Source organism: Bradyrhizobium sp. NAS96.2, from assembly GCF_001908235.1.
Lineage (GTDB): Bacteria > Pseudomonadota > Alphaproteobacteria > Rhizobiales > Xanthobacteraceae > Bradyrhizobium.
In genome coordinates, this window is sequence record NZ_LGHK01000032.1 from 1 (window position 1) to 51,521 (window position 51,521).

The following is a 51,521-nucleotide window of genomic DNA, read 5'->3' on the forward strand; positions in this document are numbered from 1 at the left end:
GATCTCGAAATTGTCGCCGCTGCTCGAGCCCGCACCGGGCATCAGCCAAAGCGACGGCCAAGCACCGTCGCCGCTCGGCGCCTTCATGCTGATCTGAAGGTAGCCGCCGTCGAATTCGAAATTGCCATAGCTGCTGACGGCACCGGACGTGATCGGAAATGTCTGCGCGGTGCCCTGATTGATGCCGCTGACCTGCTGCTGGATCGCCGTGAGATCGAGGATGCCGTTGTTCACGGTCACCTGGCTCGGCATCTCGTAATCGGCGTCGTATGCGCCGCCCGGCCCGCTGCCGCCTGATCCATTGCTATTCCACGCCCAACCATTGGCGGCGCGGCTGGTGATGTAGTTGTGCCAATAATTGTCCAGTGTCGTCCCGGAGAAGCTCTCCTCGAAGACGAGATTGCTTGACGTGAAACCTGCTGGCGCGGCCAAGGCCATTCCATGTTCCTTCCAAAGATTGAACGAAGAATTCCACTGCCGCGAACCGCGCGACATACCACATGCTCGCCGCGCGCAACGGCCGCGAGCACATTCCAATGCAGTAGCGATTTTGAGGTACGCCCCTTCGACTGCTGGGCGATTGGTTAATAATCAAGTATGGCGAAAAATGGCTTCGAATGAGCTTTCACACAGGCGTTTCCAGCCATTGCGCGCCTTATTCACACAATATTTTGGCGCTGAGGCCTTAGTTCGATTGGGATTTTTTTCTCGACGGCGCGCGCGACGAGATCATCGACATCGTGACCGCGGCCCCGAGTCGCGCCGTGCGGCCGCGGGTCCGGCCGCTCGCGAAGCTAGACGTGACGATATCCGTCAGGATTCATCAGCTGCCAGTGCCAATGATCGGCGCACATCTGCGCCAGCGACCGGGCTGACTTCCAATCCAGCGTCCGCTGCGCAAATGTCGGATCGGCGCAGCAGATCGCGACGTCGCCGGTCCGGCGTTCTGCAATCTCATACGGAATTGACCTGCCGCTCGCCGCCTCAAATGCGCGAACGACCTCGAGAACACTGCTGCCGCTTCCCGTCCCCAGGTTGACCGTGAACACGCCGGGCTGCTCGAGGTGACGCAACACGCTGAGATGGCCGGCTGCAAGGTCGACGACATGAATGAAATCCCGGATGCCGGTGCCGTCAGGCGTGTCGTAGTCGTCGCCCCAGATCCTGAGCTTCGCGCGCTTGCCGATCGCGACTTGCGCAACCAGCGGCACCAGATTGTTCGGAACGCCGATCGGGTCTTCGCCGATCAGGCCGCTTTCGTGCGCACCGGCCGGATTGAAATAGCGCAGGATGCCAATGCGCCAATCGTCCTCGGAGCGATGCAGGTCCTTGAGCATCTCTTCGATGAAGAGCTTGGTGCGGCCGTAGGGGTTGGTCGGCGCCAGCGGATGCCGTTCGTCGAGCGGCAAATAGGCCGGCGCGCCGTAAACGGTAGCGGACGAGCTGAAGACCAGCGTCTTGACGTTGGCCCGTTTCATTGCCGACACCAGCCGCATCGTTCCCACGACGTTGTTGTCGTAGTAGGTCATCGGGTGAACGTTGGAATCGCCGACGGCCTTCAGGCCCGCAAGGTGGATGACCGCGGTCACGCCATAGGTGCGAAGGACATGGTAGATCGCGTCTTCATTCCGGATGTCGTCGCAGCAAAACACAAGCGGTCGTCCGCATATCGCTTCGACGCGCTCGAGTGAGGCGCGGTTGCTGTTACAGAGATTATCGATCACCACGACATCGAACCCCGCATCCAGCAGCGCGATGCAGACGTGGGTCCCGATGTAGCCGGCGCCTCCAGTCAGCAAGATCATGTCAGTCACCGTGTCGGTCCAACAGGCTCTTCGTGCAATGCAGTCCCCGCGCTAGGATCTCCGGATCAGGGCGCGCGACGACAGTTGCTGTGTCAAGGCGTCAGCCATCCCGCCGAGCCGTGTCGTGGTGTAGGCAAACGCGGTAAGACCCAGGCCGGCCATTATCGCCCCGGCCCGCCGCGCCGAGTCGAATTTGCCGCGCATCGCCGCCATGAGTTCGCTCGCCACGGCGCGCGGCAACACTTCGCGAACGTAGCGCTGCTCGGTCTTGAGCCCGTCGCCGGACCCCGCGATATTCCTCAACACCGCCTTGGCGGTGCCCTCGATCAGGCAGCGGTGCACGAAGTACGTCCACGTGGTGCGCTGCGCCGGCACCGCATGGTGCACCCGCGCACGCTCCCGATATGCAAAGTAACCGCCGGGGTGCAGGCGCGAGGCCCGGATGCACAATTCGGTCTCTTCGCAGCTCTCGGCCTTGCCGCCGAACCTCGCGCGGCCGCTGACCGAAAATCCGGACTTGCGGCGTCCGAGGTCCGATGTGAAGCCGCCGGCGTTACGCAACACGTCGGCACGCACCGACATGTTGGCGCCGATCGGATTGCGGATGCGCCCGTCCTGCACGTCCATGCCGGCATAGGTACAGCCGATGACCCAGCCGAACTCCGCAGGAAACCAGGAAGGCGGCGGTGCTTGCCACAATGGCAGCACCGGTCCCCCCGCCCCCAGCACCGCTGGATCCCGATAGGCCTCCAGCAGGTCCTCGAGCCAGCACGGGTCGGCAGCGGCATCGTCATCCAGGAAGGCGATGACCGGCGCCGTGGCGTGCCCGGCCCCCGTCATGCGGCCACCGGACAGGCCGGGTTGTCCGGCATTGGCGAGAACGGTGACGCCGCCGATCTCCCGTGCGGCACGCGCGCGCAGGGCTTCGTTGTTGTCGATCACCAGGATGATTTCCCGAGGTGCGCGCGTTTGGGCGCGGACCGACGCCACTGCCCGCTGCAATTCGCCCCAGCGGTCGAGCGTGTGCGCGCAGATCACCACGGATGCATCGGTCATTGCACCGCCCGCCCGCTGTCCGAACCCCGGCTGGTTTGCCGGGACTGCATCGCCCGCGCTGTCGCCGCCTTGAAAACGTTCCAGATCGCGCCTCCGTCATTGCGGATGTCGAACTGGTCATGCTCGTCGACAGGAAACCGCCCGCTGTCCTGACGCGACACCAGCCGCCAGACCAGCCAGCCGGCACAATTGGGATCGCGCCCGAGCTTGTCGAGCCACATCGTGTAGGCCGCGGCGGAATCCGCGTTGGAGCGGGCGTAGCCGAACTCCTCGAGCAGGACGGGCTTGTTGGCGCGCGCCGCGATCTGGCAGAACTCGGTGATGGTGTCGCCGAATTGCTGGACCGTCAGATTGTAGTAGAGCGGATAACCATGCCAGGTCCCGTAATCGAGGGTGGCGATCGTCAGATCAGACAGCTTGTCGGCAACGGCGGCATTGCCGGCGTTTCCTGAACTGACGAGATGATTGGGATCGAGGAACTTGACGTAGGCTGACATCTCGGCGGTCCAGGCGAGCCGAAGGCTCTCCGGACTCGCATTGCCTTCGTTCATCAACTCCCAGGCCATGATCACCGGATCGTCGCGGTAGGCGATCCCGGTAATGGGGTTGACGCGCTGCACGACATGGCGAACCCAGTTCATGTAGTCGCGCCGCGTGCGCCGGTCGCGAAAGAAGAAGCCGGACTTGTCCTGGCTACCATACCAGGCCCGCATCTGCTGAGCGCCGCCGGTATAGTCCCAGAAGTCCAGGAACGCGATGATCAGCTTCAGGTGTCGCTTGCTGGCTTCGGCGATCAGGAAATCGACCTTCTGCATCCCGTTGACACCATCGTTGAAGGCCATCCCGCCTTCGCGATCGTCCCAATAGATCAGAAAGGTACCCTTGACGCCGAGATCGCTGGCGTCGGCCTTCATCCGCCACTGCCAGATCGTCGCCATGCTGCCGTCAAGCGAACCGATGACGGGCTGAAGAAAGGTGCGGACCACGTTGGCGCCCATCGCCACCGCGTCGTCGAGCACGCGGGTGACTTCGCCCTCCGAGCCGAAGGTGAGGTAGTGGTTGTTCACGCCGGTCACGTAGAACGGCTTGCCGCTCGCCGTGAAGCGCGTTCCCTCAGTCTTGATGAACGGCGTTGACGGCGGATTGTCTGCTGCTTGACCGTCGGCCGCGCTGACGATCGTGGGGGCGGACAGCAAGGCAAACACCAGTAGGCGCAGTCCAAAGTCGCGCAGCCCGTCTTTCGCCCGTTTCCATCCAACAATCATGCTCTCCACGTGACTATCGCGCGCGGCCGAGCGCAACTTCCCCGAAGGGTTACTCCCTTCGGCGTCATGCTCCGAAGGGTTCGGAGGCCGTGACGCGTTTCGCGCGCGTTACCCGGATTGCTGGATTGCATGCCACATTCGGCTACCCACGCTGCCGAATTGCAGGCAGTCGATGTGCCGCACCACCTCCATCGCGAACGCCCGTGAGCTGCACATGTGAACATCGATCAGTGCATCGACCATGGTGCGTCGGCCAGTCCACAGCTGCGCCATGATCCCATCCGCCGACGCACATGAGTCGATCGCGGCGACCTGACCTGATTCAAGCAGGGCCTCCGTGATCTTGCTGATCAGCAGCGCCCCCGGGGAAAAGCGCGCATAGGACGCATCGAATGCGGTCTTCCACGTATAGGCTTTGCGACCGCTGTAGATCAGGACTTGCCCTGTGATCGCAACGCCATCGACGCACAGCAAGGCGACCGAGGCGAGATTGTGTGCGGCGAGGTTTCGGATCAGCCGGCGGGCAAACTGTGCATCGCCGGCGTCGCACAGCAGCGCCGTACCCTGCTTGCCCTTCCAGCTCGCCGCCTCGAGCGCGAGAAAGACCTCGAACGCCGCTTCCGCTTCGGGGGCGGTCCGGCCGTTCACGATCTCCACCTGTCCTGTCGCAGACAGCCGATTCCAGTCCTGGCGCAGCTTCTTGCGGGTCGCACCCGATTTCTTGATCCCTGAGCACCGATCGGCGAACGGGCGTTCGACCCGAACAAGCTCCCGGTGCTGACCCACGCCCTCGAGCTGGCGGAGCATCGCCGGATAGACAACCGGGTCGGCCTCGAAAGACCGCAACCGGATGATTTTGGGCAAGCGGATATCGTGCCTGATCACGTCAAAAAACGCGGCCATCACTTCGCCGGCACGCGCGCGGTCGATCACAGCATTCGAGGTGGACGCGTAAATGGGGATGGCTTCCAGGAATGCGGGCGCCGCAGGCAAATTGCGCCTTTCGCACAGGGCCCAAAAGCCAACCGGACAGCGAGGATTCGCCCCCTCGTCCCATGCGATCAGGACGTGGATGTCGGCAAAACCGGTATCGGCGGCGGCAAGCAACGCCGCAGGATGCATGAATGCATTGCCATCGACGCGCGCAATCAACTCGTCCCACGGCCCACAGAGTTCGGCACTCGGTGAGCACCGATACGCGGAAATCGATCCATGCCTTGACGGCTGCCAGCCCACATTCATGCGCCCAAATGACCTTCCTGACCGGCCAGGCGCAACGTCCCCGAGGGGTTACCCCGCCTGACATCACACATCCAGGCGCTGTTTGGGCATAGTTTTGCGGCCGATCGCCCTGGCGTGGCCGCGTGCCGACGGATCGATCGGCGCTGCCTTCCCGCAAAGTCCCGCGGTCCGGCGGGCAACGAACTGAACGGGCTCGGGGCGTGAATGCGCGTTTGCCTGCATCTTGATCCGTCGCGGCTGCTGCGCTGGCATCTATGGCTGGCGGAGGCGCTTGCCGAAGTGCCCGGCAACGAGGTCTCATGCACCTTCGGGTCCGATCGCCACCCGATGCCGCGGATTTGCCGCTTGCTGCTCGAACTCGAACGGCTCGTCTACGGCGTTCGCGAAGATGGCGCCACCGATTCCATCCCGGCCGCGCTCCGGGCACTGGCGCCCTCGTCCACCACGCCGGATGTCGTAATCAATCTCAGCGGCGAGAAACCAGTCACCAATGCACGGCGCGTGCTCACACCACATTTCAACGGAATCCCCGGCGAAATCGGGGCGATGGCCGCGCTGGCGAACGGCGAGGATCTGCTTGTCGAACTGCACGATACAACGTGCCCCTGGAGCCCGTGGGTCGCGCGCCCCGCCAGCGCAGACCGCGACGTGCTCGCGGTGACCCTTGATGGCACCCTCTCATGCGCCGTCCTCTTGATCCTCAAGGCCGTGCGCGGGGACAAGCGGTCAGTTGCATCCGAGGCCGCCCGTCCACGGACAAGCAGGCTTCCCGGCGGCTCTGCGGCCCTCAGATGGGCCAGTGGCACGATGGCATCGAAGGCCGCTCGTCTCCTGAATATCATTGCGAAAGGCGGCCGGATGTGGGGCGTCGGCTGGCGTCTCGACGAGGGGAAAAGCCTGCTCGACAGGGGCAAAGCCGCCTTCAAAATGCTCGCTGCGGATGCCGACAACTATCTGGCCGACCCGTTTCCGTTCAACCATCGAGGGCAGACCTTCATCTTTGTCGAGCAGTACTCCTACAGGAAAAAGCGCGGATGCATTGCCGTCGTCACGGCAAACCGCGACGGCACTGCGGGCGAGCCGCGGATCGTCCTGGAGGAAGCGCACCATCTCTCCTATCCCTTTGTGTTCGAACATGACGGACAGATCTGGATGATCCCGGAATCCGGGGCGGCCAGAAATGTCAGCCTCTATCGTGCAATCGAATTCCCCTACCGGTGGGCCCGGGAAGCGTGCCTGATCGACCGCGTCGAGGCCTACGACTGCACGCCAGTGTTTCGCGACGGCCAGCCGTGGTTCTTCGTCAGCCCCAGACGGTGGCGATCCTCGTCATGGGACATCCTCGACATCTACCGCGCGGAAGGCCTGACCGGGGCCTGGGTCCCCCATGCTGCGAACCCCATCTTGATCGACGCCTCGCTCAGCCGTCCCGCAGGCGCCTTCATCGAGCACCGCGGCCAGATCCTGCGCCCGGTCCAAAATTGCTCGCGCGGTTACGGCGATGCGGTAACGCTCTGCCGGGTCGACGCGCTCGGGTCATCGGAATTCGCCCAAGCCCCGGTCGGTGTCATTCGAGCCACAGGCTTCGGCTGCCACACCTACAACCGCGGGTCCGGCCTTGAGGTGATCGACGTGTTCGGTCGCGTCGGGCAATTGCGAGAGGTCACCGCCACCTATGAGCCGTTCTCGGCCGCGGTTTCAGCCTCTGCCGAACGGCAACCTGCCTGGTCTTCGGTATCGGCTGGTTTCGGCTAGACGGAAATCATTGCAGGGCGGCGTCGGTGATGCAGAGCCATTCCGCGGAGGCACAAAACGGATAACTACAAAGAGCTAATCATCTATCGCGCTTCCACTGCGAAGCGGCATCAGCAATCCTCCTCATCTCAGGCTAGCTGGAAGAGGGCCGCCCGGAGAGAGTTTGGCGTATTTATCTCCCGATCTCTTTTTAGTTTCGTCTTGATTTTGTCACGTGCGGGAGGTGCGCATATGGGCCGATCGAGCACATCCGTTGATGTGGCCGTCATAGGAGCCGGCCCCTACGGCTTGTCGCTTGCCGCACATTTGCGCGCGCGCGGTGTGGAGCACCGGATCTTCGGTGAGCCGATGGGCCCCTGGAAGCACAACATGCCCAGCGGCATGCTGCTGAAATCCTATCCCTGGGCAACGTGTCTCTCCGATCCCGCATCGGAATTCACCGTGAAGTCGTTCTGCACCGAACGCGCCCTGCCCTATCATGACGCGCTGACACCGCTGACGCTCGAGCGGTTCATCGAGTACGCCGAGGCCTTCCGGATGCGGTACGTGCCGGCGGTGGAGAGCAAGGTTCTCACCGCGCTGGAGGCCGCAGGCGACGGCCTTCGTGCCAGCTTTGACGATGGCGAGACGGTCAACGCGCGGCGCGTCGTGATTGCAGTCGGCCTGCATCCGTTCAAGCACCTGCCGCAGGACGTCGCGCATTTCCCTGCCGAGCTGTGCTCGCACAGCGGCGACTATGGCCCGCTCGACCCATTGGACGGCAAGGACGTTATCGTGGTCGGATCCGGATCGTCGGCGACGGACCTGGCCGCGCTGCTCCATGAACGGGGAATCTCGGTTTCACTCGTTGCACGCGCACAGCAGCTGCGTTTCGCCAACCGGCCCCGCAACCGCACTTCCATCGAGCGGGTGGTCGCGCCATTAAGCGGTATCGGCCCGGGTTGGGCCCTCTCGGCCTGTGCGAAGTATCCTCAGCTCATCCAGCTGCTGCCGGAGGAGCGTCGCATCCAGCTCGCCAATCCCAAGGCGCTGGGGCCCCTGGGCGGCGCCTTCGTGAAGGATCGCGTCGTCGGAAAGGTGCCCATGTGGCTCGGCACCACGATCCAAGGCATCGAGATCCGCAACGGCAAGGTGCAGCTCAACGTGGTCAATGCCGGCCGGCCGGCGCTGCAGACCGACCATGTGATCTTCGCGACCGGATACAAGACCGACCTAAGCCGGCTGGGCTTTCTGAACCAAACGCTGTTGCGCCGCATCCGCCAGGTCGAGGGGGCGCCGCAGCTTTCATCGCATTACGAGACCTCGGTCCCGGGCTTGCATTTTATCGGTCCCGCCGCGGCAAACAGCTTCGGCCCGGTGTGCCGGTTCGTCTACGGGACCTATCACCCCGCTCGGGCTCTCGCACAATACTTGTCAAGCATACTTGTACGCGCGCGACCTGCGCTCCAGGTCCGGCCTTTTGATCGCACGGTGTTGCCATGAACGCTCCTGTCGCCAATAGCCTGTCCTACATCACCAAAGTACCGGCACCAGACGCGATCAATCTCGCGCTGGGACGGCCGCTGATGATGCCCCGCGTGAGCTTCGTCGTCCCGACGCTCAATGAAGCGAAGAACCTCCCCTGGCTGCTGCCGCGCATCCCGACATGGGCGCATGAAGTCATCATCGTGGACGGGCGTTCGACGGACGACACGGTTGCCGTGGCGCGCGGCCTGCGCGAGGACGTGAAGGTCGTGATGGAGCCGCGCCGCGGCAAGGGCGCCGCGCTGCAGGCCGGATTCCGGGCCGCCACCGGCGATATCATCGTCATGATCGACGCCGATGGCTCGATGGTGCCGGAGGAAGCGATCGTCTTTGTCGGCGCGCTGATCGCCGGCGCCGATCTGGTCAAGGGCTCGCGCTTCCTCCAGGGCGCGGGGACCGACGACATGTCGACGTTCCGGATGCTGGGCAATTGGGGCCTCACCATGATGGTGCGCATGCTCTATGGCGGCTCGTTCTCCGACCTGTGCTACGGATATATGGCGTTCTGGACCAAGCACGTCCCCACCCTCAACTGCGACTGCGACGGCTTCGAGATCGAGACCCTCATCAACGTGCGGGCGCTGAAGAACGAGCTGAACATCGTCGAAGTCGCAAGCTTCGAGGCTCCGCGCATCAGCGGCTTGAGCAATCTGCGCGCCATTCCCGACGGCTGGCGCGTCCTCAAGACGATCCTGCGCGAAAAGGTGCGTTCTCCGGTCTCGCTCGTCGCCTATGGTTATCCATAGCCGGTACGAGCGGGACGCAAGTCCACGATGACGGTGGGTGAGCCGCATGCGTATCCTGATGGTTGCCGCCCGCTGCTACCCCTTCGTCGGCGGTATCGAAACCCACATCCAGGAGGTGGGTCCCCGCCTTGTCGCGCGCGGCCACTCGGTCGACGTGCTCACGACCGATCCGTCGGGAAAATTGCCGGCCGAGGAGAACGTCCGCGGCATGTGCGTACGGCGCGTGCCGGCCTGGCCGAGAGAACTGGATCTCTATGTCGCACCACAGGTCTACACGGCGATCCGGCGCGGCACATGGGATCTGATCCATTTCCAAGGTTACAGCACTTTCGTGGTGCCCATCGGACTGCTTGCGGCCGTCCGCACCAAAGCCCCGTTCGTCCTGACCTTCCATAGCGGCGGGCATTCCTCGCGGCTGCGGAATGCCGTGCGCGGCACCCAGCGCGCACTGCTCCGGCCGCTGCTGGCGAAGGCGGCGCGGCTGATCGGCGTCTCCGAATTCGAGGCCAGCTTCTTCAGCACGAAGATGGACATCCCTCGGGAGCGGTTTGTGGTCATCCCGAATGGCGCCGCGATGCCGAGCGCCAGCCCCGGCGTCAAGGTCGACCCTTGCCTGATCGTCTCGAGCGGCAGGCTGGAGCGTTACAAGGGCCATCACCGCCTGATAGCGGCGATGCCGGGCTTGAGCCGCAGGATGCCGAATGCGCGCCTGCACATCGTCGGAACGGGGCCTTACGAGGGCGAACTGCGCCGTCTCGTCAGCGCGCTTGGTCTTGACCATCGGGTCACCATTGCGGGCATCCCGGGATCCGAGCGGCAGAGAATGGCCGACCTGCTGGCGAGCGCCGGCCTGTTCGTGCTGCTGAGCGACTACGAGGCCCACCCCGTCGCCGTGATGGAAGCGCTGTCGCTGCGCCGGCCGGTCCTCGTCAGCGACACGTCGGGACTGCGGGAGCTCGCAACCAACGGCCTGTGCCGCGCGCTTCCGCGTGACGCGGGTCCGGACGAGATCGCCGCCGCCATCGCCGCAGAGCTCGAGGCGCAGCGAGAAATCCCCGATCTGGCATTGCCGGATTGGGACGCCTGCGCAGAGGCGCTGAGTGACGTTTATCGTGATGTGGCGGGCAACCCGTCGACGGTCAGTATCCCGCGCGACGACGCAGCGGGCTTGCGATCCGCCATGAGGGCACGCGGCGGATGATACGGGCCTATTTCAACGCTGAAACCGCGATCGCGCCGGCGCGAGCCTGGATGCATTCCATCCTTGGCATTATCGGCCCTGACCTGCGCGGTGGCGACACCGAGACCGCGCCGGATTCCGCGAACTCGAATTGGATTGCGGCGCTGTGCCTGGTCGTCGCCGCGGCCCTGCTGCTGGTTGCGGCCGGACAGGGAGCCGGTCGTCGCGGCGATGACGTGGCGCAGCTGCTGTTCTGGTCCGGTACCCTGCTGGTGGTCGTTCCGGCCAGCCTTCGCATCGCTTGGCCGAATGTGGCCCGGGGCGAGCGTCTCTTCCTCCTGGTTCTCCTTGCCGACGCCCTGTTCCTCCACAAGACCATGTATTCGCCCACGGGCTTCGCGCACCATGACGAATACCTGCATTGGATCGCGGCTGAAGATCTTACGACCGCCCGCCGGCTCTTTCTGTCCAATCCGCTCTTGCCGATCGCTTCGGTGTATCCCGCGCTCGAGATCGTGACGACGGCAATCACGAATCTCACCGGCTTGCCCATTTTTGCGACTGCGACCCTCCTGTTGGCAGTCCTGAAAGGCACCCTCATCACCGCCCTGTTTCTGTTCTACGAGAGGATCACGGGGTCTCCACGCATCGCGGCCATCGCCTGCCTGACCTACATGGGTTGCTCGACCTTCGTGGTGTTCGAGTCGATCTTCTCCTACGAGAGCATCGCCTTCGTGCTGTGCATCTTGATTGTCGCGGTCGAGGCTGCATCGAGGGATCTCGTCGGGCGATCAAGATCGAGCGCGCTCATTCTGATCGCACTGCTCGTGGCGAGCCTTGCGGTCGCACATCACCTTACGGCAGCCTTTGTCGCCTTCTACCTTGGCATGCTGGCGGCCTTGGAGGCCTCGCGGCAGGATGTCTCACTCCGGGTCCAGGCGAGGATCGCCATGGGCGCCACCGCGGTACTTGCCATCGTCATCCCGCTGGTATGGGTGCTGGCGCACGGCAATCCTTTCACAGGTTACGTCGGCCCCGTGGTCGAAACCGGGTTCAAGGCACTGCTGGCGAAGCTCACGGGCACAAGCACCCCGCAATCAGAACACGTCAGCCCGCCGTCCCAGCCCATCTTGCTGCGCCTGACCACCTTGCTCGCTATCCTGCTCACTTCTGTCGGGCTGGCGACGGGCTTCTTTCGATCGCTGGCCATGACAGCACCGGCCAACCTGCGGTCAGGCTGGCGTCCGATTCAGGCCATCCTCAAACGACGCTGGCGCGACAGCCGCGTCGTGCTGCTCACCTTGCTGGCTTGCGGCTTTCCTATCTCGGTTGCATTCCGCCTGACCGTGAACGGGTGGCAAATCGGCAACCGGATGGGAACGTTCGTGTTCATCGGCGTCGGATTGGTCTTTGCAGTCGGTATCGTCCATTTCTGGCAGGGCCGCGCGGCACGCGGATGGCGCCGGATCGTACCGCCCGCAGCGATCTCGGTCATCGTCATGGGCGGGGTCACGGCGGGTTCAATCGAACCGATCCGTGGACCTTACAAGGTGTCGTCGGATGCGCAGTCCATCGAGCGCATGGGAATCGAGACGTCGCTCTGGACCAAGGAATGGCTTGGGCCAGGCAATCGCTTCACCAGCGATCGGGTCAATCGTCTGCTGCTTGCCGGCTACGGCCGGCAGGACGTGAGAAACAAGATCAACCCAGCCATCTACGCTGCTCGCGTGTTCAGGCGCGACAAACTCGGATCAGACGATTTCTACGCTCTCGCCAGGAGCGACCTTGATTTCCTGATGGTGGATCTCCGTCTGACCACCGCGCCGCCAGTCCTTGGTTTCTACTTCGAGCCATGGGAACCGCAACAAGGAACGCAGCTCACGGCCGACGAACTGCTGAAGTTCAATGACGTCAAAGGTGTCTCCCGCACTTTCGACAACGGCTATCTCATCATCTATGACTTGAGAGGACTGCATGGCGAGCCCTAGCAAGCGGGACTTGCTCGGCGCCTGCCTGTGGGCAGGAGCGACCGTGGCTGCGGTTGCAGCCAGCGACAGCATGCTCCTGCGGGTCATCCTGGGCGTGCCCATGGCCCTCCTTATCTCCGGCCATGTGGTGTTGCGCGCGATCGGCGTAAGGACCGCGTCGCTGACGGAACACCTCGTCTGTTCGATTGGCGCGAGCTTCGCTGTCACCATCGCCGGAGGCTTTGTGCTGGATGCCATGGGATTGCTCGTGCCGCTTGGCTGGGCATTCTGGTACCTGGCGGCGACAACAGCCGCGATGCTGCTCGCTCCCGGCGACGGCAACGCCTCAATCCCCAGAGCCTGGCCGGGTCCGCTGCGAATGCAGCGCTGGCAGGGCGCGGCGGTCGCGTTGGCGATGCTCGTGACGACGGGAGCTTACGCGCTCGCGATCCACGATCAGGCGGTCGAGCGGCAGTTCAACTACACCGAATTCTGGATGCTGCCGCCGGCCAAGGGCGATCCGGGCCAACTCGTCATTGGCGTACGCAGCGCAGAAGCCCAAGCTCGGGAATACGACCTGGAAGTCACCCTCGAGGGGAAACCGATCGCGATCATCCGCTCGCTGACGATTGCGCCAGGCGACACCTGGGTGCGGAAGGTCCCTGTGCCCATCCTGGCGGTCCAGCAGAAGGCCGAGGCGCGGCTCTATCGGCCGGCCGACGACAAGCTCTATCGCAGGGTCTCGGCGCTGGTGCCGGGTAGCTGAGGGGAGGCTCGGCGATGCGCATCTTGCTGCTGTCCCAGTTCTATCCCCCGGTGATCGGAGGTGAGGAACGCCATGTCCGCAATCTCGGCGCCGCGCTGGCGCAGCGCGGCCATGACGTAAGCGTTGGGACATTGATGCGGCAGGGATCACCGGAGACCGAACTGGACGGCGCGGTCCGGGTCCATCGATTGCGCGGCACGCTGCAGCGCCTGACGGGACTCCACGCCGATCCCGAGCGTCGGCACGCACCGCCCTTCCCGGATCCCGAACTGGCGCTCGGCCTGAAGCGGCTGATCGATCGCGAGAAACCGGATGTCGTCCACGCCCATAACTGGATCTATGCCTCCTTGCTGCCGCTCAGGGCGCTGACCGGAGCCCGCTTCGTGGTCACGCTGCACGATTATGGCCTGGTGTGCGCCAAGAAGAATCTCATGCATCTCGGAGCCCAGCTGTGCAGCGGACCGGCGCCGGCGAAGTGCCTGCCATGCGCGGCCCGGCACTATGGCGCAGCAAAGGCGACCGTGACCACCGTCGGCAACTGGGCGTCGAGCTTCGCTGCCCGACGCATCGTGGACCGCTTCATCGCCGTGAGCCACGCCGTGGCAGATCACACCGGGCTCACCCACGGCACCGCGCCATATGAGGTGATCCCCAACTTCGTGCCCGACGATGTCGAGCTGCCCGGTCCGGAGGACTCCTGCCTGCGCGAGTTGCCTGAGGAGGGCTTCATCCTGTTCGTCGGCGACATGATGCGTCTCAAGGGCATCGACGTCCTTCTGAAGGCCTATGCCGGACTGAACCGGCCGCCGCCGCTTGTCCTGATCGGACGCCGCCTCGCCGATACGCCAGCCGAATTCCCGCAGAACGTCCGCACCTTCAGCGCATGGCCGCACTCCGCCATCATGCATGCCTGGCGGCGATCCCTGTTCGGCGTGCTGCCATCGACCGGCCCGGAGGCGTGCGCCACCGTCATCATGGAGGCGATGGCGTGCGGCAAGGCCGTCGTCGCAACCGATATCGGCGGCATGCCCGATCTGGTCGATCACGGCGAGACAGGATTTCTCGTACCGCCCGGCGACGCGCCGGCGCTGGCCGACGCGATGCAGGCGCTGCTGGATGATCGCGCCTTGCTGGCGCGCCTCGGGGCGGCAAGCCAGGCCCGGGTGGGACGCCTGAAGGCCGGAACCGTCGTGTCGCGGATCGAACAGGTCTACCGGGATGTCCTGCACGCGGCGCCCGCTGATGTCGCAATGACCGCATATCGGGACTCGGGAGAGCCATCATGCCGATAGACTTCGCCCGGATGGCCATCACGCGGCTGCGTCAGGCGCTGCAAAAGAGCGCCGCCCTGATCATGAATTCCGGCGCGCTGGCGACCGGAACGGTGGCGACGGCCGGCCTTGGCTTTGCCTATTGGTGGCTCGCAGCCCGGCTGCTTGCGCCTGATGTGATGGGGGTTGCTTCCGGTCTGTTGTCCATGATGAGCCTCGTGACCCTGTTCGGCGAGTGCGGGCTCGCGACCCTGCTCACGGGCGAACTGGTTCGGCATCCCGGCAAGGAGCCCGGGCTCGTCGGGGCAGCAGCTTCGCTTGGCGTTGCGCTGTCGGTCAGTCTGGCCTTGTTGTTTGTCGTCGGGCAGACGTTCCTGATGGGGTCGACCGGGTCGATCGATGATTGGTTCGGGGGATTGGCCTTCATCGTCGGCTGCGGCCTGAACAATCTCACCGTCCTGGGCGATCAGGCATTCGTCGGCATTCTCCGCAGCAGCAGCAAGATGATCCGCCTGGTGCTGTTCTCAATCTTCAAACTGATGCTGCTTGCTGGTGTGACCGCCCTCGGCTTCACCTCCGCTACTGCGCTTCTCTGGACCTGGGTGGCCGGATTGCTGGCGTCCTGGATCGGGGTCGATCTCCTGACCAAAGGAGGCGCGCGCCGCCTCATCGGTACCCCCGATTTCAAACTGCTCCACGCGCATCGTCGCCGCGTCTTCGGGCATTACGCACTCGACGTCGCATTGCTGGCGCCGGCCCTTGCCATGCCCTATCTCGTGCTGGTGCTGCTGTCGCCGACCACCAATGCCGCGTTTGTGGCAGTATGGATGCTGGTCTCCGTCGCAGCCCTGATTCCATCGGCCATGGCGATGGTGCTTTTTCCCGTCGTCAGGGCAAGCCCGAAGCAATCGAGGCACAACATCCTCGTGTCGCTCACGGTATCCCTGCTGTTCTCGCTGGTGTGCGGCGTCTTCATCTTCACCTATTCGCAGCAGATCCTGGCAGTCTTCAATCCGGCCTATCCCGGGATCGCCGGTTCAAGCCTGCGCCTGCTCGGATTCAGCCTGCTTGGATCAACCCTGAAATTCCATGCCTGCGCGCTCGCGCGGCTGACGGACAGGATGCGCAACGCAGCGCCCTGGTTTGCGCTCGGCGGGCTATTGGAGCTCTGCTTTGCCGCCCTCGGAGCGCATCTCGGTGGACTTCAGGGCCTGGTCCTGGGCTGGACGCTCGCCGTCAGCATCGAGGGCGCCTGCGCGGCGCTCTGGTTGATGTCGGCTACGAAGCTGGTTGCCGGCGCCGATCCCGTGCTCCAGGGCTCGACCTCATCGCCGTTCCAAACCTGAGAAAATCCCGCTCTTGAGACACGCTGCTTCCGGCGAGGCCGTTCATGGCCGTTGAACGGCCTCGGTCGAGCAGCCATCGTCATTTGCGGTCGAGACCGGCGCTGTCGGCCCGCTCGTTTGCCTTCGCAGAAACCGTCCCAGAACCTGCCTGGCGCGCCGAAGCCGCTCCTCGATGCGGCGCTCCAGGGTATCGGCGCCCAGCACGATCCACGTCATCGCGTGCTCGGCATTGGCAAGCTGGGACTTGTGCCGGGCAAAGCCCGCCAGGAAATCGTAGCCGCGCTCCCCGCGCGACATGCTGTCCTCGATCGACAGCACATGGCTGACCAGGCCGGGCTTCAGCCGGCCGTCCGGCTCATAGAGAAAGCCGCTCTGATAATTCAGGACATGACCCTCGTGCACGAAATTGTACAACACGCCAATCGTCTGCCCGGCGACCAGCGTCCGTGACATGCGGATGGCGCCGCTGGGAATTCCGCGTGCAATCAGATCTTCATGAAACGGACGGAAGCCCGGGTTGACGAAGGAGCCCTTGGATCCCCAGCGCGATTGATGAAAGCCGGCCAGCACGTCGAACGCGGCAAGCGCCTCCGATGTCGTCTCCATGACTTGAAACTCGACAGCGCCCCGTTCGGCGTACAGCCTCATGGCACGATTGATCGCTTGCCGGGTGCTGCGGCCTAACGAGGCCCGGTAACTCCCGCTCTTGGCCCCGCTTTTGGCACCGATCTTGGTGAAGTCGACCCACCGCGCAACGTCGGCCTCCCGCACATCGGTCAGGAGCCCGCTCCTATCCGCCACGCCTGTAGCTGTGGCCTCGAGATCCGGATCAATTCCAGACAGGACAAGCTCGTCGGACGCGCTCAAGCTGTGCGCCAGGGCGTCGAGAGATGCGGCCATGACGGGCGCCGCCAGACCCCGCTCGGCAAGGATGCCGTTATACTCGATGAACAGTCGGTCGAAGCGCGCGTCTCCGGTTTCGCCGAGCAGCCAGCGCGCCCGGCCATGCGCTCCGAGGCTCCATACAGTCCGCCGGCAGACGATCGCCAGTCCGACGGTCCGACCGGACGTCTGCGCGATCAGGACATGCGGATGGGCACCGCGCGGGAGATGGTCGAGCCACGTGCCGACCCAGAGCCAGGACAGATAGAATGAATGCGTCGCGCGCGCTTCGAGCTCCCTCCAGCAGGTTTCGAGTTTCGCAATGTCCTGCAATGGCTCGATGCGGACGTCGATGGGCGCATCGTGGCGCCTGGCTTGCTCGATCGAAGCCGCGCGATCGGGTTCCGGTTCGATGACCGAGACGACGTGACCAGCTGCCATATGTCGATCCTGAAACTCCAGCGGCTATGGCGGCGATCCCGAAGCGCGGCCGGGATGGTTCCCACGGCGAAATTTTCATCTTCCGGGTGCGGGATGTGAAGGCGTTATCCATGGCTACCCATGGCGGCGGGTTGCACCTCAATGGGGGTAGCTCTCCGGGATATCCGGCGGGCATTCCAGACGGCACGCCGTGCCGCCGGGCATCACTTTGGACCGGACGCCTGATCCGCAACCGCCCGGCCAATCTCCTGGCGGTTGGTGGTGGTGGCCCGCCCAACCGACGATCGATCGGCCGATGATGCCGTCGGGGCTGGCGAATTGGCGTGGTTCGAATTGACCTGGTTCGAGTTCACCTCGGTCGCATTTGCCTGGCTCTTCGCATCGCCGTCGCCCAGGATGACGTTCACGAGATCGCCTGGCTGCAGCACGGTCATCCCGCTGGATTCGATGGCGACCGGCCCGGCCGGCGTTTGCCGCACCACCTGGTAAGTGATCCGGTCTGCTTCTTTCGTGAATTGCGCACGGGTCGCGGGTAGCGCGCTGAGGATCCCCTCGCTGGTATTGTACTCACGCTCATTGTCGTTGATCTGGCGCTCGATGGTCTCGATCTCCAGCTCCAGGTCGTTCCTGACGTCGGACTGGATGCGGAATCCTTCGGCCTCAAGCGTGGCGAGGCGCTGCTTCGCCGTCGCGTACTGATTGAGGGCTTCTCGCTTACGCTGCTCGGCGTCGGTCAGCTCGCTCTGAACCTGATTCAGCACCGTTGCGCTGATCACATTGCGGTCCGCGAGCGCGCGCATGCTGTTGACGCGGTCCTGGCGCAGCTTGACGAGGTCGTCGAGCGACTCCATGCGGCCATACACAACAACATCCTGCTTGGCCGCTTCCAGCGCAGTCTGAAGCGCGCGCTCACGGTTCGCGCGGGCGGTAGCGACCGACTTGCGCCGCTCGCCCTGTTCGTGGACAAGGTTGGAGGCCTCATTCGCTCCCACCAGTTCGATCAGTCGAAGCGGAATCTTGGGCTCGGCGCCGTCGCGTTCGGCCTTCAGCACGGCTGCGCGCGCCAGCAGCTTCAGCATTGCATCCGCCGCCCCGCTCCGCTTCAGGACTTCCCGCACCGCCTCGATCTTCTGCCATGGCTCCGAGGTGCCGCGATCGAGCCCACCGCCCAGCGCCAATGCGTGCAGCACGGTCATGCCGGACACGAACTTGTACGAGCCGGGATTCTTGACGGGCCCCAGCACGTAGATGGGTGAGCGCTCGATCGATAGAATGTTGACCACTCCCTTGCGGCCGAGCAGGCGATCGAAGCTCTCCGCCAAATCGGTACGAACCTGTTGGGTTGACCGGCCGGCAACCCGAATGGTGCCAAGCAACGGCACCGAAATCGTGCCGTCCTCCTGCACGGTGTACGGGACGCTCAGCTCCGGACGCTGCACGAGACCGCGCAAGGCCGAGTTCGACGAGCGTCCCCACTTGTCCTCCTCGACGTCGACGCGTTCGTAGAAGGCGATCGTCAATTTGTCGCCGACCCCGCACAAATCTGCGGCCGGCGTGTCGCGCACCGGGGTGACGATCTTGGAGCGTTCAGCGATCGTGAGAACAGGAGAGTCGCTTGGCGCGGCCGCCGTCATCGCCGGCGCGCTTGGCGAATCCTGCGCCGTCACCGCGGGCACTTGTGCCGCGGCCGGAGACGGCTTGTCGTACCGCGTACCGAGCGCGGCAAACGCCTTCTGCGCCGTCGCGCGCGAGAATATCTCGACGGCTCCCCAGTTTTTACCCGCGGCCACGGCCACCACGGCCAGACTGACGACAACAAGGAGGGCTCTTCTTCCCCATCGAGAGCGGGGTGGCGTGGGCCGAGCGGGCTCGGACTTTTGTTCGACAACCATGCACGCGGCTTTCGCGTTCAATGCCGGCTGCCACATCGCCGAACGCGACCGTGGCGCCAAATGCTGCATTTCGACAAGCAAAGACCTGGCCATGGTGACCCCTGGCAGGAGGACGCACAACTATCCCATTGTGGGCACCCCTTTTGAGGGAAAGGCGGAAAACCCTGTTCAGACGGCTATTCGGACCGGATTTGGGTTCAGGTTCCGCTCGCGATTGCAGGCAGGCGCCAGCTCGACTGAAAGCCAGGTCGGCGGCATCGAGTACGGCTACAAGTTGTCGCAAGGCTAAGCGAGCACCCATCGCCTATCAAGGCGACATCATGAATGTTCGGCGGCGCGGGCGTCCGAACGCACGAAGGCCATTCGTCCCGCTAGGTAACGTTCGCATATGACAGCGAGACGACAGCGCAGGATCCGGTCCATAGGACGGGCTACGCGAGACGCTACGCTTGCGGCCGCCCCCGTCGCGTCACGCCCTCCTCAATCCGGCATCCATCTGATGGAAGCCGGATCGGCGGGCCGCGTGGTGGTGTAGGTCATGAGGTCGTATCCTCGCTCGACGACGAGATCGGCAACTTCGACGAAGCCTTCGCCATTCTCTTCCTTCGAGCTATGAAGCGTGACATCGCTCAGGGGAACATCCTGGTTCGTCAGGGACAGCCTGACCATTCCCTGATGATCGCGAATTGGCCTGCAAATCGGAATGAGCCTCGCCTCGAAATTGGTCGGGTGATAGGGCTTGAGACGCAAGTTCTTGTAGAAGGTTCTGTCTCCCTCGATCGACAGCACGCTCTTGCAGGCTGCTGAATTCACCATGAGGCCGCGGACCGATGAATCCGACCCGATGTGGATCGGATACGTCTCTCCACGTTCCAGCCTGACACCCGAGAACGTTATCAGCCTCGACGAATATTCAAGCGGAGTGCTCGGTATTTGATCCCTGAGCGGGACGCGTTCGTAAGCCGTGAATGCAAACGTGCGTTTGCACTTTGCGGTCGCCGCGTTTCGTATCTTAGTCAAGAAATTGCCAAGGTGCGTGGCTATCACCCCTGACAGGAACTCGGCCGGATGACTGCCGTCTGCATATAGTTCCTTCGCGTCCACGTTGTTGGACTTGACGACGGCGGCAATGACGTCCCGGACGTCAAGGTAGTACCAGTCCTGCTTCTGGCAGACTGAAATGCAGGCGGAGATGATCGTCCTCGATGCGTTGATGTCGCTTACCGGTATGCAAACGAAAACCGGCTCGCAATTGGCGCGTTTGGCAGAATGCCCAATCCACTCAACCCACTTCACAACATCGTAGTAATCGATCGCATTGGCCGAAAGGAGCGAAAAATCGATGACGCACGTGTCGACAATGCAAAACTCCGAGCCTTTGAAGAAGTCGCCCTGGGCGAAGTAAGGGCCGAGCAAGGACGGAGATGCACCGATCCTTCCTGCTGATTTCACTTCAATTGTGTCATCAGCGTCCAGGAACTTCTGGAAAAAGCCCGCCTTCAAGATGCTGTTTGACTGTCCCAGGATCGAAATGCTCAGCGACATCGGATTGACTGCCTTCAGATGGAACCGCGCAATGACATCGACAACGCTTGATGGAACGCTCCGCCACACCGCGTCAACGACATCAATCGTCTATGCCGCGGCGACGTTAGCAATGGTCGCGACACTCTGTCTACCGTCGGTGGGACGAGCGCAGAGTGCGCGAGCTGCATGCGACAAGACCGATGCGCAATTCGCCGTGACACCGGCCATGCCGGACAATGCCGATGCTCTACGCAAATATGAGCGAAATGTGTCAGGCTTAACCAGCGATGTTTCGACGGTCATGCTCGGCGACTCGCTGGTCGAGGCGTGGCCGAAGGAGTTGTCAGCCTCGCTCGGCGCCGGGCCGGTGGCCAACCTCGGCGTCGGACGCGACAGGATTCAGAACACGCTCTGGTTCATCGAACACGAGCGCGAGCGATTGCGTAAGATCAAGCCGAGGTCCGTCATCGTGCTGGTCGGGACCAACAACATCTACCTCGACAAGCCGTGCGGCGTGATGGAATCCTATCAAAAGCTGTTTGAAGAGATCAGGGCGCTTTGGCCGAACGGCAAGATCTACTCGATCCAGATTCTTCCGCGAGGCGAGCAAATGAAGGGGGCGGCCGAGAACATTGGATCGGTCAATTCCGAACTCAGCCGAAGAAGCCGGGAACTCGGAATCAGGACGATCGACGCCTCCAACATCGCTTGCGGACGGACCACGCCGTGCGCCAATTACAAGAGCGATCTCCTGCACCTGACGCCATCCGGATACGAAGCCCTGACCAGGATCGCGAGGGACGGCATCGGTTCATCATAGGCGTTCAGCGCGGCTGCACGGTAACGAGCGCCAGCAAGCGCTGCGTCAGCGCTCCGCTGACAACGATCGCCTGCTGCCATTCGTGCGGCAGGTAGACAGGACCGCGAGCGATCGTCGCGCCCGATCCGATCTCCTAGCTCAGCATCGAGATGATCGACTGCAGCTGATCGGATGCTGACGTCACGAGCCCGTCGAACGACGTCTGGCCGTGGGCGGCCGCCCGCAAGATGCATTCGGCAACCGCCGCCTTGAGACCGAACACGGATTGATCGGCCGGGACGCTTGCCATCACCGTCTCTAGCGCATCGCGCATCGTCTGGATCAGTTCGGCGCTGAACTTCATGGCTATCCTCCGCAGGCGCAGGATAGACCGAGCGCGCCAGGTCACCACTCACAAGCCCGCGATTCCAAATTGCCTTTTCTTAATGCAATGACAGACCGGTGAACCGGCGCAGAGCTAGAGATCCTTCTCGGCCAGCTTGCGGAAATCGTCGGGCACCGAGCGAACGACCTCCAGCGCCGCCGAACCGTATCCGATCGCATCCCAGCCAAAGCGATCGCGGACCTTGTCGATGGCGCGGTCCGCCGCCCAGCGCGCCAGCCCTGCCGGGCTTCCGGCGCGAAGCGCTTCATCGGCCAGTCCAAGCGGAAGCTCGAGCGCAAGATCCCAATGCTCCTCGAGGTGCGACACCGAAATCGCCAGCAGCGAAATGAACTTCTCGCCCGGATGGTCGGCAAGGGCGGCGCGCACCAGATTCTCGGCGAGCCGGGCGAGGATCATCGTCGTGCACACCGGCGCATCGAGCGTCATCGAGCGCGTCACCGATTTCAGGTCGGCGAACCGAACGCGCACCGTCACGGTTCGTCCGGGCCGGGATTTCGCTCGCAGCCGCGTGGCGACGCGATCGGCGAGATGAAGCAGCGTCGGCCGAATGACCTGCTCGATCGCGGGCTTTCGGCCAAGCGCCGATTGTGCGCCTGCCGAGCGCGCGCGCCGATGCGGCTTGAGTTGTCGCGGATCGCGATTCCAGGACAGCGCAGCAAGCTTCTCGCCCGCCGCGGGACCGAGCAACCGCGTCAACGAGCGCTCCGACAATTTGGCGAGTTGGCCGATCGTCGAGACGCCGATTGCGTCCAGCCGTGTCCGGGTGACCGGTCCCACGCCCCACATCAATTCAACCGGCAATTCATGAAGGAAGCCGAGCTCGGCGTCGGGATCAACGACGACAAGTCCATCGGGCTTGGCAACCTGCGAGGCGATCTTCGCGAGGTGCTTGGTGCGGGCGACGCCGACCGAGATCGCAAGGCCGAGCTCGGTGCGCACGCGCCGCCGGATCGCCGCGGCAATTTCGGCGGGCGCTCCGAACAGATGAGTACAACCGGCAACGTCGGCAAACGCCTCGTCGATCGAGATGCGCTCGACCAGCGGCGTGAAGTCGCCGATCACCTTGATGGCCGCGTCACCCAGCCGTTGGTAATCGCTGAAATGGCCGCCGACGAAGATGAGCTGCGGGCAGAGCCGGCGAGCTTCCCGTCCCGACATGCCACCGTGCACCCCGAAGGCCTTGGCCTCATAGGACGCTGCAAGCACAACGCCGCCGCCGACGGCGATCGGCTTGCCTTGCAGCGACGGCTCGAGCAGCTGCTCGACCGACGCGTAGAACGCATCCAGATCCGCGTGAAGGATGGTGGCTGCGGCTGCCATCTCGGCCCGTTCATCCCTGACCTGAGCAAGACCGCCCGTCTTTGGACGCTACGACGGCCAAAAGAACAAATCAAGAACATACTCAAACCCGGTCGACCCGGAATTGTTGCAGGCGCACGCGCCGCGAGCGATGCCGTCTACGTCAGCGGGCGTTGGCGTGCACTCCGCGTCGACGCACATCTTGGCTCGCGCGATATCGAAGCGAGGCTGGTGGTTGAGCGAGGTCGAGGCGGTTGGCAGATCGCTCGGCACCCACGATTACACGCTTGGTCAGAGACGCGCGCGACGACGCACGGCTCTCGCATCCCCATCGCCCTGGTGTGCGCAGGCCGGCATGCTTTGACGGACGGGCTTTTTCGGGTAGACATCCCAAATGACCGACCACTCTCATCAGGTGGACTTCCAGGCTGCGGCCTACCTCTACAAATGGCCTTCTCTCGGCAATTCCAGGCGAGAGGATCGCGCGCCGTATATGATCGTCAACGGAACGCTCGACCAGTGCATTCGGGACTTCATGGGCAAGCCCGAGAAGACCCGACATCTCTACGAGATCCGAACCAAGTCGCAGCCTCCCCTCGTCCCCGATGTGCTGTCGCCCGAGCACGTGATCGAGCTCTCCAGGCTTCGGGAATTTCTCTGAGCTGCGCCGGTGGACTTTGATCCCGGCAGTCGCGTTCGCAGGCGGACTTATCCATCCGTCGTGCGCCTGAAGGCGGATTGTTTGCCCGTGGGGGAGCCGCTACAGTTGCCTGGCTCTCCGACTGACGGGCGTCCACGACGGCATGTTTGATCTGCTTCGACCTCCGCTGAGGTTCGCTCGTCGCCCGCACGGGAGAGCAACGGCTGCACGACCGCTTGATGCGACATCGAGGGGCGCCACATGAGATTCAACCTGGCGATCCTGAGCGTGCTGGCCGCAAGACCCGAGCAACGGATTCCGCTCGAAGAGGTCAGCCGCGAAGTCAAGCGCATGATCGCCGCGGGCGATGCGGCCACGAAGTTGAAGCGATCGTCCGAGCTTGGCGACGCCGACGTGTTCCAATCCGGATGGGCCTCGATCAATGAGACCGGGCTGCAGATCACGGACTCCGGCCTCGCGCTGTGGCGCTCGCTGGAAGCGTCCCGCGCCGAACAGGAACTCGCCGAGCAGGAGATCGCCGAACAGGAGCTCGGCGAACCGCAGGCGGATAGGTTGGAGATTGCTGCGGCCGACACGCGCGATGCGATCGGCGATGCTGTGGTCGAGCAGCCCGACGATATTGCTCGCCAATTGCCGCGCCTGATGGAAGAGCTTGCCGATCGCGCGACCTCGAACGCAAGCCGCCTAACTGCAGCACCCGACCTGCCCGCACGCGCTCCGATCGTCCCCGAGCCGGCATTTGGTTCCGTTCATCCGACGGATCGAAACGATTCTCGGCTGTCGCAACTTGCCGGGTGGCTCGGCGCCAGAATGCCCAAGCTCCGCCGCGCGCGGAAACGGCGATCCACGGACGACGGACCGGATCGACGCAGCGAAAGCCGCGGCGGAATGACGGGGCTGGCCGTTGCGTGCCTCAGCCTGATTTCGGTCGTCGCTTGCGTTGCCGCAGCGATCGCACTCGGCCAGATCTCCACGTTGAAGTCGGACAATGCCGCGCTGCGTCGGGAGCTGGTCCCGCTGAGGGAACGTCTTGCAAGGCTCGAACAGGAAGCTGCGAAACGCGAAGCCGCGGAGCAGGACGAAGCGCGGGACAAGGCCGAAGCGGAGAAGAAGACTGCTGACGCCGCCAGCGAACAGGCTGCGCTCAACTTGTCGCGCGAAGAGATTCAGCTGATCAGGGAATACATCAAGGCTGCCCCTTCGGCCGGCGCGGGGGCGCCGGCGGTCAATGTCGGCGATCCCATCACCGGCGGAATGATTCCGCTGCCATCCGCGCTGATGCAGAAAGTTCCGCGGCTCGTCGGTGCGCGATTTGCGACCCGCAATGGCACCATCATCATCAGCACGCGAAACAGCCGCCGGGTCGATGCCGTGCTGCTGCCGAACTGAGGCGTGATGAGATCAGGTTGAACTGGATCGACAGCGGAGGTTCACCTCTCCCTTGGGAGAGGTCGGCGCGTAGCGCCGGGTGAGGGGTCACGGTCCCTCATGAGAGCTGCGGCCCCTCACCCGATTTGCTTTGCAAATCGACCTCTCCCCGATGGGGAGAGGTGAAGCAAGCGACTCGGGATCGATCAGACTACGGCTGATTGTTCGGCGGCCGCTCGATGAACTTCCGGCTGCCGTTGAGAAGCTCGAGGTTGTTGGCGATCACCGGGTTGCCCGGATCGAGCGAATACGCCTTCTCGAACTTGCGCCGCGCGCCGCCCAGATTGCCGCGCAGCATGAGGGAATATCCCTGGTCGTTCAGGATCTGCACGGTCTCGCCGCCAAGCCGGATCGCCTGCGCATAGGCCTGATCGGCAAGATCGAAGCGGCGGATCTTGTCATAGCTCGCCGCGAGCCCGACCCAGGCGGTCACGTCCTTTGGCGATTTCTCGACCGCATCCTTGAAATAGCGCTGCGCGATGCCGTAATTGCCGCGGTTGTAATGCTCGAGGCCCAACCGCACCGGCTCGTCGGAGGGATAGTATTTGACGTCGGTCGGCTCCTGCACGGGATCGCCGCCCGGCGGATCCACCGGCGCGACGATCGCAGCTTCCCGCGTCGTGTAGTCACAGCCGGCAAGGCCGGTCGCCAAGCAGCAGCAGATCAACGCCGGCGCAAGACGATGCAACCCTCGTCCCGCTCCCCAGGTCCAGCGCATCTCTTGCCCCATTCGAAACATCATCGCGAAACTACCTACGAGAAACAGACCGCGCGACCGAATCACTGAGGCCAGCGCCAGAAACCAACGTCGCACTTCCCTGTCGAGCCTGCCCCGGTATCTGGCCCACGCCGCCAAGGTCGATCGAGAAATCGACGTCCCAGCGCCAAATGCCACCAAGCTGTGACCCGTCAGCTCACTCCTATTTGCCGACCCCGACGGCCACCGAACCTCCGGTCCCCGCTCCCAATCCGGTCGTGTTGACATTCTGAATCGTGGTGACGGGCGGCGGCTGGCCCATCGCCTTGGTTGGATCGCCAAAGTCGGGCAGTTGATCGACCGGCCGCGACGTGGTGCCGTAGCGCTTCACGCTCTCGGTCACACGCCGTGCGTCATACGCGATCCTGCGATCGCCGACATAGGCCGGCCACGGATGGATCGTGTGGGTGGCGGCGTTGACCTCTTTGGCATTGCCGGCACTCATCGTGATGGTGTCGGAGCGCTGCACGTAGCGGTCCATCTCGTCATGCCCGTACACGCCGTAGCAGCCGCCGAGCAGCAAGGGGGCGAGCAAAGCCAGATATCGGATGGTCATCTCCCGCCTCCTCTAGTTCAGGGTTTTCACGACCGGCTGGTCTACAGCGGCAGCCGGTGGCGGAGCGCGGACGACCGCATCGGGCGCGATGATGTGGCCATAGGGTCCCTTCACGTCTCCGCCGGAGTTGACGTAATCATTGTAACGCTTGCGGACTTCCATCTGGCCATTGAGGAAGAAATCGACGTCGTTGGCCGGCAGGCGGGAGTCGAGCGGCGATGCCAGTTGCTGGCCGGGCGCCGCCGGCGCGACCAGGCGCGGCGTCACGATGATGACCAGGTCGGTTTCCTGCTGCTGGTAGGACTTGCTGCTGAACAAGGCTCCGAGCACCGGCACCGAGCCGATCCAGGGCAATTGCGACACGTCCTGCTGGTTGCGGGTCTGCAGCAGGCCGGCGATCGCGAAGCTCTGGCCGTCGCGCAATTCGACGGTGGTGCGCGCGTCGCGGCGGGTCAGTGACGGCACGCTGGTGCCCTGGATCGTGATCGAATTGGCGAAGTCGAGCTCGCTGACCGAGGGCTCGACGCGGAGGTTGATCAAGCCGCGCGAGAGCACGGTTGGCACGAAGGCCAGCTCGACGCCGAACTTCTTGTACTCGATCGACACGGTCGGAAAGCCGGATGTCGACTGGCTCGGGATCGGCACCGGAAATTCGCCGCCCGCCAGGAAGCGCGCGGCATCACCGGAAAGCGTGGTCAGGTTCGGCTCCGCCAGCCGCCGCGCCAGTCCCTTGGTTTCCAGCGCGGTGATCAGCAGATCGACCGAACTGCCATTGCTGGTCCGAAGAATGCTGGTCAGCAAGCTTCCGAACGGCGCCGGAGACACTCCGCCGGCGGACCCGACCAGCGTTCCGATCGTTCCCAGCACAGGAAGGCTGCCCGTGGGAGCGGCGCCGACTTGACCGCCGCCGGCACCGAAGGCGCCATTGTTGGTGTTGATACCCCCAATGGGATTTCGGCCAGCGGCGACAACGCCACCCTGCCCCGAGAGACCGATGTTGGTTCCATTGGCGTTTGCCGCCATCAGGTTCACACCGAGGTCGCGCCCGGCCTGGCGGTTGACCTCGAGGAAGCGCACCTCGAGCATCACCTGCTGCGGCGCCGCAACGCTCATGGCATTGACGACGATGGCGCCCTCGGGAACGCTGCCCTTGGCGATCGTCAGCGCCTTCTCCGCGGCGACCGCATCGGCGGCTATTCCGCTCAGCACCACCTGGCCTTCGGACGCAGACACGCGAATGCCGCGCGTGCCGGTGCCGGCCTGGATGTTCTGCTGCATATTGCCGATATCGAACGTCACTTCGACATCGAGGATGCCGATCTGCTTCATCGAGCTGTCGAACAGGATGACGTTGGTGGTGCCGGTCTTCTTGCCCTGGACATAGACCAGATGGTCGCTCAGCGACTTGACGTCGGCGATGTCAGGCGAACCGGCCACGATCGTCGAAAACGCCGTGTCGACCCTGAAGGTACGTGACTTGTTGACGGTCACCTTGACGCGCTGGACGTCGCTCATCTCGCTGACGAAGACGCCGCTGGACGACGGAGCGCGCCGCTCCGCGGCGGCGGCAGGATCGGCGAAATGAAACAGGGCGACCGCGGCGCCAAACGCCATCGCGCTCAAGGCGACCAGCCCAAGTCCCGCATCGACCGAAACGCGACTTCCCATCATGCCAATCCCCTTCGCCGCGTCTCCGCGACGATTCCCCGTAAACCTACGACCTCGACGTCCCGATCACTCCAGTTCGTGCACCACGCCGTAGAGCTTACAGTCTGTCCGACTACAAATCGTTACTCGCGAAATTCCCATTCCCTGGCGTGTCGAGCTGAACCAAAACGCAGTTTGCTCCGCGATCCCCACCCACCAGGCCGCTAATGGCGGCTCCGGATCATCCCCCGCGGCGCGCCCTGATTGCAAGGAAAGAGCCCGGCCGGGCAGCGGCAACCCCTGAGAAAACTGCCCGATGTTGCCAGGGTGCACCACTTCCGTAGCCCGGTTGGGTTATTTGCCGGCGCGCGCAGCGCCGCGGGCGTCCGGGCGGACGCCTGCCGGAACGATCCGACCCCGGCCAACCCCGAATCGGGGCTTCTCAGAACGGAATCGTGGTGGACGCGCTCGGCGCGTTGAGGGACGTACCCCAGATTGGCATCAGCATGGCGAAGCCCGACTGGGATGCCGTCACCGTCAGCGCAGAGGCACCGGCGGTCGTGGTCACCGTCGGCGTGAGACCGGCACCATACAGGAAGGGAGCAGCGACCTGCTTATCTGCGGCAGTCATGTAGTCACCGGTGCAAGCAGATGGTGACGTACCTCCGACTACAGCAGGCGTGTAGCACCCGACCATGTTCGACCGAGCGGCAGCATCCGCGAGCATGCGCAACGACTGCATCGTGATCGCGTACCGTCCGAAATCAAAGATGGCGAAGATCAGAGTGAACAGGGGCACGGCGACCAGGCAAAATTCCAGTGCCGCGACGCCTCGTTGATCGAGTTTTCTCATCACGGCACCAAAAGAACAACTTGGGTTTGAGCAACTGTCCCCGGAGCACAGCCGGTCGTGTTCAGGTAAGCACTGCCGGTCATCGTCAGAGTGTTGGCTATGACTTCTGAACACGTCGTATTTGCATTCGCACTCGTACCGCTCCAAGTCACATCAACATTTGGAAAGTACATCGCGCCGCCCAGGTTAACGGTGGTGCCATTGCCGTTGACGGTGACAGCATTGTTGCTCTTGTTCGGCGCCTGATCGTCAATCAGAACGCCGGCCAATGCAGGATAGGTGGAATTGCTCGAAGGGGCCGAAAGGTTAACCGAAGCGCTGCCGCTGATAGAGATTGACGAGTCTCCAAGCAGTACAAGGGTTACACCCGTGCCCGAGATGGTACCGCCGTTCAGTTTGATAGCTGCGTTGTAAAAGAAGTAGGTTCCCGCCTGAAGCGTTACCGTGTTCCCGGTCGTGCAGGTCAGATCGCCGTAAAGACTGGTAGGAGTGTTCGGCGACAAAGTGCCACTACATGGCGGTTTGCTTGTCTTGCCCGTTGCAGAGTTGAATGAGGCCGAATCCAGTCCCGAAAGCGGATTCTTAGCAGTTGGCATGAAGTAGTTGTACGGCACGCCGGGACTGCCACACTGGGTGGCGTTTGGAAGGCAGCCTTTTGCGGCGTCGACGGCCCAACCCGTCCCAGTGAAGGCTGGAGTACTCGAATACTTGACGGTATCGTTCGACATCAACCCGCAACCATTTCCCGAGTTGGTGACGTTACCGCCGATTGTAAGCGCGCTGTTGTTCGGCCACCTGCCGAGCCCCAATGCGCATAGGTTTTTCGGGTTCTGCACTTGGGCAACGGCCGTCGCACCTATGTTGACAGAAGTTAAGCCGAGCACCGCCGCCAAATATGCGCCCTGCTGCTGGCTCACGTTGGCCTGTACGAAGTTTCCGGCAGAGCCCTTCCATGATGTAAGCAAAGCAATCGTGACGGTCTGCGAGACGCCACTCGGAAGGCTGGCAGCACAGGTGGAGCCTGGATAGGATGTGTCGCCCGAGTTACAGAACGTGTTCTGCGCGGCGAATTCTTTGCCGCGATAATCCATCGACTGCGTATCCGCACAAGTTAGTGATCCAAGAGAACACGCCAGTCGCAAGGCGCCTGAATAAGCTGCCGCATCAGCAGCATTCTGCGCGCGCTGCTTGATAACATACCAAGACCCCGCCTCGGCGCCGAGCGCCATCATTCCGATCAGAGGTACCAGGGCGACGACCGTCGCGAAGGCAACTGACCCTTGGCGGCAATGGAGCATGTTGCGCATCGAATACTCCTATTGAAACCGTTCAGAATACGACAGCGTGTACGTGCAGGAATTGCTGCAAAGCGCGTACCCTAACACCATAGGCGCAAGGGTAACCGTCGTCGTAAATGAATAATATTTGGGCGAGAGCGAAGCGTCAGAACAGCCCGTCTGATTGTCGCCGCAAATGATTGTCGGATCGCTGATCGGGTAACGCGGATCAGCATTAGCCCTCGAACGCACAGTTGTAAGCCAAGTCGACGTGCTCGTGACATCAGTCGGCTGATTGTATTGCAAATATTGCCCAAACCCACGTAGTGCCGCGTACGCTGATATGTAGTTGAAGCCAGCCAGCGCCAGATCAACGAGCGGCAGCAGAATAACCAAGAACAAGAAAGCGAAAATGAACGGCATCTCGAACGCGACGGCGCCGCGCCGATCCGCGATCAGCAAACGCTTGAGGCTCCTGTCACTTTCCCTGCAAGGCATGGCCGCTCACCAGACGTAGGGAATCAATCTCCAGCGCGATGCTTCGTAGCTGGAATATTCGGGAAGCGTGCGCCGAAGCACGTCCTCCTCGTAGAGGATCCGGCTGACCTGGATGCCGACGTGCAGGATCAGCAAGGCGACCGTCATCCAGCTCAGATGCTGCAGCACGACCCCGAGGAACACGATCTCTTCCGACAGATAGAGAGGATGCTTGATCCATTTGTACGGGCCGGTCTGCACCACCGAACGCGCCTGTGGCACCAGGCTGAACGACCGTCCCAGGTGCCGGATCGTGACGAGGATCATGATCACGCCGGCCAGCACGCAAACCGTGGATACCAGGTTCGCCAGCGTCCCTTCGGTCTTCTCGAAGAAGGTGATCGTCCATGGCCAATAGGTGCCGACGAATGCCGCGATCCGCGGCAGCAGGCCTTCCGCCTGCGCCTTGGCAGGTCCCCGGGTGAGGATCAGCAGCGCCAGCAGCAGGTAGAACACCGCGACGCAAAGGCTCGACACGATCGATGGCCAGGGCTCGCCGCCCATCGCTCCGAGCTTGAGCGTGACCACCAGCCCCAGAAGGAGAAACCACGCGCTGCCCAGGACCCGCGTGATCCGATCGTAGGCCAGGCTTGCCGGCAATGTCATTGTACTTGCGCTCATTGTACTTGCACTCTTGGCCTAGTGACCGAGGTTGGTGAACGTGCGGATGAGGTGGAGGAACGGGCTTCCGCCGAGGATGACGAACATCGCCGGCAGCAGGAACAGCACCATCGGAACTGTGAGCTTGGCGCCCAGCTTGTGCGCCCTCTCCTCCAGCTTGGTGATGCGCTCCCGGCGCAAATCGGTCGCGATGCTGCGCAGCGCCTGGCTCAGCGGTGTGCCGTATTGCAGGCTTTGGCTGACCATGGTGCCGAAACGACGGAGCCCCTCCGACGTGGCAGCAAGCTTCTCGAACGCCTCTGCGCGGGTCGGCAGGACCCGGAGATCGTCAAGAAGATCGTGCAACACATGGGCGATCGCAGGATTGGTCTCGCGCATTTCGTCCGCCACGCGTTCCAGCGCGCTCTCCAGGCCCATACCCGCTTCGCTGCAGACAACGAGCAAGTCGATCATATCGGGCGTGCCCGCTCGAATCGCCGAATCGAAGCGCCGCTTCGTGACCATCAGAATCAGGCGTGGGGCCATGATTCCGATCGCTAGGCCCATGAACGTGAAGATCAACACGTCGCTGAACGGCCTTCGCAGAATTTGCGAGATGGCGAAGGCCGCGATCGGAAGCAGGAACGAACTCACCATCTTGAAGCCGATCCAGATCGGCAACATCCGATAGTGATTGAAGCCCGCCGATTGCAGGACCAAGCGCAACTCGGCGAGATTTTCCTGCGCGTAGAAGCGCCTGTAGCGCTCGCCGACCGATGAAAGCCAGCCGATCAGGTCCTTCGAGCCCGATCGGTCGGGGATGCCCAGCACCGCGTTCGACACACGCGTGTCCAGCGCACGGAGATGCACCTCGCGGATGATCAACAGGAAGGTCGCAGCCGCCACTGCGACGGCGAGAGCTGCGAAACTGACACCGGCCGTCATAGCGACGTTTCCCTTCTCACCATCCAGCGGATGACGAAATGCCCCATCACGACCGAACACACCGCGTACGCAAGCAGCATGTTGCCTTGCGGATCGGAAAACAGCAGGTCGACCGACCGCGGATTGATCCACCAGAGCAGCCCGCCAATCAGCGCCGGCGCGGCCGTGAGGGCGCGCGAGGAGAAGATCACCTCTCCCGCCAGCGCCTTGGCACGGGCCGCCAGCGCAACCCGCTGACTCACCGTCTCGCCCAGCGTCTGCAGCGTTTCCGCGAGACTGCCGCCGGTCTTCAATTGCACCGCAAGCGTCACTGCGAACATCGCATATTCCGGCACCTGCGTTCGCCGATAGACATCTTCCACGGCCTCCTCAGGCGACCTGCCCATATTCAATTCGCTGCAGACGATGGCAAATTGCCCGGATGTCGGTTGCGGCATCTCGCGCGCGATGGTGCGGAACGCCTCGTTGACAGGCAAACCCGATCGGACGGTGCTCGTCACCAGCTGGATCGCGTCGGGAAGCTGCTGGAACAGTTGATTTGCGACCCGCCGCTGCTGCCATCCGAACAGACCGCGCACGACCAGCAAGGCGACGATCGCAGCCGCGATACCCGCCTTCAGGCCGGAGAATTTCAAGAACTCGTTGGCATAGAGAACCGCGGCGGCCGCGAATGCTCCGGCAAGCAGCACATAGACCGGGCGCACGGCGTACACCATCTCGGGACGGTAGTTGGCCAGGCGATCGAGCAAATTCCAGCGCGAAGCCTTGGCCGCGCGACGAATCGACACCAGGGTTGCCGCCTGAGCCGTCGGCAGGGCAATCTCGAGCTGACGGTCCATGCGCCGCTGTCGCGAGTCGAGCCACAGCGTGTTGAGCGTCGCACACAGCAGAAGCACCAGAACGATGACCAGGGGGGTCGACATCAGATCTGCCTCATCGCCTCGGCCCACGCCCTATCAAGCCCGTAATAGACGAGGCGGCTCTTGAATTTCGGGACCGCGTTGGTCGACCGGTAGGTGCCCGATATCCGCCCGTGAATGTCCTCGTCCTTGTACTCGAACAGCGCAATGTCGTTGGTGGTGATCACTTCGCCCTCGAGGCCGATCACCTCGCTGACCTGCACGATGCGGCGCTGGCCGTCGCGCATGCGCTCGACCTGCACGATGATGTCCAGCGCGGCGACGATCTGGGAGCGAATGGCGCGCGACGGCAGATTGACCTGCCCCATCTGCACCATGTTTTCCACGCGGGTCAGGGCATCGCGCGTGCTGTTGGCATGCACGGTGGAGATCGATCCGTCATGGCCGGTGTTCATGGCCTGCAGCATGTCGAATGCCTCGGCGCCGCGGACTTCGCCCACGACGATGCGGTCCGGCCGCATACGCAACGCGTTCCACAACAGATCGCGCTGATTGACCTGTCCCGTGCCTTCGAGACTCGGAGGCCGCGTCTCGAGGCTGATCACATGCGGCTGCTGCAGCTGGAGCTCGGCCGCGTCCTCGATCGTGACGATGCGCTCGCTGTGGTCGATGAACTGGCTCAAGGCGTTCAGCAGGGTCGTCTTGCCCGAGCCGGTGCCGCCGGAGACCAGAACGTTGAGCCGGCAGCGCGAGGCGATCTCCAGCAGCTGCCCAAGCGCCGCGTTCATCGTTCCGTTCTCGATCATCGCGGCGATGTTGTAACGCCGGCTCGGAAACTTTCGGATCGAGATGCACGGGCTATGGATGGCCAGCGGCGGCAGGATGATGTTGACGCGGCTGCCGTCAGGCAGACGACAGTCCACCATCGGGCTGGACTCGTCGACGCGGCGGCCGACCTGCGAGGCGATCTTCTGCGCGACGGAGGCGATGTGGTCATTGTCGCGAAACCGGACCGCGACGCGCTCGAGTTTGCCGGCCCGCTCGACATAGACGTTGCTCGGCCCGTTGATCATGATGTCGTTGATCGTCTCGTCGAGCAGCAGCGGACGAAGCGGCCCGTAGCCGGTCATGTCGTCGGCGATTTCCTCCGCCAGGAAGAGCTGCTCACGGCCCGACAGCTCCAGCCGCTCCTGGTTGGCGATGCCGTGGATGATTTCCTCGATCTGCCGGCGCAGCACGTCGCGGGACACCGTCGTGGCCACCGACGGCTCGATCTGCTCGATGACCCGCTCGCGCAGCGATGCCGGCATCACCGGGTGCTGCGAAGGCCCGTCGTGCTTCGGCGCAGCCGCAAACAGGCTGGACGCCGCAGGCGCCACACTGGGTTCCGCCGCCGGCAAGGGTGGCGGGACCGGCTGCACGCTTGCCACCGGGGGCGGCGCGACAAGCACCGCACCGGGCATCCGCACCGGCATTTCGTCTGCGCGCCTGCCGAACTTTTTCATAGCCCAAGCCACCTCTTCCACCGGGCCTTCTTGTTGGCGCCGACGCCGGTGATCTCCCGTACGATCGGAGCCAGGTGACGCCGCAACCCGGATACGTGCTTGAGCGCGGGAACGCCGAGGTTGACCGCCTGGGTCATTCCCTTGCCGAGATCGGGGATCACCATGTCGGGCTCGGCGCCAAGCGCCTTGACGATCGTCGCCCTGGGCAGGCCGCCAGGCCGGCCGGCACGGTTGAGCAACGTGAAGACCCGGTCCTTGCCGGCGATGTTGGTGACGGCGTTGCGCAGCGCGTGCGCGTTGCGCAGGCCGGTGACCTCGGCTTCCAGCAGCACCATCACGTGCCGCGACATCTGAATCACCGGATAGATCGACGCCGGGAACGGTACCGGCACGTCGACCACGACGTAGTTGAACCGCTGGCGCAGCAAGCCCAGCACGTGCCGCACGCCCGCCTCGGTGATGTCGAGCTTGGCATCGAGATCTTCGTCGCCGGCGATCAAGCAAACCCGATCGTTCACCTCGATTGCCGCCCGCTCCAGAAACAGCGTGTCGGCCCGCATCGGATTTTCAAGGGCAATGCGAAGGCCGGGTCCCGGACGGACACCCAGCATCACCGCGGTTTCGCCATTCTGCAGATGCAGGTCGAGCAGCGCCACCTTGGCCTTGGTGGTCTCTGCCAGTTGTATCGCGAGGTTGATCGCAATGCTGGTCGCGCCGGCGCCGCCCTGCGCGCCGCAGATCGAGACCACGTGCCCGCCACGGTCGTTCTGGACGGGCGCGGCGTCGCCGATCAGCTTCGGACGCAGCTGGTCCAGCACGATATCCCGGGTGATCGGCGTCGGAAGATACTCGGTAAGGCCGATCTCCATCAGTTCGCGGTAGAAGGTGATCTCCCTGTTATCGCCGATCAGGGCCACCTTCACGTCGGGCGGACAGACGCTGGCGAGGCGTTCCAGCTCGGTGAAGGGATCATCCAGCCCGCTGATGTCGGTCACCAGCGCGTACAGGTCGGTGTCGGTCTCGAGCATGCGTGTCGCATGGCGGATGGTGCCACGTCGGATCACCAGATTGCTGCCGTCCAGACCCTTGCGCAGGGCTGCGGCGCTCAGTTCGTCGTTCACGAAGCAGACGATGCGGTTCCGCGCAACAAGGGACGTCGTCGTCTCTTCGGGGGGATCAACTACTGCCATGTTCACACTCATCACCGCTTCTCCGCCGCTTTGCCGGTGTCACTGGCCGCCGCTGTGGTCTGAGCCTCGAGCGGGGACGGCCCGTCACAGCCTGCACGGTAGTCGTCGTCCACATCCTGCTTCCTGACCGAGTATTGCTTCATGCCGCTGGCGGAATAGATCGCCACCGTGGTGCTCTGGCCGGCAACCGCACTCTGGCGCGCCAGCTCGGGCGAGACATCGCAGCTCGACGTCGCACCGGTGTCGGCCTTGTCCCACTGCTCGGCCGCAGCGCGGACGACGAGCGACAGCGTTCCAAGCTGCTTTGCGACGGCGACCTTCTTGACCTGCTCCGGCTTGAGCTCCAGCGATACGGTTTGCGCGGTCTTGCCTACGACGGTGTTGCCGACGGGGCGCCCGCCCTGTGCGATCTCCTGATCGATCGCGATGACGCGCACGTTCGACAGAACGGTTTCGCTGACGGCGCGCTTCACCGGGTCCGCCTTCTCGAAGACCTGGGTCAACACGACGTCGACATTGTCGCCCGGCCTGATCAGACCCGAGACGCCGGTCTCCTCGTCAACCTTGATGCTGATCGCGCGGCTGTCCGGCGCCAGAACGCTGGCGAGGAAGCCCCGATCTTTCGGACGCAGGATGTCATCCAGGGTGATGGCGCTGCCGGCGTCGACGAACTTGCGAACCAGAGAGCCGGGAAGTCCGGCCTTGCTGTCAGGCGTTTCGAAGATCGCGCCTGCCGGGACACGATTCGGCGCCGCCTGGCGCACGGAGAAATCCTCGTCCCGCGCGAGCGTTCCTTTCGGCAGCGGACGCGTCGCAACAAAGTAGCCGACGGTCGCCGGCACCGCCGCCGGCGCTGGCGCAGGCGCCGGCTTTTCGGCGACCATCTCCGCAACCGGGTCCTTGCGGTTCGCGTTATAGGCAATGATCCCGAGTGCCGTAGCTGCGAGCAGCAGCACCATGATGATCGAGACGCGCAAGGCGGACGACATGTCAAAATCCTTTGCTCAAAATAGCCCAGATACCGCCGCATGCGATGGCCACCCCGTAGGGCAGCGGTGCATGTCTCAAATGACGCCAGCGCTCGACCGCATAAACCCTTCGCGCAAGCGAGGATCCGGCGGGCGCCAGCCTCGGATATGGCAGACGGCGCATCATCAAATGCACTGCGGCCAGAGCGCCACCGGCCAATGCAGTTACGGTCAGCAACTCAATCACGCCGGCGAGCGGGAGACCGATCGCCAAGGCAACCAGCAGCTTGACATCGCCGCCGCCGATCATTCCGCGCTGGTACATCACGAAGAGCACCAGAAACAGGATTGCAGCAACGACCAGCGACTGCCCAATCTGCATCGGACCGGCCAGTTGACCGACGATCCCGAGGAACGCCAGTGCCAGACAAACTTCGTTTCGGATCAGCCGTGTCGCGATATCGATCGTTGCGACATAGAACAACAATGCGATTTCCAGACACGAGGTCGTGGACGCAATCCAATTCATAAAATATACGCCTCAGAAGTAGCGGGGGCATAGAATAATGCCCGCCGCCGAAGCGAGATCTTCTCTGCTTAAGCAGAAGCCGCGTTGGTAACGGTGGTCGCGATGGTGCTGATCGCACTGGACAGCGCAGAACCGATACCGGTCGTAGCGTCTGTTCCGAACGCGGCAGCAACCGCGGCAACGATGCAAGCGGCCACGATCACGTATTCGAACGACACAACGCCGTCCTTGTCCGCGCGCAGACGCAGCAACGCTTCTTTGGCCTTGATGTAATGCAACATGGAGATGCCTCCTTTACCTTGCCGACATCGCAATCCGGTTGACGACTGTTGGCAGAAAGACTCTGCCAACGCCGTCGATGCTCGGATCAGGCCGAGACCGCATTGGTGACGTTGGTGGTGATCGTGCTGATCGCGGAGCTCAGCGCCGAGCCGATGCCGGACCCGGTGCCAGTTCCGAATGCCGCGGCAACGGCGGCGACGACGCAAGCGGCGACGATCACGTATTCGAACGACACAACGCCGTCCTTGTCCGAGGCGAGACGCTTGAAGGCTTCGGTGGTCTGGATAAAGAGGTTCAACATAGGAAAATATCCCTTTTACGATGAATTTACGCAATATGTTGGCGGCAAAATCCAAGGCCAACTAGGATTTTCTTATAATGCGTCGCGAGAAATCTGTCACTTGGTAATCGTTTATTAACCCTACCGGCGTAAGCGGCCGACACGCTCCTCGGCCGCGGCGAGCTAGAGGCAATGACAGGAAACCCCTTAAATTATAGGGATTTCCGCATTTCATGACATTTCCATGCGGTCGCCCCGTGCGAATACGGTCCGAGCGCCCGTCGCTCGGCGCTACCGCCTATGCGGGTCCAAGGCCGACCGCAGCATCCGGTATTTTGCGGTCCCGACCAGCCAATGGGAGCCTGCCCGGTCGTCATGAAGTATCGAGCTACTTCCGGGATTCCGTATTGTCCCGCCGCTGCCGCCGAACGTGGACGACGGCGAGGTCATCGGCATAGGCCCGCTGCCATTCCGGCAGCCGATCGAGCAGCCCCACCGCCGGAGTCGACGGAGACAGCAGCGTCGCGTCGATCTTGTATTCATCGAGCAATTTGACGAAATCCGCCATATCGAACAGCGAGATGGCATTCACGTAGCGATCGAGAAAGGCTCCTCCGTACAGTTCAGCGCGCGAATCAATGAACACCGGAATGTTCTGGAACATCAGATATCCGCAGAAGAAGTAGGCGTTGAGGACGCGTTCCGCCCCCTGCTCCTTCAGTTTCTCAACCGCGGCGCGCGGCACGAGCGGTGGCGTCAGGTCCTTGACCGCGACCATCACCCCACTGGCGATGACGAGAGCGGCAATCGTTGCGATCACCGTTGAGCGCTTTGGGGCGACCACTTTCCGATTGTGCTGCAACTGGGCCCATGACAGGTGCTGCGCCAACGGACCGGCAATGAAGAATGGCGCAACCAGCGCAAAAACGTCGACATACCGCACGTGGACGAGCATCTGATAAACCACCGCCAGGAGCGTCGCGATCCTGATCGGAGGAAGCTTGAGCCCGCCGTAAAGCAGGTAGGCAAGGCCGGCTATCAGACATGGTGTGACAGTACTTAAGGTATTGAAGTCCAGCGGTTGCCACTCGCCAATATGCGAGAGCGCGCCTCCCAGGTGCATAATGCGCCCGATGACCAGCATCGATTCCGGCCCATACGGGGTGATGCAAGCGGCCCCAAGCGCCAGCACCCCAAATCGAATCCATTGGACTGCAATCCTGATGCGGTCCGATTGATCCGACATCCAGAGCGCCTCCAGGGCGAACGGCCCGATCAGCGCCAAGGCCAGCACGAAGCTTCCGTGGAGGTTGGCCCAAAGCGTGACGAGCGCGAGATAAACCAAGGAAGGCGCCCGTCGCTCTTCGCTTGCTCTGACCAGCGCGTCAGCCCACACCACCATCAGGGGAAAGACCAGGACATGCGGGCGGGTGAACACGTGGAACGACGTCATAACGATTGCAGCCGACGCCAGGATCGCGGCCGGTACGTTCGGCAGTCTTTTCAGGAGCAGGAGCGTAAGCAGGTAGTACGCGACCGACGCTGACAGCGCCGCCAGCATCACTGGCCCCGTCCATCCGGCCAGTTTGTAGGCAGCAAAATAAAGGACTTCGGACAGCCACTCACTGGTTATCCAGGGCGCACCGTGCATCGTGAAGGAGAACATATCGGCGTGAGGCACGGCACGATGATCGACGATCCACTGGCCGACCAAGATATGCCAATAGATGTCGGCATCCTTCAGCAGGAAAGTGCCCCTGGCGATGATCGTGAGATAGGCAGTCGCCGCGAGCAAGAGCGGCAACCAGGGCCGAAGGTAATCGCTGCGCCCGGAATTCACGGCCGGCCCGGTCTCGCTACTCACTTGAAGTGAGTTACTGCTTGACTGCATGCTTTCTGTCCCTCGCTGCCGATCATCGTCGACTCGGACCGATGGGCGCAAGCCAGCAATCCCCTGAAAATCACCCTTTTCAAAAACAGGTCGCAGCGTCGCCTCCGAGGCGGCCACAACCCTCCGGGTTGGATTGTCGCCATTGCGTGACCGCCGCCGACGGCTTGCTCGCGTCGGCCGGCGCCGCTGGCAGCCTGCTGCGCTCTTCGTCGAGCAGTTGCGCATGGAGCTTCTGGATCTGGACGTTTCGCTCGAGCAGGGACATTGTCCTTGCCTGAACCTGCTCGGCCAGCGCCTTGCGCAGCGCGTTCTCCCGATCGAGCAGTTCAGGAAACGGCAGCAGCGGCCGGACAAGATCGGTCGCCTTGATCACGCATGACGTCCGCGCCACCGCCTGTGCGATTTGATCCGGAAACGCGCTGCGGCATTCCGCGAGCGCGCCGTTGAGGTTGACGGTTTCCGCAACCTTGGCCGCTGCGGGCGCGGTTGCCGTGTCCGGCGTCGGCTCCGTTGCGCTCGCCGTCGCCGGATCCACCTCCCCTTCGACAGCCTGGCGAGCCGCCCCGCAACAGGACAGCAGAATGCAGAGCGAGACAACGCCCAGGCATCTGGCGCGCTTTGGCCAAGTCTCGCCGCGCCGCTCCTCGACCGCGGCTCTCGCTTGCGCGTCGGTCACTGCAAGCCTGCCAGCGCGAGCCGCCTCCGCGCCCGTCGAGCCGCGCGCGCAGCGTGATGCCTGCGCCGTTGGCGCCTGCTGCTGTTGATGGTGCTCCAAACCGAGCGATCCGAAGCTCGTATCGATAAAAAATCGTATCTGCAAAAAAGTGGTATCTCGAAATACCGCATCGGCGCAAAACAACGTCGGTACACTGCAATCATTTTAGATGTAGTTTCGTTGGCGGCGCAATGATCACCTTGCGGGCGGCTGCTCGTCAGTGCGATTGCGCCGCACCATTGCCTGAGCCGGCACGCGCCCCGACGACGCAGGCATCGCCGGCGCGCGGATGGCGGCACTCTTGCCCAGCTACGACCGCTACGGCCGCAGGCGAGGTTCGGTCCGGTCGCCCGACCGGCGCCTTATCAATACGCGCACGATCAGGTTGGCCCCGCTATGAAAATCGGCCCGCGTCGCTCCGGCCCGCTATCGGATCAGCAGCAGCCGGATGAGAGAATCGTATCGGCGATGTTGAAATTTTCCGCTTCTTCCCCGCCTGTTCCATGTTCTAGGATTAGCCATTTCAATGAGGGCGCTCCCCCACCCGGCGCTCGAGGAATTTTAGAACCAAAGCGTACAGCAACTGATCCGGGCCTCCTGGGGACTTGAGATGACCGATCGTATTGCACTCTTCATCGACGGTGCGAATCTGCACACCACCGTCAAGAGTCTCGGTTTCGAGGTCGACTTCCGGCGACTGCTCGCGGAGTTCGGTAAACATGGGCAAATCGTCCGTGCATATTTCTACACGGTGGTAAGGGACGACGACGAGTTCAGCAGCCTCCGGCCGCTGGTGGATTGGCTCGATTACAACGGGTATGCGGTCAGGAGAAAGGCAGCCAAGCAGCACGACGACGGCGATGGACGGCGGCGCATGAAGCGCAGCATCGGTATCGAGCTCGCGGTCGACGCATTGGAAATCGCGCACCGCATCGACCATGCGTTCCTGTTCTCGGGCGATGGTGACTTGCGCGCCGTTGTCGAAGCCGTCAGGCGGATGGGCGTGCGCGTCACCGTCGTGTCCAGCATTCGAACGAAGCCTCCGATGATCGCCGATGAGCTGCGCCGGCACGCTGACGTGTTCGTCGAGCTCGACAACCTCAGGCCATCGATCGAGCGTCCGGCGCATCCGATCGCGCCGGAATGACGAACGCGCCGGGCGCGCGGCCTGGCCGGCATGTCCGTACATCACCGAGTTGCGCCGGCCGGGCTGAGGCACCAGTATGATTCCAACCAACGCAACTGCAGAGGGAAACACCAATGTGGAGGTCGGTCGGCTGTGTGTTGTTGCTGACGACGACAAGCGCAGCGATAGCTCAGCCTTCAAGGTTCACCTGTGACACGCCGCGAGGCAAACGGGTTGAGGCTGGCTCCTCAGGCAACGTTCAGTGGATCGACGACGATCTCGATACGGTCCGGCCGTCGGTGGTGATCGATGGCGAAACCTTCTCGGTCACCTGGGGGACCTCTGCGGCGACGGAAGGCAAGGGAGCCAAGCTCACCACCTATGTCTTTGCGGCTGCCCACCGCACCGCGGCATCGATCTTTGCGACCCGTGTGGACGAGTCCACGGCCGAGATCTTCCGGTTCTATTTTGCCAGCAGGTCGCTCTACAAATTAACGAGCCGCCTCGAGAGTCCCTCAGCTGACGCCAAGGCCACGCCCTTCGTCGCAACCTACCTGGCGACCTGCCGCGAGCAGTAGGTGGTGGGCGGGCGTTAAGGGCGACTTAACTGACCTTTGCTGTTCCACTCGCCGGTGTTGCTGGCCGGCACCAGCCGGAATGCTCGATCAACGGCACCCAAATCATTGAAATTTAATAAAAATTTCAATAGTCCTCGGCCACCGACGCCTAGCTGCTCCGCCCCACTTAGGGCCGCGGTGTGGCTGAAATGTCATAGGTTGAGGAACCGTCCTTTGTTAGCTTCCGTCAGATTCTACGTAAGATTTTTTGAGAGTAGGGGCGGGGATTATGAAATCGGCATACACGGTCATCGCGTGCCTTTGCCTGGCGGCAACGCCAGCATGTGCCGAGGTTTTTTCCATTAACGATGCGTTGCGCCAGGCAATGCTGACCAACCCTGGCGTGGGCGAGGCTTCCGCGAATCGGCGGGCGACGGAAAGCGAGCTGAGGCAGACCCAGAGCACGCTGCTGCCGCAGGTGCGCATCGACGCCAGCTACGGGCCGGAAAAGTTCGATCAACCGCCGGGCTTTATCGCGCCGTCCATTCAGGCACCGACCGTGGGTGCAGGACCGTGGCGCAATGGCAGCCAGGAATCCGTGGTCGTTCGCCAGCTGCTCTGGGACGGCTTCTCGTCGATTTACGACGTCTGGCGCCAGACCGCGCGCGTGAATGCGGCGGCCTCGCGCGTCAAGGAACGGACCGAGCTGCTGGCCCTCGACGCAGCCGAAGGCTACATGGACGTCGTGCGCTACATCCGGCTGGTGAGCCTTGCCCAACAGAACGTCGCGAACCACGAGAAGATCTTTGCGAACGTGAACTCCCGCTTCTCGGGCGGCCGGGCCGGCGAAGGCGACCTCGAGCAAGCCCGTGAGCGCGTCGAGAGCGCGCGTGCGGCGCTCGCCGAATTCCAGCGCAGCCTCGATGACGCAAGGGCGAAGTATCGCAAGGTTGTCGGCCTCGAGCCGATCAATGTCCGCTTCCCTGCCCCGCTCGGCGGACTGCCGCACAGCCGCGACGAAGCGCTGGCGACCACGCTGCGGTTCAATTCGACGATTGCGGCGGCCCAGTCCGACGCCGACGCCGCCAAGCATGCATTCAAGGCCACGGACGGCACGTTCGGCCCCAAATTCTATCTTGAGGGACGCGCGACCCACTACGACAACTCCTTCCCCTACGTGACCGCACCGGGAAATCCCGCCGTGACCCATGAGGATTACAGCGGCAAGGTGGTGATGTCCTGGGACATCTTCCGCGGCGGCCAGGACGCCTGGAACAGGTCGGAGAAGGCCGAGCGCTATACCGAAGCCACCATGCGCCACGCGCGCTTGCAACGTGACGCCTATGAATCGATCGACAAGGCATGGAATGCCCGTACGATTACGGCCACGCGCATCGCGGCGCTGACGCGCCAGCTGGAAGCCGACCGCAAGACCATCGCGGCCTTCCAGAAGGAATACGAGCTTGGTCAGCGCTCCCTGATCGACTTGCTCAACGCGCAGAACCAGTTCTTCAACGCATCGGTCTCGCTCACCTCCGCCCGCAGCGTCGTCGTTTTCGCCGACTACCAGCTGCTGGCCGCGATGGGCACCCTGATCGAATATCTGAAGGCTCCTCCGCCGGTCGACGCCGCGCCCACCGACATGCTGTCGATCGGCCTGCCGCGCTATTCGTTCCCCACCCTTCGCGTGAACCTGCCGCAAACCGGCTCCGAGCCGCTGCACGTCGCCGTTCCGGGCCCGACCGCCACGGTCCGCCCGGCCAAGGGTTACAGGGAGGGCTATGCGTCGGCCCAGCCGGCGAAGGATGTCGGGTTTGCCGACCGGTTCAGCGGTTCGACCGCGACCGCTTCCGTGCCCGGCTCAGCGGAATGGATGCAGCAGCAGAAGAGCGCTGCGGACGGCCCGAACGTGATTTACGCGGATCCGTCGGTCACGGCGAATGCCAGTTCCTATGCGTCGACGAAGCCCCATTGGTTGCTGTCGGCATTCCCGAGTTCCGGTAAATAGAGGGGGCCAACCAGAATCAGGACTTCCGGAAGGGCCCCAAATGGGGCCCTTTCGATTCCCGTATTAATACTTAAAGCAAGTTTCGCTGATTTTGTTCGCCATTTGTTGTAGCCTGCCCGAAATCATCGAATGCGATTTCTGCATTTCCATTTTGGTTGTCGAGGTTTCAGTTGTTGTTTCGAACCCCCAGCGCGGCGGCTGACGCCGTTCGCACTTCGCCGGATGATGCAACTTCGAAGCCTGCCGCGCCCGCTCGGCCGCGTGCATTGGGCGACGATCCCCTCACCGCATCGCTGACTTTTCTCGCGGCGCATCACGGCCGCGCCGTCAGCCGCGAAGCGCTCCTCGGCGGACTTCCGATCACCGACGGTCGGCTGTCCGTTTCGCTCTACGATCGCGCGGCAAGGCGCGCGGGTCTGGAGACCGAGGCGATCAAGCGCGACATTTCGGACATTCCCGCGCTGGTCCTGCCGGCCGTCCTGATCATGAAGAACGGCTCTGCACTCATCCTGCTGGGCACGGACGCAGCAGGCAAGACGATCAAGATCGTCGATCCGGCCACGCCGAATGTCCCCCGCGTCGCCGACATTGCCTCGCTCGCTGCCGACTACACCGGCTACGCGTTCCTGGTGAGAAGCGCCGCGCAGGCCGACGCACGCACGGTCGCCGCCGGAGGCATTCCCAACAACCACTGGTTCTGGTCGGTGGTGAAGACGCACTGGCGCAGCTACGGACACATCGCGATCGCCGCCTTCCTGACCAACATCCTCGCGCTGGCGACGCCGCTGTTCACGATGAGCGTCTACGACCGCGTCATCCCTAACGGCGCGATCCCCTCCCTGATCGCGCTCTCGATCGGCATGGGGCTCGGCATCGTCTTCGATTTCATCTTCCGCATGGTCCGCAGTCGCATGATCGACGTGACCGGCAAGACCATCGACGTCGTGCTCGCCGCCAACATCTTCGAGCACGTGATGTCGGTGAAGATGGCGCAGCGGCCGACCTCGGTCGGCATCATCGCCAACCAGCTCCGCGACTTCGACTCGGTGCGCGAATTCTTCACGTCCGGAAGCGTGGTCTCGGCGACCGACCTGCTGTTCGCCATCCTGTTCGTCGGGGTGCTGTTCATCATCGCCGGGCCGCTGGCCTGGATCCCGCTGGTCATGCTCCCGCTGGTCATGCTGATCGGCTTCCTGCTGCAGCGGCCGCTCGATCGCGCGATGAAGCGCCTGCAGGCCGAATCCGCCGCCCGGCACGGCGTGCTCGTCGAGTCCCTGTCCAGCCTCGAAACCGTCCGCGCGACCGGCGCCGAGGCGCGGATGCAGACCTTGTGGGAACGCTCGGTCGCGGCGACCGCCCGATCCGGTGAGGACGTTCACTTCTGGTCGTCGATGTCGCTGACCAGCGCGAGCACCGCCCAGCAGATCACGAGCCTGCTCCTCGTCGTCGTCGGCATTTTCCTGATCCTCGACGGCAAGCTGAGCGTCGGCGCGCTGGTCGCCGCAAACATGCTCGCCGGCCGCATCCTGGCGCCGATCGCGGGCATCGCCTCCGTGATCACCAAGGGAACGCAGACGCTGTCGTCCCTCAAGGCAATCGACCGCATCATGTCGATCGAGCGCGAACGCTCGCCGACCCGGTCCTATGTCGCAAGACGGATCGACGACGGCAAGATCGCCTTCGAGAACGTGTCGTTCGCCTACCCCAACGCGCCGGGCAACGCGCTGGAGAAAGTCAGCTTCAAGATCGAGGGCGGAGAAAAGGTCGGCATCATCGGCCGGGTCGGATCCGGCAAGACCACGGTCGGTCGGTTGCTGCTCGGATTCTACGAGCCGAAGGAAGGCCGCATCCTGGTCGACGGCGTCGACTCGCGGCAATACGATCCTTCGGACCTGCGCGCCGGCATCGGCTTCGCGATGCAGGATACCGACCTGTTCTACGGCAAGCTGCGCGACAACATCGCCCTCGGCAAGCCGGAGGCGACCGACGAGGAAATCCTGCATGCCGCGCGGCTCTCGGGCGTCGAGAGCTTCATCGCCGGCCACCCGATGGGCTATGACATGCCCATCTCGGAAGGCGGCCGCAGCCTGTCGGGCGGCCAGAAGCAGGCGATCGGCCTGGCGCGCGTCCTGATCCGCAAACCGCGCGTGCTGTTCCTCGACGAGCCGACCGCGCATTTCGATATTCGCAGCGAGCAGGAATTCCTCGAGCGGCTCAAGGGGCTGCGCGACGACCGCATGACCATCATCATTTCGACGCATCGCCTGTCATTGCTGAACATGGTCGATCGCCTGCTGCTGTTCGACAACGGCCGCCTGGTGGCCGACGGCCCGCGCGACAAGGTGCTCGCCCTGCTCCAGGGCAGGCCCGCATCCGCGGCGCCTGCACCCGAGAATACGATCCAGCCGAAATCTGCATAACGAGCGAATATTATGGCGTCTTCCGATTTTGCGTTTGCAAACGACATCCGGTCCGCGGCGCTGCTGCGCACGCCCCGCACCTCCCGCATGCTGCTGTGGACGTCTTGCGCGCTGCTGGCGACGTTTGTGGTCTGGGCGCATTTTGCCGTGCTGGACGAGGTCAAGCGCGGCAGCGGCCGCGTCGTGCCGTCGCGGCAGATGCAGGTGGTGCAATCACTCGAAGGCGGCATCGTCGGCGACATCCTGGTGCGCGAAGGCGACATCGTTCAGCAGGGCCAGTCGCTGATGCGCATCGACGATACCAAGTTCGCCTCCGAGTTCGGCGAGATCCGCGAGCGCCGCGCGGCGATGGCGGCACGGGTGGCCCGCCTCGACGCCGAGGCGCGGGGACGAAGCGAGATCGCCTTTCCCGATGAAATCGACAAGGTGGTTCCTGCCGCCGTTGCAACCGAAGCCAGCGTGTTCAAGATGCGTGGTCAGAAGGTCGCGCAGGACATCGACGTCCTCAATCAGCAGGTTACCCGCCTCACCGGCTCGCTGAAGCTCCTGGAACGCGAGCAGACCCTGACCCGCAAGCTCTATGATCAGAAAGTCGTACCAGAGATCGAGATGCTGCGGCTTGATCGGCAGGCAACCGAGATGAAGGGCCAGCTCGCCGAAGCCCAATCGAAGATCGCGAACATCACCGCGTCGTTCCGTTCGCAGGCCGATGAGGATCTCGCCAAATCGCGTGCCGACCTCGCCGTGCTCGACGAGAACATCAAATCCGCCCAGGACCGGGTGCGCCGCACCGATCTGAGGGCGCCGGTTCACGGCATCGTCAATAAATTGAACATCAGCACCATCGGTGCCGTCGTGCAGCCCGGCGCCAACCTGATGGATATCGTGCCGCTCGACGACACGCTGCTGGTCGAGGGCCGGATCCGTCCCCAGGACATCGCCTTCATCCGTCCCGACCAGGATGCGGTGGTGAAGATCAGCGCTTATGACTCCTCGGTCTACGGATCGCTCAAGGGCAAGGTCGAACGCATCAGCGCCGACACCATCGTCGACGACAAGGCGGAGAGGACCGAGCGTCAGGAAACCTTCTATCGGGTGATGGTGCGCACAGATAAGAACCATCTCGGCACCGAGCAGCATCCGCTGCCGATCATTCCCGGCATGGTCACCACGGTCGAAGTCCTGACCGGCGAGAAATCCGTGCTGGACTACATCGTGAAGCCCGCCCGCCTGCTGCGCGACGAGGCCCTGCGCGAGCGCTGATCCGGTCCACGGGCTCCGTGGTTAACCGATCATGACTTCAAGTCGTTCAATTTCGAACGAACCCGCAAACCCTGGATTGACCGCCTTCTCGACAATCCAGGGTACGGCCCCCTCCACTTAACCCGGCTTAAGCGGCCAAGGCGCCAGTTTGCGTCCCGATAACAGCGGGGACGCAGATCGACGCACAGACGTTGACGGTCCCTGGCATTGGGGACGTCATATGAAGTCGCTGAAGTTTGCTTCGTCGGCCGCCATGGCCGTGGCTGCATTTTCAATAAGTCTTTGCGTTGCGCAGTCCGCGTTTGCCGCGGACGAACTCTCTTTCGGCGCTCCCGCCGGCGAGCTTGCGCCGGCGTCGGATGCCGCGTCGAACCGCCCGCCTGCCACCTTCTTCACCATCACCGACGTCCTGGCCAAGCTCGACCGCCAGCGCGGCCGTGGGCCGAACGCCATTCGCACCGCCGCGCTGACGCCGCCGAATACGGCGACCGATGCGTTGCCGGCGGCCAAGCCGCTTCCGCCCGAAGGCACCGAGCCGTTCGGCCTGTTCACCTTTCGCGCCCCGGAGAACGGCCTGTGGCGCAAATGGCGCGGCCTCGAATCCGATCTCGCCAGGGAGCGCACCGTCCTCGAGCAGTGCCGCGAGAACGCCGCCGGCTGCCCGCCCAATGCCGCGCAGTTCCTTCGCCTGATCAATGCGGTCAAGGCCAAGTCCGGACGCGACCGACTGGATGAGGCCAACCGCGCCGTCAACCAGGCGATCCGCTATGTGAGCGACTTCGCCCAGTATGGCGAGGCCGACCGCTGGAGCGCGCCGCTCGCCACCTTTGCCACCGGCAAGGGCGACTGCGAGGACTACGCGATCGCGAAATACATCGCGCTCAGCGAAGCCGGCTTCCCGCGCGGGGAACTGCGCCTGGTGCTGGGCCGCGATCGCGCCATCCGCCAGGACCATGCCGTGCTGGCGGCGCGGCTGGATGGCCGTTGGCTGATCCTGGACAGCCGCCGCTCCGAGCTGATCGACGACGGCGAACTCGCCAATTTCACGCCGATGTTTGCGATCAACGAGCGCGGCGTGCAGCTGTTTGCGGCGCCCTACGCCAAGCGGCTGCCGCTTGGCGACGAGCTCGATGCCGCACCGGCGGCCGCCAATGCGGCCGACTCCGAATGGACCGGTGTGGAGCAGCTCGACGCAGCGATGCCGCTTCCAGGCTTCCTGCCCGTGCTGATGTAGCACTGCGCGAGCAAGGCCAGATCGAATAAGAAAATCCGCGGAGTCACCTCCGCGGATTTTCGTTTTTGCTGCAAGCCTGGCCTAGTAAATATGAATGTTCGCGGCCGCCGGCACGCCGGTGCTCAGATGTGCGAGGTCCACCTTGTCGGAGCCGGTGCCATTTGCCGAGTACCAGAGCTCATGCGTCGTATTATTGAAGAAGAACTTGTTGGTGCTGTTGCTTTCGTTCCAGGCAGACGCGGCGGTCTGGTCTGCACCAGTCGCGGCCGATGTCGTGAACTGGCCCGCCGTAAGAGCATTTGAACTGCCCGACGGGAGGGTTAGACCGGCCACGTCCAGAAGGACCAAGTCGCCGCTGCTGTTGAAATCACTAATGGTAAAGTGGGCGGAGAGATTGAGAACGAACTTGTCGCTCCCACCATTACCAGTAAGCGTTTCAGCGGTTGCTCCGGCGACGATGACGTCATTTCCGGCAGTGCCCGTAAGGGTCGTTGCGCCAGTGACGTTGACATCAAACGAGCCCGAAGTCGTGTCTCCATCGCCGTCCGTTACACCCACGGTAAAGGGAACGTCAGTTTGACCATTGTTGACGAGTTCCGCAATTCCGGACAACAGGATCTTGGACTTGCCGGAAGCGTCATACAGTTCAACGTAGTCGATATTTCCGTGCCCGATGGCCGTAAGGGTGGTTCCATCGGTGGCCGAATTATAGACGTGGGAGGTCACCGTGCCGTCGACGCTGTGCACCAGATATTCGATAGTCGTCGGACCACCGATGGCATTGATGGTGAAAGTAATCTGATTTCCCGTCGCAACGCTTGGAGCACCAGTGGCGGTGCCGTAAGTCCAGGTATCGCCGTTGCTGTTGTCCCCGACAGCTCCAAAATCAAAGCGCATGAAATCACCCGCGTTGAAGTTGTTGCTGCTGACGCCCTCGCCCGACGAACTTGCGTTGATCTGCGCTTGCGTTAGCCCGGACGCGTTCGTCAACGAATCGTGAGTCTCGCTAAACCAGCTTGCAGCGTTGAATGCTCCGGTTGTGTGATAGCCCGTCAACACGGTTACTGGATTGCCGCCGGTGTCTGACAATACAGCAAACGAAGCCGGACCCGCGCCGCTCACGCTACCCGCGCTGCTTACGTTCTGTTCCGAGTATGCATCGAGGGTATGGAAGAGGTCGAACGAGTAGGTCGACGTTGTCGGATCAAGGGTTACGGTAAAGACGTCCGACCCATTGGCAACGCCATGCAGGACGCCACTTGCATCGACATATTCGGAAACCGCAAATCCACCCGCCTGGATCGTCGTTGCTGTCGGATGGAGCGGATCCAGGGATACGCCCGTAAAGTAGAGGGACGCGAGACCGTCCGCGCCCGTTATGAATTGCAGATCTCCCGTCACGCTAAAGCCTGCCTGATTGGCAAGCACCCCGTGCTCTGCCGACGTCCAAGACGGACCGTCGTCGTGGAACGTGACGTGGCTGCTCAGGTCGAGCTTCTGGCTCGCGCTGTCACCGTCCTTGTCGGTCACGGTCGCGGTCAGCGTCACCAGGCCGCTGGTCAGGCTGATGCCTTCACCGGTATCCGGGCTGGAGGCAATGTTCTCGTGCACCGCACGGTCCTGTGTCAGCGTCACGTCGCCGGTCGCGGTGTTGACCGTCAGCGTGAACACTAGCCAAGCAGCCTGGTTTTCGTGGCCGGTGACATAGCCGGAGATCGTGTTGCCGGTCTGGTCGAGCACGACGCCGAGACCCGAGGCGCTGTCGATCAGATTGGTCGCGATACCGTTGTTCGCGATGGTCAGCGCATAGGCCGTGGTCGCACCATCGGCGCCGGTCACCACCGTGAACGCGCCTGCGAAGCTCTCCTTGTCGAGGGTATGGCCCTGGGTCGGCACCGCGTCCGGCGTCGAGCCGTTGATGCCGGCATTCGTCGAGGCCGAGAGGTACGCTTCGTAGGTGTTCAGCGACGCAACCGTCCCGCTCAGCTTGATTGACGGACCGTCGTCGTGGAACGTGACGTGGCTGCTCAGATCAAGGTTCTGGGCGGCGCTGTCGCCGTCCTTGTCGGTGACGGTCGCGGTCAGCGTCACCAAGCCGCCGGTCAGGCTGATGCCCTCGCCGGTGTCCGGGCTCGACGCCGTATTCTCGTGGACCGCACGATCCTGCGTCAGCGTCACGTCGCCGGTCGCCGTGTTCACCGTCAGCGTGAACACCAGCCACGCCGCGTCATTTTCATGGCCGGTGACATAGCCGGAGATCGTG

Annotated in this window: 45 protein-coding genes and 1 pseudogene; 17 read left to right on the forward strand and 29 right to left on the reverse strand. The window is 63.2% G+C overall.

Annotated elements, in window-relative coordinates:
* The 5 genes and pseudogenes from AC628_RS08900 to AC628_RS08920 form a co-directional block, all read right to left on the reverse strand.
* Nucleotides 1-438: pseudogene (locus AC628_RS08900) on the reverse strand (hypothetical protein); the annotation flags it as partial.
* Nucleotides 439-794: 356 nt separating this feature from the next.
* Nucleotides 795-1,805 (reverse strand): UDP-glucose 4-epimerase GalE, encoded by a 1,011-nt coding sequence (gene galE, locus AC628_RS08905; RefSeq protein ID WP_074126467.1) that lies wholly within the window; start codon nt 1,803-1,805, stop codon nt 795-797.
* A gap of 51 nt (nt 1,806-1,856) precedes the next feature.
* Entirely contained in the window at nt 1,857-2,861 is a 1,005-nt protein-coding gene (locus tag AC628_RS08910; RefSeq protein ID WP_074126469.1) for a glycosyltransferase family 2 protein, read from the reverse strand.
* Nucleotides 2,858-4,066 (reverse strand): glycoside hydrolase 5 family protein, encoded by a 1,209-nt coding sequence (locus AC628_RS08915; RefSeq protein WP_502689610.1) that lies wholly within the window; start codon nt 4,064-4,066, stop codon nt 2,858-2,860. The genes AC628_RS08910 and AC628_RS08915 overlap by 4 nt, the downstream gene beginning before the upstream one ends.
* Nucleotides 4,067-4,234: 168 nt before the next feature.
* Nucleotides 4,235-5,278 carry a GNAT family N-acetyltransferase gene (locus AC628_RS08920; RefSeq protein WP_168193336.1) on the reverse strand — a complete coding sequence of 348 codons (1,044 nt, stop codon included), beginning with the start codon at nt 5,276-5,278 and terminating at the stop codon, nt 4,235-4,237.
* Between the two features lie 294 nt (nt 5,279-5,572).
* Here AC628_RS08920 and AC628_RS08925 point away from each other — a divergent pair, with 294 nt between their 5' ends.
* From AC628_RS08925 to AC628_RS08960, 8 genes are all read left to right on the forward strand, one after another.
* Nucleotides 5,573-7,123, forward strand: coding sequence for a glucosamine inositolphosphorylceramide transferase family protein (locus tag AC628_RS08925; RefSeq protein WP_074126476.1), 1,551 nt, complete (start codon nt 5,573-5,575; stop codon nt 7,121-7,123).
* A gap of 231 nt (nt 7,124-7,354) precedes the next feature.
* On the forward strand, nt 7,355-8,605 hold the full coding sequence (locus tag AC628_RS08930) for an NAD(P)-binding domain-containing protein (protein ID WP_074126478.1): 1,251 nt from the start codon (nt 7,355-7,357) through the stop codon (nt 8,603-8,605).
* Nucleotides 8,602-9,393, forward strand: a complete 792-nt coding sequence (locus AC628_RS08935) for a glycosyltransferase family 2 protein (protein ID WP_167528908.1) — start codon at nt 8,602-8,604, stop codon at nt 9,391-9,393. Before AC628_RS08930 ends, AC628_RS08935 begins: the two co-directional genes overlap by 4 nt.
* A 46-nt stretch (nt 9,394-9,439) precedes the next feature.
* Nucleotides 9,440-10,594 (forward strand): glycosyltransferase family 4 protein, encoded by a 1,155-nt coding sequence (locus AC628_RS08940; RefSeq protein WP_074126482.1) that lies wholly within the window; start codon nt 9,440-9,442, stop codon nt 10,592-10,594.
* On the forward strand, nt 10,591-12,561 hold the full coding sequence (locus AC628_RS08945) for a hypothetical protein (RefSeq protein ID WP_074126484.1): 1,971 nt from the start codon (nt 10,591-10,593) through the stop codon (nt 12,559-12,561). Before AC628_RS08940 ends, AC628_RS08945 begins: the two co-directional genes overlap by 4 nt.
* Nucleotides 12,562-12,604: 43 nt before the next feature.
* On the forward strand, nt 12,605-13,306 hold the full coding sequence (locus AC628_RS08950) for a hypothetical protein (RefSeq protein WP_143201502.1): 702 nt from the start codon (nt 12,605-12,607) through the stop codon (nt 13,304-13,306).
* Between the two features lie 14 nt (nt 13,307-13,320).
* Nucleotides 13,321-14,598 carry a glycosyltransferase family 4 protein gene (locus AC628_RS08955; protein ID WP_074126488.1) on the forward strand — a complete coding sequence of 426 codons (1,278 nt, stop codon included), beginning with the start codon at nt 13,321-13,323 and terminating at the stop codon, nt 14,596-14,598.
* Nucleotides 14,589-15,923: a lipopolysaccharide biosynthesis protein gene (locus AC628_RS08960; protein WP_074126491.1), complete on the forward strand. Its 1,335-nt coding sequence runs from the start codon at nt 14,589-14,591 to the stop codon at nt 15,921-15,923. The genes AC628_RS08955 and AC628_RS08960 overlap by 10 nt, the downstream gene beginning before the upstream one ends.
* A 42-nt stretch (nt 15,924-15,965) precedes the next feature.
* On the opposite strand, the gene AC628_RS08965 is transcribed toward AC628_RS08960, so the two are convergent.
* From AC628_RS08965 to AC628_RS08980, 3 genes are all read right to left on the reverse strand, one after another.
* Nucleotides 15,966-17,246 (reverse strand): GNAT family N-acetyltransferase, encoded by a 1,281-nt coding sequence (locus tag AC628_RS08965; RefSeq protein WP_074126493.1) that lies wholly within the window; start codon nt 17,244-17,246, stop codon nt 15,966-15,968.
* Between the two features lie 203 nt (nt 17,247-17,449).
* Nucleotides 17,450-19,231, reverse strand: a complete 1,782-nt coding sequence (locus tag AC628_RS08970) for a polysaccharide biosynthesis/export family protein (protein WP_083632728.1) — start codon at nt 19,229-19,231, stop codon at nt 17,450-17,452.
* 387 nt (nt 19,232-19,618) lie between these two features.
* Nucleotides 19,619-20,683: a hypothetical protein gene (locus tag AC628_RS08980; protein ID WP_074126501.1), complete on the reverse strand. Its 1,065-nt coding sequence runs from the start codon at nt 20,681-20,683 to the stop codon at nt 19,619-19,621.
* A 250-nt stretch (nt 20,684-20,933) separates the two neighbouring features.
* Here AC628_RS08980 and AC628_RS42040 point away from each other — a divergent pair, with 250 nt between their 5' ends.
* Nucleotides 20,934-21,485: an SGNH/GDSL hydrolase family protein gene (locus AC628_RS42040; RefSeq protein ID WP_168193337.1), complete on the forward strand. Its 552-nt coding sequence runs from the start codon at nt 20,934-20,936 to the stop codon at nt 21,483-21,485.
* A 133-nt stretch (nt 21,486-21,618) separates the two neighbouring features.
* Here the strand turns inward: AC628_RS42040 and AC628_RS08990 are convergent, their stop codons facing one another.
* Both AC628_RS08990 and dinB read right to left on the reverse strand, forming a co-directional pair.
* Nucleotides 21,619-21,828, reverse strand: coding sequence for a hypothetical protein (locus tag AC628_RS08990; RefSeq protein ID WP_074126506.1), 210 nt, complete (start codon nt 21,826-21,828; stop codon nt 21,619-21,621).
* Nucleotides 21,829-21,942: 114 nt separating this feature from the next.
* Entirely contained in the window at nt 21,943-23,190 is a 1,248-nt protein-coding gene (dinB, locus tag AC628_RS08995) for a DNA polymerase IV (RefSeq protein WP_074126507.1), read from the reverse strand.
* A gap of 373 nt (nt 23,191-23,563) precedes the next feature.
* Between dinB and AC628_RS09000 the strand changes: the two genes are divergently transcribed.
* Nucleotides 23,564-23,830, forward strand: coding sequence for a hypothetical protein (locus AC628_RS09000; RefSeq protein WP_074126508.1), 267 nt, complete (start codon nt 23,564-23,566; stop codon nt 23,828-23,830).
* 240 nt (nt 23,831-24,070) lie between these two features.
* A complete protein-coding gene (locus AC628_RS42045) occupies nt 24,071-25,219 on the forward strand; it encodes a hypothetical protein (RefSeq protein WP_083632735.1) in 1,149 nt (382 codons plus the stop codon).
* Nucleotides 25,220-25,409: 190 nt separating this feature from the next.
* Here the strand turns inward: AC628_RS42045 and AC628_RS09010 are convergent, their stop codons facing one another.
* From AC628_RS09010 to AC628_RS42680, 17 genes are all read right to left on the reverse strand, one after another.
* Complete coding sequence (locus AC628_RS09010) at nt 25,410-25,946, reverse strand: tetratricopeptide repeat protein (RefSeq protein WP_502689611.1); 537 nt, start codon at nt 25,944-25,946, stop codon at nt 25,410-25,412.
* Between the two features lie 232 nt (nt 25,947-26,178).
* On the reverse strand, nt 26,179-26,571 hold the full coding sequence (locus AC628_RS09015; RefSeq protein WP_074126509.1) for a hypothetical protein: 393 nt from the start codon (nt 26,569-26,571) through the stop codon (nt 26,179-26,181).
* 12 nt (nt 26,572-26,583) lie between these two features.
* Nucleotides 26,584-28,242 (reverse strand): type II and III secretion system protein family protein, encoded by a 1,659-nt coding sequence (locus AC628_RS09020; protein ID WP_074126510.1) that lies wholly within the window; start codon nt 28,240-28,242, stop codon nt 26,584-26,586.
* A gap of 418 nt (nt 28,243-28,660) precedes the next feature.
* Nucleotides 28,661-29,071, reverse strand: coding sequence for a TadE family protein (locus AC628_RS09025; RefSeq protein ID WP_245321102.1), 411 nt, complete (start codon nt 29,069-29,071; stop codon nt 28,661-28,663).
* Nucleotides 29,071-30,378, reverse strand: coding sequence for a pilus assembly protein TadG-related protein (locus AC628_RS09030; protein ID WP_074126512.1), 1,308 nt, complete (start codon nt 30,376-30,378; stop codon nt 29,071-29,073). Before AC628_RS09030 ends, AC628_RS09025 begins: the two co-directional genes overlap by 1 nt.
* A 9-nt stretch (nt 30,379-30,387) precedes the next feature.
* The gene (locus AC628_RS09035) at nt 30,388-30,810 is read right to left on the reverse strand and encodes a hypothetical protein (protein ID WP_143201503.1); all 423 of its coding nucleotides are present in this window, start codon (nt 30,808-30,810) and stop codon (nt 30,388-30,390) included.
* A gap of 42 nt (nt 30,811-30,852) precedes the next feature.
* Nucleotides 30,853-31,506, reverse strand: coding sequence for a methyltransferase family protein (locus AC628_RS09040; RefSeq protein WP_074126514.1), 654 nt, complete (start codon nt 31,504-31,506; stop codon nt 30,853-30,855).
* Between the two features lie 18 nt (nt 31,507-31,524).
* Nucleotides 31,525-32,430: a type II secretion system F family protein gene (locus AC628_RS09045; RefSeq protein WP_074126515.1), complete on the reverse strand. Its 906-nt coding sequence runs from the start codon at nt 32,428-32,430 to the stop codon at nt 31,525-31,527.
* Nucleotides 32,427-33,353 carry a type II secretion system F family protein gene (locus tag AC628_RS09050; protein WP_074126530.1) on the reverse strand — a complete coding sequence of 309 codons (927 nt, stop codon included), beginning with the start codon at nt 33,351-33,353 and terminating at the stop codon, nt 32,427-32,429. The genes AC628_RS09045 and AC628_RS09050 overlap by 4 nt, the downstream gene beginning before the upstream one ends.
* A complete protein-coding gene (locus AC628_RS09055) occupies nt 33,353-34,753 on the reverse strand; it encodes a TadA family conjugal transfer-associated ATPase (protein ID WP_502689612.1) in 1,401 nt (466 codons plus the stop codon). The genes AC628_RS09050 and AC628_RS09055 overlap by 1 nt, the downstream gene beginning before the upstream one ends.
* A 38-nt stretch (nt 34,754-34,791) precedes the next feature.
* Nucleotides 34,792-35,997, reverse strand: a complete 1,206-nt coding sequence (locus tag AC628_RS09060; RefSeq protein WP_245321104.1) for a CpaE/TadZ family protein — start codon at nt 35,995-35,997, stop codon at nt 34,792-34,794.
* Nucleotides 35,997-36,974: a Flp pilus assembly protein CpaB gene (cpaB, locus tag AC628_RS09065; RefSeq protein WP_074126518.1), complete on the reverse strand. Its 978-nt coding sequence runs from the start codon at nt 36,972-36,974 to the stop codon at nt 35,997-35,999. The genes AC628_RS09060 and cpaB overlap by 1 nt, the downstream gene beginning before the upstream one ends.
* Nucleotide 36,975: 1 nt before the next feature.
* A complete protein-coding gene (locus AC628_RS09070) occupies nt 36,976-37,482 on the reverse strand; it encodes an A24 family peptidase (RefSeq protein WP_074126519.1) in 507 nt (168 codons plus the stop codon).
* 68 nt (nt 37,483-37,550) lie between these two features.
* Nucleotides 37,551-37,763: a hypothetical protein gene (locus AC628_RS09075; protein WP_074126520.1), complete on the reverse strand. Its 213-nt coding sequence runs from the start codon at nt 37,761-37,763 to the stop codon at nt 37,551-37,553.
* An 86-nt stretch (nt 37,764-37,849) separates the two neighbouring features.
* Nucleotides 37,850-38,065: a hypothetical protein gene (locus AC628_RS09080; RefSeq protein WP_050631799.1), complete on the reverse strand. Its 216-nt coding sequence runs from the start codon at nt 38,063-38,065 to the stop codon at nt 37,850-37,852.
* Between the two features lie 367 nt (nt 38,066-38,432).
* Nucleotides 38,433-39,935 carry a hypothetical protein gene (locus AC628_RS09085; RefSeq protein ID WP_245321105.1) on the reverse strand — a complete coding sequence of 501 codons (1,503 nt, stop codon included), beginning with the start codon at nt 39,933-39,935 and terminating at the stop codon, nt 38,433-38,435.
* A 79-nt stretch (nt 39,936-40,014) separates the two neighbouring features.
* Nucleotides 40,015-40,794 carry a hypothetical protein gene (locus tag AC628_RS42680; RefSeq protein ID WP_143201504.1) on the reverse strand — a complete coding sequence of 260 codons (780 nt, stop codon included), beginning with the start codon at nt 40,792-40,794 and terminating at the stop codon, nt 40,015-40,017.
* 466 nt (nt 40,795-41,260) lie between these two features.
* On the opposite strand from AC628_RS42680, the gene AC628_RS09095 reads away from it, so the two are divergent.
* From AC628_RS09095 to AC628_RS09105, 3 genes are all read left to right on the forward strand, one after another.
* A complete protein-coding gene (locus AC628_RS09095; protein ID WP_074126523.1) occupies nt 41,261-41,797 on the forward strand; it encodes a LabA-like NYN domain-containing protein in 537 nt (178 codons plus the stop codon).
* Between the two features lie 113 nt (nt 41,798-41,910).
* A complete protein-coding gene (locus tag AC628_RS42685; RefSeq protein WP_143201505.1) occupies nt 41,911-42,354 on the forward strand; it encodes a hypothetical protein in 444 nt (147 codons plus the stop codon).
* A 268-nt stretch (nt 42,355-42,622) separates the two neighbouring features.
* Nucleotides 42,623-44,341: a TolC family outer membrane protein gene (locus tag AC628_RS09105; RefSeq protein ID WP_074126525.1), complete on the forward strand. Its 1,719-nt coding sequence runs from the start codon at nt 42,623-42,625 to the stop codon at nt 44,339-44,341.
* A gap of 63 nt (nt 44,342-44,404) precedes the next feature.
* On the opposite strand, the gene AC628_RS42690 is transcribed toward AC628_RS09105, so the two are convergent.
* Nucleotides 44,405-44,608 (reverse strand): hypothetical protein, encoded by a 204-nt coding sequence (locus AC628_RS42690; protein ID WP_143201506.1) that lies wholly within the window; start codon nt 44,606-44,608, stop codon nt 44,405-44,407.
* On the opposite strand from AC628_RS42690, the gene AC628_RS09110 reads away from it, so the two are divergent.
* The 3 genes from AC628_RS09110 (at nt 44,608) to AC628_RS09120 (ending at nt 49,258) form a co-directional block, all read left to right on the forward strand.
* Nucleotides 44,608-46,761 (forward strand): type I secretion system permease/ATPase, encoded by a 2,154-nt coding sequence (locus AC628_RS09110; protein ID WP_143201507.1) that lies wholly within the window; start codon nt 44,608-44,610, stop codon nt 46,759-46,761. The two genes, AC628_RS42690 and AC628_RS09110, sit on opposite strands and share 1 nt — an antisense overlap.
* A 12-nt stretch (nt 46,762-46,773) precedes the next feature.
* On the forward strand, nt 46,774-48,024 hold the full coding sequence (locus tag AC628_RS09115) for an HlyD family type I secretion periplasmic adaptor subunit (protein WP_050424425.1): 1,251 nt from the start codon (nt 46,774-46,776) through the stop codon (nt 48,022-48,024).
* A gap of 220 nt (nt 48,025-48,244) precedes the next feature.
* The gene (locus AC628_RS09120; RefSeq protein WP_074126526.1) at nt 48,245-49,258 is read left to right on the forward strand and encodes a transglutaminase-like cysteine peptidase; all 1,014 of its coding nucleotides are present in this window, start codon (nt 48,245-48,247) and stop codon (nt 49,256-49,258) included.
* An 81-nt stretch (nt 49,259-49,339) separates the two neighbouring features.
* On the opposite strand, the gene AC628_RS43825 is transcribed toward AC628_RS09120, so the two are convergent.
* A partial coding sequence (locus AC628_RS43825; RefSeq protein WP_245321106.1) for a DUF5801 repeats-in-toxin domain-containing protein occupies nt 49,340-51,521 on the reverse strand: 2,182 nt, incomplete at its 5' end.

What these genes read in the sequence shown, in the direction of transcription:
- galE (WP_074126467.1), bottom strand. Translation starts at nt 1,805, where the DNA reads ATGATCTTGCTGACTGGAGGCGCCGGCTACATCGGGACCCACGTCTGC.
- AC628_RS08910 (WP_074126469.1), bottom strand. Translation starts at nt 2,861, where the DNA reads ATGACCGATGCATCCGTGGTGATCTGCGCGCACACGCTCGACCGCTGG.
- AC628_RS08925 (WP_074126476.1), top strand. Translation starts at nt 5,573, where the DNA reads ATGCGCGTTTGCCTGCATCTTGATCCGTCGCGGCTGCTGCGCTGGCAT.
- AC628_RS08930 (WP_074126478.1), top strand. Translation starts at nt 7,355, where the DNA reads ATGGGCCGATCGAGCACATCCGTTGATGTGGCCGTCATAGGAGCCGGC.
- AC628_RS08935 (WP_167528908.1), top strand. Translation starts at nt 8,602, where the DNA reads ATGAACGCTCCTGTCGCCAATAGCCTGTCCTACATCACCAAAGTACCG.
- AC628_RS08940 (WP_074126482.1), top strand. Translation starts at nt 9,440, where the DNA reads ATGCGTATCCTGATGGTTGCCGCCCGCTGCTACCCCTTCGTCGGCGGT.
- AC628_RS08945 (WP_074126484.1), top strand. Translation starts at nt 10,591, where the DNA reads ATGATACGGGCCTATTTCAACGCTGAAACCGCGATCGCGCCGGCGCGA.
- AC628_RS08955 (WP_074126488.1), top strand. Translation starts at nt 13,321, where the DNA reads ATGCGCATCTTGCTGCTGTCCCAGTTCTATCCCCCGGTGATCGGAGGT.
- AC628_RS08960 (WP_074126491.1), top strand. Translation starts at nt 14,589, where the DNA reads ATGCCGATAGACTTCGCCCGGATGGCCATCACGCGGCTGCGTCAGGCG.
- AC628_RS08965 (WP_074126493.1), bottom strand. Translation starts at nt 17,246, where the DNA reads ATGGCAGCTGGTCACGTCGTCTCGGTCATCGAACCGGAACCCGATCGC.
- AC628_RS08970 (WP_083632728.1), bottom strand. Translation starts at nt 19,231, where the DNA reads ATGGCCAGGTCTTTGCTTGTCGAAATGCAGCATTTGGCGCCACGGTCG.
- AC628_RS08980 (WP_074126501.1), bottom strand. Translation starts at nt 20,683, where the DNA reads ATGTCGCTGAGCATTTCGATCCTGGGACAGTCAAACAGCATCTTGAAG.
- AC628_RS08990 (WP_074126506.1), bottom strand. Translation starts at nt 21,828, where the DNA reads ATGAAGTTCAGCGCCGAACTGATCCAGACGATGCGCGATGCGCTAGAG.
- dinB (WP_074126507.1), bottom strand. Translation starts at nt 23,190, where the DNA reads ATGGCAGCCGCAGCCACCATCCTTCACGCGGATCTGGATGCGTTCTAC.
- AC628_RS09000 (WP_074126508.1), top strand. Translation starts at nt 23,564, where the DNA reads ATGACCGACCACTCTCATCAGGTGGACTTCCAGGCTGCGGCCTACCTC.
- AC628_RS42045 (WP_083632735.1), top strand. Translation starts at nt 24,071, where the DNA reads ATGAGATTCAACCTGGCGATCCTGAGCGTGCTGGCCGCAAGACCCGAG.
- AC628_RS09015 (WP_074126509.1), bottom strand. Translation starts at nt 26,571, where the DNA reads ATGACCATCCGATATCTGGCTTTGCTCGCCCCCTTGCTGCTCGGCGGC.
- AC628_RS09020 (WP_074126510.1), bottom strand. Translation starts at nt 28,242, where the DNA reads ATGATGGGAAGTCGCGTTTCGGTCGATGCGGGACTTGGGCTGGTCGCC.
- AC628_RS09025 (WP_245321102.1), bottom strand. Translation starts at nt 29,071, where the DNA reads ATGAGAAAACTCGATCAACGAGGCGTCGCGGCACTGGAATTTTGCCTG.
- AC628_RS09030 (WP_074126512.1), bottom strand. Translation starts at nt 30,378, where the DNA reads ATGCGCAACATGCTCCATTGCCGCCAAGGGTCAGTTGCCTTCGCGACG.
- AC628_RS09040 (WP_074126514.1), bottom strand. Translation starts at nt 31,506, where the DNA reads ATGAGCGCAAGTACAATGACATTGCCGGCAAGCCTGGCCTACGATCGG.
- AC628_RS09045 (WP_074126515.1), bottom strand. Translation starts at nt 32,430, where the DNA reads ATGACGGCCGGTGTCAGTTTCGCAGCTCTCGCCGTCGCAGTGGCGGCT.
- AC628_RS09050 (WP_074126530.1), bottom strand. Translation starts at nt 33,353, where the DNA reads ATGTCGACCCCCCTGGTCATCGTTCTGGTGCTTCTGCTGTGTGCGACG.
- AC628_RS09055 (WP_502689612.1), bottom strand. Translation starts at nt 34,753, where the DNA reads ATGCCCGGTGCGGTGCTTGTCGCGCCGCCCCCGGTGGCAAGCGTGCAG.
- AC628_RS09060 (WP_245321104.1), bottom strand. Translation starts at nt 35,997, where the DNA reads ATGAGTGTGAACATGGCAGTAGTTGATCCCCCCGAAGAGACGACGACG.
- cpaB (WP_074126518.1), bottom strand. Translation starts at nt 36,974, where the DNA reads ATGTCGTCCGCCTTGCGCGTCTCGATCATCATGGTGCTGCTGCTCGCA.
- AC628_RS09070 (WP_074126519.1), bottom strand. Translation starts at nt 37,482, where the DNA reads ATGAATTGGATTGCGTCCACGACCTCGTGTCTGGAAATCGCATTGTTG.
- AC628_RS09075 (WP_074126520.1), bottom strand. Translation starts at nt 37,763, where the DNA reads ATGTTGCATTACATCAAGGCCAAAGAAGCGTTGCTGCGTCTGCGCGCG.
- AC628_RS09080 (WP_050631799.1), bottom strand. Translation starts at nt 38,065, where the DNA reads ATGTTGAACCTCTTTATCCAGACCACCGAAGCCTTCAAGCGTCTCGCC.
- AC628_RS09085 (WP_245321105.1), bottom strand. Translation starts at nt 39,935, where the DNA reads ATGCAGTCAAGCAGTAACTCACTTCAAGTGAGTAGCGAGACCGGGCCG.
- AC628_RS09095 (WP_074126523.1), top strand. Translation starts at nt 41,261, where the DNA reads ATGACCGATCGTATTGCACTCTTCATCGACGGTGCGAATCTGCACACC.
- AC628_RS42685 (WP_143201505.1), top strand. Translation starts at nt 41,911, where the DNA reads ATGTGGAGGTCGGTCGGCTGTGTGTTGTTGCTGACGACGACAAGCGCA.
- AC628_RS09105 (WP_074126525.1), top strand. Translation starts at nt 42,623, where the DNA reads ATGAAATCGGCATACACGGTCATCGCGTGCCTTTGCCTGGCGGCAACG.
- AC628_RS42690 (WP_143201506.1), bottom strand. Translation starts at nt 44,608, where the DNA reads ATGCACGCGGCCGAGCGGGCGCGGCAGGCTTCGAAGTTGCATCATCCG.
- AC628_RS09115 (WP_050424425.1), top strand. Translation starts at nt 46,774, where the DNA reads ATGGCGTCTTCCGATTTTGCGTTTGCAAACGACATCCGGTCCGCGGCG.
- AC628_RS09120 (WP_074126526.1), top strand. Translation starts at nt 48,245, where the DNA reads ATGAAGTCGCTGAAGTTTGCTTCGTCGGCCGCCATGGCCGTGGCTGCA.